Genomic DNA, 56,739 nt, shown 5'->3' on the forward strand with positions numbered 1-56,739 from the left:
ATATTTAATCCGCAAACCGTGGTCCTAGCCGGATTTCTCTCCAGCCTCTACCGCTTTGACCAAAAGTACTTTCACCAGGTGGTCAAAAGGCACGCCATCCCTGCTGCGCTCGAGGAGCTCGAGGTATTCGTCGGAGAACTCGGTGCCAACGCGCTGGCAATTGGCGCCTCCGAGCTGGTCTTTGAAGACCTCATCTCAAACCCAATTGCCTACATGAAGGAGTAGCAGTGCCGAGGACCAAACTGATTATTGACAATGACTTTGGTGGTGACCCAGACGGGCTTTTTCAACTGGCTCACCATCTACTCTCCCCAAGTGCTGAAATCTTGGGTGTCGTCCACTCCCACGTCATGCCCAATGATCCAAACTGGCCAACTCATGGCGATTCGGTTGCCAAATCGATCGCTGACACTGAGGCAATTTATGACCTCTCCGGGAGATCGGTTCGCAACTTCCCTGGACTTAGCGAACACCAGATTCAGCACGACAGCGTTATCTCCGATCAAACGCTTGACTTTTTAGTTTCGGCGGTGGAGTCAAGCACCGAGGAGCTGGTTTACGCCTGCGGTGGCCCGATGACGCAGCTGGCTAGGTTAGTGAGGGCAAACCCAAAGAACCTGGAGAGTCTGCGGGTGCTCTGGATTGGCGGCAGTGAATACAGCGGCAAGTATCCGCCCGGTGGCTCAAGTTTTGAATACAACTTGGCTGCCGACCCCGAGTCCGTCTCAATAGTTTTCGCCAACCCGAGCCTGCAGCTTTGGCACATTCCGAGGGACAGCTACAGAAACTGCGTGGTTTCATTTTCAGAGCTCAATGCTCGCCTCTCAGAATCAACTCCGCTGGCAAAGCATCTGCTGGAGACTATTTCTCAGGTGAAGATCCGCACGGCAGCCAACGGAATCGACATTGGTGAAACCTATTGCCTGGGTGATTCCCCACTGGTGCTGCTCTCTGTTCTGGAAAATCCATTTGAGCCAACTCCGGGCGGCTCAGAGTCGCAGGACTTACCCCGCCGCAGCGTGGGCCTGAGCGGTGAGTACGGCCCAGAGGTGTCTGGAAGGACCAAGGTCTTCTCTAGACTCGACACCAGATTGATGTTTGAAGACATGTTTGCCAAATTCGGAGGTTTCAATGGCTCGCTTTAGTGATGACTTTCTATTCGGTGTCGCCACCGCTGCCTATCAAATTGAGGGTGGACACGATCTAGACGGCAAGGGGGAGTCGGTTTGGGATCGCTTTTCTCACACCCCAGGCAAGGTTGACCGCGGGGAAACCGGTGATGTCGCGGTTGATCACTATCACCGCTGGCCCGAGGATTTAGATCTGATGAAGGGCCTTGGCATGCAGGCCTATCGGTTCTCAGTGGCCTGGACCAGGATGTTTCCGAACGGTGATTCAAAGCGCGAGCAGCGTGGGTTTGATTTCTACGACCGACTCATAGACGGCATGCTGGAGCGCAACCTGAAGCCTTTCCCCACTCTGTTTCACTGGGACCTACCCCAGGCACTTCAGGATTTAGGTGGCTGGGAAAACCGAGAAACCGCTCTTAGATTTGGGGAGTTTGCCGGGGCGTTTGCTGAGCACTTTGGCGACCGGGTAAGCGCTATCGCAACCATCAACGAACCCTGGGTGTTTGCCTGGTTGGGCCATGCCCTCGGTTACCACGCTCCGGGTTTGACCTCGCAGGATGCTGCTATCCGAGCCAGCCATCACACTGTTTTGGCACACAACCTTGCCTACCGAGCCATAAAGGCCGTCAAGCCCGACCTACCTGTTGGCATGGCGCTTAGCCAGTCGCTACCGGACGTTGATGACATCTTCGACCCGGCTCAATTGCAGGCGGCAAAGATGTTTGACGTCAACCAGAACACCTTCTGGATGGATGCCTTCATGAAAGGCAAATACCCGGAACTGGCAACCGAGGTTTACGGCTCAGCCCTGGCCGAGGTGATGCGAGAGGGTGACCTACAAACCGAGACACTGGACTGGATCGGAATCAACTACTACTTCAACACCCGCATCGGTCCCAAGGTCAGCATGGAGGATCCCGCCAGGGTCCGCGTTATCGACAAGCTCTTGGGCTTTGGAAATGACAGCAACCCAGTCGGAGAGCTAACCGACATGAACTGGCCGATCACTCCCCCGGGACTGTCGGGATTGCTAATGCGCTGGACCAGAGAGTATGGCGACGCCCTGCCCCCGCTCTACATAACTGAGAACGGACTGGCGAATGACACCGAGCTTTCCTCAGACGGCAAAGTTCACGACCAAAAGCGAATCGACTATCTAAACCTCCACCTGCTGGAGGTCGCTAAGGCAATTGAGGCTGGGGTCGACGTCAGGGGCTACTTCCTGTGGTCGTTCTTGGACAACTTTGAGTGGGCGGTTGGTTACGCCAAGCGCTTTGGGATTGTGCACGTGAACTACGAGACCCAGGTTCGAACCCCCAAAGACTCTGCTTACTTCTACAGTCAGGTGGCCGCCACAAAGGGCGCCAATCTGACTGCTAGATCAGCCGCGGTCGCCTAAACCTATTTTGCGGAGGGGTAGAAATTTACTGCCCCTCTAACCCAAACCGTGACGCGCATGCCAACTTCAGGGGCAAACGGGCCGTTACTTCTTGCCCGAATCGTCAGGTTAGGAGTTCTCACCTCGACGACAGCGTCATGGCCAAAGAAGACTCGACCAACCACTTCTGAGTCTCCGGCCGGGTTTGGCTGAAGGTAAAAGTTTTCGCTGCGAATTGCAACCACGCCCTGCTGGCCATTTTCGATGTGATTGAGTGCCGAGAGCCTACCCAGGCTGGTTTGGACCTTGCCATCGACGACCTCGCCGTCCACCAAGATCGAGTCGCCCAGAAATGTCGCAATCCCAAGGTCCGCGGGAGCGTTATAGATTTCAGCCGGAGAGCCAACCTGAACAATGTGCTGATCTCTCAGCACTGCAACCTTGTCTGCCAGAGAAAGAGCTTCCTCTTGGTCATGAGTGACCAGGATTGCCGTTGCGCCCTCGCGGCGAAGGATCTCAATTACCTCGGAGCGAAGCTGCTCCCTGAGCTCGGCATCCAAAGCACTGAAGGGTTCATCCAGCAGAATCAGGGCCGGTTTTGGAGCCAAGGCCCTCGCTAAGGCAACTCGCTGAGCCTGCCCGCCAGACAACTGATCCGGCATTCGATCGGCTAACCCTGAAAGCTTGGTGAGGGCCAAAAGCTCGGAGACTCTGGTCTTGCGCTCTGGTGCCGCTAGCTTTTTGATGCCAAATTCGACGTTCTGAAAAACGTTGAGGTGAGGGAAGAGTGCGGCCTCCTGGGGAACTATTCCAACCCCGCGCTGCTCGGGATTCACCAGGCTGTCGGTCGAAGAAATCACCTTGGAGGAGAGCACAACCTCACCCGAGCTGGGGCGCTCAAATCCGGCAAGGACTCGAAGCAGGGTTGATTTACCAGCGCCCGAAGAGCCCAAAACGGCAAGTATCTCGCCCTTCTCCAGACTTAGATTTACGCCCTCTAGAACGACCTCAGCACCAAATTTCAGACCTAGGTTGCGAAGCTCAAGGTATGTCATTTGCTCGCCACCTCCGAAATCAGCTTTCTGGCCTGCTGATTCAAAACCAGTGCCGGCACACCGGCAATGATAACCAGCGCAAGCGCATAGGGCGCGGCCTTGGCATAGGAGAGGTTCTCGGTCGCCTGCCAGAGTTCAGTGGCTAGGGTGTCCATCCCGGTCGGGTGCAGCAGCAGGGTCGCTGGCAGTTCCTTGAGGACCGCTAACGCGGCGAGCGCTGCACCTGCTATTAGCCCGCTTCGGGCCGCCGGCAGCAGCACCTTGACGATCGTGCTGTTGCGACTTTGCCCAAGAGATCTCGCCACCTGCTCCAAGCTTGGTGGAACCTGCGCAATCGGTGTGCTCATCGCTGAGAGCGCGTTGGGCAGAAACAAAATTAGATAGGCAAACATCAGAAGCCAAATGGTTTGATAAAGATTCGGAAGCCAGTTGGCACCGAGAAACACCAGTGCCAAACCAACCACCACCGCTGGCAATGCGTGGGCAACCCATACTGAGTCCTCAACCAGACCGGACCAACGGGACCGGAATCGAAGGTTCCAAACCGCTATCGCAACCGCAAACACCGCAATCAGAGCGCCCGCGGCTGATGCGACCAAAAGTGAAGAGCCCAGTGCGGCCAGAAGTTCGGACCAGTTTGTTTCCGAGCTTCCAACCACGCTCCAGTAGGTGATCGCGCCGGCAGGAACCAGCACTGCCACCACTGCGATTACCACTAGGAACCCAGCCGCAAAAAAACGTGCGCCACCAAGATCAATTCGGTTTCGGCGCATGGCCTGCGGGACTGTGGTGTAAGAGCCGCGATATCGGCGTTCAAAGTAGAGCACCAGCAGGGTGATCAGCACGAGCACCAGGGCGAGTGCGGCGGCGGCGGTGCGGTCAAAGGAACCTCGATACGCGTTGTAGATGGCTCTGGTAAAGGTGTCGTAGCGCAAAATCGCCACCGCCCCAAACTCGCTCAGCGTATACATAACAACCAGGAGCAGTGAGGCGAAAGCGGCTGGCCGAACCTGGGGCCAGGTGATGTCCCTGATCACTCGCCAGCGTCCCGCACCCAGGGACCTAGCCACCTCCTCATTGGTGACGTTTATCCTCACCAATGCCACCGAGACTGCCAGGAAGACGTATGGTGCGGTGGCAATGGTGAGGGTCAGCCACGAGGCGAAGAATCCCTGAAATCCAGGGAAAGCAGTGGTGAAGGCAAGTGCCAGCACATAGCTGGGAAAGGCAAGCGGCAAGGTTGCCAGCACCGCAAAAAATCCGGTGAAGGGAAGGTTGGTTCGGGTAGTGAGCCAGGCCTGAGAAAAACCCACCAGCAGTGCGCTTAGGCCAACCGCAATTGTGAGTAGGACGGTGTTGCCAAGCAGTTGAAAAGTGCTGGGTCTAGTCAGCTCTAATGCTGCCGACTCCCAACCCTCACTGAGTCGAACCAGTAAATATGCAATTGGTATCAGAGCCGCAAGGGACGCAAAGACCCCCAATGCCACGATAGCGATTGGGGGTCTTTGCATAACTTTCCTAGAGTAGTCCAGCAGCGCGGATTAGCTCTAGTGTCTGCTCAAGAGCATCGAGGTCACTCAAGTCAATTTGGGGCGAAGGAATTTCACTCAGCGGAGTCAGATCATCGGCCGGGGCCACGTCTCCCACCAGCGGGTACTCCCTGGTCTCCTCGGCAAAGTAGCGCTGCCCGGTTTCGCTCAGCAGGTACTTCACGAATTCCTGAGCGGCGGACGAGTCCTCAACTATGCCCACTCCAGCCGCATTGATCAGGTTTCCAACATCCTGCGAGCCAAACTGGCCGATCTTGGACTTCATGTTTTCAGCACCCATTTCCTTGGCGCGAGCGAACCAGTAGTAGTGGTTGATCAGACCTGCATCCACCTCACCGGTCTCAACGGCCTCAAGGATTGCGGTGTTCTTCTCAAATATCACGGCGTTGGCCTTGATGCCGGCTAGCCACTGGCTAGTTGCCTCATCACCGTGGAGGACGCGCATGGCCGTTACGAAGGCCTGGAAGGAGGCGTTGGTTGGTGCAATTCCGATTCGGCCAGCCCAGCTCGGGTCGGCGAGATCAAAGACTGACGCTGGCAGCTCGGTAACTTTTTCAGGGTTGTAGCTCAAGACTCGAACTCGACCTGAGACTCCAACCCATTTCTTGTCAGCTGCCGAGAAGGCGGCAGGAACCAGATCATAGATTTCGGCTGGGAGCTCAACGAGCAGCCCGGCCTTGGCCACCGCTCCGAGAGCACCCGCATCCTGGGCGAAGAACACATCGGCAGGAGAGTTCTCTCCCTCCTCCAAAATCTGGGCCGCTAGCTCAGCACTGCCCGCGTAGCGAACCTCCACCTCAATACCAGTCTCCTGGGTGAATTGATCAAGGAGCGGCTGAACCAGCTCCTCTGACCTGCCGGCGTAAACCACTATTGATTGCGCTTCGGTGGACTCAGTTTCGGCTGGAGCGCAGCCGGTGAGAGCAAGTAAAGAAAGCAGTGAGACTGCGATTGGGGTTTTGATATTCAAAATGTTTCCTAACTAAACGTCACCAATAATCTTGGTGCCTGAATAGGTTAGGTAAACCTAACTAGTTTGTCAACCAAATACTTTTGCCCCTAAGTTGGCTGGGCTAGACTGCAAGCTGCTGTGGTCTGAAGATTCATACCGCCCAGAAAGATTTAGATTGATAGCGGTTCAAGACCTAGAAATTCAAATTGGAGCCAGGACTTTGATGTCCGGCGTGAATTTTCGCGTTCAAAAGGGCGACAAGGTCGGCCTGGTGGGTCGAAACGGTGCTGGAAAAACCACCCTCACAAAGATTTTGGCTGGAGACGGACAGCCCACTCTCGGAACCGTATCGGTGCACGGGCAAATCGGCTACCTGCCCCAGGATCCCCGCTCAAGTGACCCCAAAGAGCTTGTTAGGACCAGGATTCTCAATGCCAGAGGCCTGGGAGACATAGCGGAGCGCATGGCAAAGGCAACCGTAGACATGGCGAGCGAGGACCCCAGGGTTCACGAGGCTGCCATGAAGAAGTATGCGCGAGCGGAAGAAGAATTTAACTCGGCAGGTGGCTACGCGGCCGAGGCGGAGGCGGCCTCGATCGCCTACAACCTCGGCATTGGTGAGCAAACCCTCAGCCAAGAAATCGGCACCCTTTCTGGCGGCCAGCGCCGAAGAATTGAATTGGCCAGAATCCTGTTCTCAAACGCCCAGACGATGCTGCTTGATGAGCCAACCAACCACCTCGATGCCGATCGCGTGGTTTGGCTGAGAAACTTCCTCAAGAACTACTCGGGCGGGCTAATTGTGATTAGCCACGATGTTGACCTGGTTGAAGAGACCGTGAACCGAGTCTTTTACCTGGATGCCAATCGCCAGGTGATTGACATCTACAACATGGGGTGGAAGAACTACCTCAAACAGCGCGAAGCCGATGAGGAAAGACGCAAACGCGAACGCGCTGGAGCGGAGAAAAAGGCCGCCGTGCTGCAGCTTCAGGCTGCAAAGTTTGGGGCCAAGGCAACCAAGGCAGCTGCCGCTCACCAAATGCAGCGCAGAGCTGAAAAACTGCTAAGCGGTCTTGATGCTGTGAGAGAGCAAGACCGCGTTGCCAAAATTAAGTTCCCAGACCCAGCCCCCTGCGGTAAGACGCCGCTGATGGCTTCAAATCTGAGCAAGAGCTACGGCTCACTAGAAATCTTCACGGCGGTTGACCTCGCGATTGACCGCGGCAGCAAGGTAGTGGTCATTGGCCTAAACGGCGCCGGTAAGACGACGCTGTTGCGGATGCTGGCGGGAGTGGACAAACCCGACACTGGAAACATTGAGCCCGGTCACGGCCTCAAAATTGGGTACTTTGCGCAGGAGCACGAGACTTTGGATGTCAACAAAACCGTATTGCAAAACATGCAGTATGCGGCACCTCAGCTCAACGACACCGACTGCCGAAAGGTTTTGGGTTCCTTCCTGTTCTCCGGGGATGATGTTTCAAAACCAGCCGGGGTGCTCTCGGGTGGCGAGAAGACCAGGCTTGCTCTTGCCGCTTTGGTGGTTTCCAGCGCAAACGTCTTGCTGCTCGATGAGCCCACAAACAACCTAGACCCAGCCTCTCGCGAAGAGATCCTCAGAGCACTCGCCACCTTCACCGGCGCCGTGGTTTTGGTGAGCCACGATGTTGGCGCCGTTGAGGCGCTAAACCCAGAGCGAGTTCTAATCCTCCCGGATGGGGTTGAAGATCACTGGAATCAGGGCTACGCGGACCTAATTTCGTTGAGCTAGTTACCGTTTAGCCGAGAAGCGCCAGGGGGATAACGGCAACTCCCGAGCTCATCCGCCAGGCCTCGGCACCCGTATTCACCACTGCCAAATCCAACACTCGATCACCCAGTAGATTCTTGAGCCACAGCAAGTGCTTGGTGTCTTTTTCGGTGACTCTTGAGCCTAATTTGGATTCGATTGCGAGAATTTTGCCATCGGGCCGCTGAAGTATGAAGTCAACTTCCGCCCGAGCGTCCCTAGTCCGCAGGTGAAAGAGTTTTGCCCCGGCAGTATCTGCCATAACCCGAAGACTCAGAGCAACCAGATGTTCGAAGAGTGCGCCGGTGAGATCGTGAGTTAGGGCGCCTTTTTCTGTGAAGTTGGTCAGTCGCGCAGCCAGTGCTGGATCTGCAAGGTAGCGCTTGGGTGAAACGGTTAGGCGCTGCAGGCTGGTGCCCTGGGGAAGCCAAGGTTCCAGCTCATCAATGATTCTCAACCTGGTCAGAGCGTCTAAATAATTACCCGTCGTTATCCGGCTAGGACTGGAATCACCAGCTGAAGCTGCATCGCGAATAGTATTCAGCGAAGCAGTACTGCCAGTCGAGGCAGCGTAAGCTGCAAGCCAGGAGCGCAAAGTTGCAGGCTTTCTAAGTGAAAGGCCGAAGTGGGGGATATCGACATCCACAAGTCGGTTTAGATAACCCTCGAGGGCCCTTTGTTGGTTTGACCTAGATAGCTGTCTGATGCCAGGAAACCCTGACTGCACAATTTCCGAGATGTAGTCCTCGAGCAGAAAGTCACTGTTTCCTCGCGCCTCAAACTTGCCCTCGTCCATTGCCTGATCGAGGAAAATACTCGGGGTCGTAACGCCACGTTCCGGAAGGATCATGGGTCGCATCCGAATATCCGTAATGCGACCCGCTCCCGAATGAGTGGAACCGGAGGGCAAGGAGCCGGTGAGCAGAAACTGACCGCCAGAGGAATCCTCGTCTACCGCGCGCTTGATGGCATCCCAAACCGGCTCAACCCGGTGCCATTCATCGATCAGTACAGGTTTTTCTTGACCAGTGATCCAGCTGGGCTCTTCGGTTAGCCTTGCAGCGATGGCTGGAGTCTCAACCGCTACGACGGTTTTCACGCGCTGACTGGCAGTGCTGGTCTTGCCGACCCCTTTGGGGCCATCCAGCAGAATTGCGGGCAAGTCCGGCATTGCTTGGTCAAGGATGCGGTCAACGTAGCGTGTGACGTAGGTGGGGGCCATGACTAATTATACCATTTGCACTCTTTTTACTATACTTTTTGCACAGCTTCAAGTATCCGTTTCGCACAACCTGCGCTGACTAGATGCACCAACTTATTTGGGTTTAGCCCGCCAAAACTTTCCGGATTCGCTGAACCGAAACCGGTTCGCTTGTCCCGAGCGTTTGAGCGAACAGGCTGACCCTGAGTTCCTCCAGTAGCCATCTGGCTCTAACAATCTCTGCGCTGGCATGGCTTGGGAGTGGAAGTCTTCCTCCGGCTGACTCATAAGCCTGAAGGGCTTGGTTGAGTTCTGCCTGGGCAAGTCGGTCCTTGTTCGGATTTTCTTGAAGTTTGTTGACCCTCACCTCAATCGCCCTGAGGTAAACCGGGAGTCTTGGAAGTCTTGACAGACCGGTTGCGCTGACAAAATTGCCGCCGAGCAGCTGTTCGATGTGCTGTTTCTCAGCAGAGAGCTCCGATAAAAAGTCAATGGCCTTGGCTGAAGAAATTGCCCGCAGCGCATCCCGATTAGCGTTTGAGATTTTGGCGCAGCTGGACACCGTATCGAAGCAAACCTCCAGCACCTTGGCCTGGACAGAATCGCGAATGGATTCAAAGTCTGCTCGATTGAAGATCAAGCCTTCGGAGTTCTTGAGCTCTATCTCGCTGAGTGCCAGAGCAACGATCACGTCCTCAACAAACTTGCCAAAGCTCTGGTAGGAGAGAGCAGAGATGGCCAACTTCTCCTCTGGCTTCAGGTGCGACTCAACATACTTAGCCGGGTTTGGGATTTCACGCTTGACCAGCTCAGCAACGGCAAAGCGATGCTGGCGAATTTGCTCATCCTTTGAGGACTGAACCACCAGGTCAACCTTGCTCCCGCGCAGCACAAGGGAAGGGTAGGCATTGACAGTGTTATTGCCAGATGTGGTGGTCAAGACCTCGGGGAGCTTTTCAAAATCCCAGCCCGGCAAATCTTGTCTTTCGAGTTCGACATGGAGCTTGGTGGCCACCTTCGCCACCTCGACTCGGCCCTGCTCCCGAAAGCGCTGCTGCAGTTCAGCCAATGAGAGCGAGCTAGCAAGCTGCTTTCCTTTTTGGTCGATAACCGAGTAGGTCATTCGCAGCGCAGGTGGAAGCTTCTCGAAATCAAAATCAGTCCCCTGAACCCTGGCTCCAATTTGAGCCTGTAGGTCAGCTGCCAGTCTTTCAACAAGAGACCCCGAGGGCTGCTCGGGAAGCTCCGCCAACAGCTTCTTGGCCCAGTCGGTGGCTGGAACGGCATTCCTACGAATCGCCTTTGGAAGTGAGCGAAGCAATTCGGTAACCAACTCTAGACGCATTCCAGGAACCAGCCAGTCAAATTCAGCTGCTTCAAGGCTCGGCAGCACTGCAACCGGGATTGAGATGTTGACTCCATCCTCAATCTCTCCGGGGGCGAAGCGATACTGCAGTTCAAACTGATGTCCCGAGGTTATCCAGCTGCCGGGAAACTCATTTTCATCGGGTGCCTCAATGGAAACCTCCTTGAGGTTGGCCCGGGTCATGTTCAAAAGCTGCGGTTTTTCCAACTTGGCCTTGCGCCACCAGCCCTCAAAGCTTCGGGTGGAAAACACATCGAGCGGCACTCGGTTATTGAAGAATCTGAACTGGTCTTCCTCATCGGGGATCAGGTCTGGCCTTCGAGCCCGTTCGGCCTCCGATTCAAGCTGCTCGAGCAGTTTTCGGTTCTCGCGTTCGAAGCCCTGCTTGGAATCCCATTCGCCCGCCACCAGGGCATGCCGGATAAAAAGTTCTCGGGCGTGAAGAGCATCGTGCCTGGAGTATTGAACCTTCCTTGCCGCAACCAGGGTCAAACCAAAAATAGTGACCCGCTCGGTTGCGATCGCAGCCCCCTGAGATTTCTCCCAGTGCGGGTCTGAGATTGATCGGTTGCATAGCTCAGCCGCAAGGCTTTCCACCCATGCCGGGTCAATGCTGGCGTTCATTCGTGCAAACAGCTGGGAGGTCTCAACCAGCTCAGCGCTCATGATGGCAGCCGGTGGTTTTTTAGCGAGCGCCGAACCTGGGAAGACAAAAAAACGTTTGCCGTTGGCCCCCAGGTATTCGCGCGAAGGCCTAGCTCGCTGCGGCTTACCGTTCACAAATGTGGGCTTCGGATCAACTCTCAAACCAATCTGGCTGATTAGCCCGGAAAGAATGGACTTGTGTATTCCCTCAGGATTCACCCGCTTGGGACCAATGCTCAAACCCAGCGGCTTGATAACCGACGAAAGCTGTCGCACCAAATCTTGCCACTCCCTAATTCTCAAAAAATTCAGGTGTTCGGAGCGGCAGAGTCTTCTAAAAGCGGAGCCAGATAGCTGTTGCTGCTGATCCTCGAGGTAGTTCCAAAGATTCACCAGGGTCAAAAAATCACTGCCGGAATCGGTGAATCGGGAATGCAGCAGATCTGCCCGTTCCCGGTTTTCAACCGGGCGCTCCCTGGGGTCTTGAATGGTTAGACCTGCGGTAACAATCAACACCTCTCGGGTGATGCCGTGCTGCCTGGACTCCAGGAGCATGCGAGCGAAGCGCGGTTCAATCGGTAGCCGGGCAATCTGCTGGCCAAGCGGGGTTAGCGAAATCTCACTCTCAGTTGCTTTGATGGCCCCAAGTTCCAGCAGGAGTCCCCTGCCGTCCTTGACCCCCTTGGCATCGGGGGGTTGCAGGAAAGGGAACTTAGCGAGGTCACCAAGTCCCAAGTTCGCCGCCTGGAGGATGACGGCCGCCAGGTTGGTTCTGAGGATTTCGGGGTCGGTGAACTCCGGCCTTGCCTTGAAATCCTCTTCGGAGTAGAGCCTGATCACCGTGCCGGGTGAGGTTCGGCCGGCTCGACCAGCACGCTGATTCGCGCTTGCCTGGCTGATTGCCTCAATCGGAAGTCGTTGAACCTTAAGCCTTGTGGAGTAGCGGGAGATTCTTGCCGTTCCAGCATCAATCACGTATTTGATGTTTGGGATGGTCAGCGATGTTTCGGCAACGTTGGTGGCCAGAATAATCCTTCGCTTTACGCCGGGCTTGCTCCGCTGATCGAACACTCTGTGCTGTTCGCTCGCGCTCAACCTTCCATAAAGCGGCAAAACTTCAAGCTGCTTCATCAGCGCACCAGAAACCGAGGCTCCGGTGATCACCTCTTGGGCATCCCTAATCTCAGACTCACCAGACAGGAAAACCAGTACGTCGCCGTCCGGTTCGGCTTGCAGTTCACGAAGTGCCGAAACCACCGCGTCTATGTAATCATCGGCCGTGGTTTCCTGATCCGGGTCGGAAGCCTCCTGCCGCTCTTGATTCACCGGACGGTAGCGAATCTCAATGGGAAAGGTTCGCCCCGAAACCTCGATGATTGGCGCGTTATCGAAGTGCCGGCTAAAGGATTCCGGGTCAATGGTTGCCGAGGTAATGATGAGTTTGAGGTCCGGGCGCCTGGGAAGCAGCTGCTTGAGATACCCGAGCAGGAAGTCGATGTTCAGGCTGCGCTCGTGAGCCTCGTCAATAATGATGGTGTCGTACTGCTTCAGGTCGCGATCAAATTGCATGGCGTTGAGCAAAATGCCGTCAGTCATCACCTTGACGCGAGTTCTTTTTGAAGAGGTATCGGTGAAGCGGACCTGGTAGCCGACTTCTTGGCCTAGCTCTACCTTCAGCTCCTCAGCGATGCGCTCTGCGACCGATCTGGCAGCGATTCGCCTTGGCTGAGTGTGAGCAATTGAAGTTCTTCCAAGCTCCAAGCACATCTTGGGAATCTGAGTTGTCTTGCCCGAGCCGGTGGCTCCAGCCACCACAACCACCTGATGTTTTTTGATTGCCTCGGTGATTTCTGCCCGAAGCATTGAGACCGGAAGTTCGTCCGGGTAGGTGATTGGCAATGCCAAACCTTCAGTCTTCACACCGGCTCCTGTCCCTAGCTAGCAGGTTAGCAAGTCGAACTGGCCAAAATGATGTGATGGAAACGTTATAAGTTTGGGAATTACCTACCCCTGCAGCTGTTAAAACCCTGTGAGTCGCGCAAAGTAGCCGATTCGCTGGGCCCACAAGCCCGACGAGTGGACTTCTGACTAACAAGATCAAAGTCATCGAAAGGACTTTCGAAAAAGATGAATTCAGTAATCAGTGAGGGTGGATACAGCCTCGTATTTAACATGCTGTCGATGGGAATCGCAGCCATGTTGTTCACCACCATTTTCCTATTCATGGCCAAGGACCGCGTCCTGCCTCGCTACCGCATGGCGGTAATGATCTCGGCAACCGTTACCGGTATCGCCGCGTATCACTACTTCCGTATGTTCGAGAGCTTCGAGCACGCTTACGGTCCAGACGCCATTGAAGGCTATGTCTACAACGTGGGTTACCGCTACGTGGACTGGTTCCTAACCGTGCCACTGCTGTTGGTTGAGACCGTTGCTGTTCTAGGTCTAGCCCGCGCAATGCAGACCTCCCTGCTAGTTCGCCTCGTGCCAGCAGCAGCGCTAATGATCGGCCTGGGCTACCCAGGTGACGCTCAGCTAGACATCATGGGCATTCCACCATCTGTCTGGGGTCTACTCTCCACCATTCCTTTCCTATACATCCTGTATGTACTGTTCGTAGAGCTAGGCAAGAGCCTGGAGCGTCAGTCCGCAGCTGTACAGCGCAAGGTGAAGGAACTACGCCTACTATTGCTCGCTACCTGGGGTGTCTACCCAATCGCCTTCATCGCAAACATGAACGCGGTAGGTTTCGAGGAGTCCAGCTTCGTTCTGCGTGAGACCGGTTACACCATTGCCGACATCTTGGCTAAGTGTCTATTCGGCCTCGTTATCTTCACCATCGCTCGCATCAAGAGCATGGAAGACGACGCAGAGTTCGCAAAGCACGAAGTTCGCGACTAGGACGGAGAGAGCCTGATGAAGAAGATTGATTGGGAGCTCGTGCAGTCCATTGTGCTTGTCGGCATGCTTCCAGCAATGCTGATCATCGGAGCACTTTTCCCTAGTTTGTTCGCAACTTACTAGCAAAGCTAAAAAGAAACCGGGTCGAGAAATCGACCCGGTTTTTCTTTAATCAAACCACTCGGTGGGTGGTCCAAGAAACAGCAGAAACGCAAAGATGCCGGGGATTAGAACCACCAGAATCACCAGTAGCACAAGCGGCCGGGCGATGAACCAGCGAAACACGGTGTCGATAAAGCTGGCATCCCTGAGGTCTGAACCTCGCTCGGTTCGCCAAGGTCCTTCGAGGGCGGCTTGACGCTCGAGACTGCGCTCAAATGGAATCGTTGCAAAGGGAATGATTGCGAGGAAAACCGCCAAGAGTAACTTTCCAAATCCAAAGCGCTGGTTCATTCCCACTAGCACAGCGGTGACCGCATAACCCAAAAACACCGCGCCGTGGATTGAGCCCGCCACCGTGACGATGTGGGGAATTGGATCCCCGAACGCCCTGATCACAAGGGCTGTGATCAGAAGCGTCCAGGTGATTGCCTCACTTTTTGCGAAAAGAGTGAATAATTTTTTGGGGGTCATCTGTTCTCCTATGTTCTAGGAGCGCAGCGCCACCGCCATCTCCCTGAAGTGCTCTACGAGCTTATCCATGTCCCTCTGGGTGTGCATGAGGGAGACTAACCACTGCTCATCAAGCCCCGGAGGGGTGATGATGCCGCGGTTAATGCCCCAGATCCAGCTCAACTCGGCCATCTCAAAGTCAACTGCCTTGAAGTCCCGGTAGTTTCGCACTGGAGCAGTTGACCAGGTAATTGCACCCTTGAGTCCCATACCCACGGTGTGGGCGGGGAGCTCATACTGAGCAATAATTGCGTCAATCTTTTTGAGGGTGTTGACGTTGATCTTCTCAGCTCGGTCCATGGCCTTGTCGGTAACCAGTTCCTCAACAGCCATAATTGCCGCCATCACAAGCGGGTTGCCGTTGTAGGTACCGTAGTGAGCCATGCGGCCATCCACCACGGCGTCCATGTACTTCTGTTTGCCGCCAAAGGCAGCAACCGGAAGTCCACCTCCGATGCTTTTAGCCAGTGTCACCAGATCAGGGATTACCCCTGTGCGGTGTGAGGCACCAGCGATTCCAGCGGTTAGACCTGTCTTGACCTCATCAAAAATCAGGGCGATGTTGTAGCGATCACAAAGCTCACGCACGGCGGGCAAATAACCCTCATCCGGCAACACAATTGAGATGTTCTCCATCACCGGTTCGAGTACAAATGCTGCAATGCGATCAGCGTGCTCGGCCATGATTTTCTCGAGGTATGGCAGGTCGTTGTAGGGAACTACGAAGACTTCGCCAGGTTCGTTCTCAAATGGGATCTCCGGGATGGGCGCCTCGGCCGGACCGATGTTTTCCAGCTTTGGCTTCACGGAAACCTGCAGCGGGTCATACCCACCGTGGTAACCACCCTCCAACTTGATGATCGCCTTCTTGCGCGTGACAGCGCGGGCGGTGCGGATTGCATACATCAGTGATTCGGTGCCGGAGTTGGTGAATCTCACCATGTCCAGCTTGAATCGCTTCTTGAATGCCTCCGCAGCCTCGGTCGCCGACGGCGACGGAGTCACGAACAGGGTTCCAGTTCTGCGTAGTGCGCGCTGAACACGGCGAACCACCTTGGGGTTTAGGTGACCCACCATCATGGCTCCGAAGCCCATGGATAGGTCTAGTAGTTTTCTGCCATCCACATCTTTGACGTAGGCGCCTCGGGCGCTAACTACCGAGATTGGGTATGGGTCCCAGTGCTGGAAGCTGGAGGTTACTCCGAGCGGCAGCGACTTAGACGATATTTTGTTTTCTGTTCCAGATGCCTGGGTGGTTTGTTCAAAACGCTTCCACTCTTGTTCGAGTAGCCGCTTGACGGTGTTCTTATCAATTGCTCGAGTGGTGTCAGGAACCACTCTGTAACCAGCAGGATCGTGTTTTGGGTTATGCACTTTGGACACGAGTTATCACTCCTTTGTGTCCACCCACTCTCGCACAAAGCCCGAAATAAAGCCAATCTGGGCACGGTGAGTTCGCTATTGGGGAACGGATTTACCCATTTTCATGCCCTGCACCCTGGAGCCAATAACCAAAGCCGAACCAATGATCACAAGGTTCTTCACGATGTACTGACCCTCCAAAGTAAGGCCGAACGGGAAGATTGTGAAGCACACCTCGGGCAACAGCACCAGCGGTAAAAAGGTACCGGGCATCTGAAGCGCGAGTAGCAAGATTGCAATTCTGGTCAGCGGCGGGAACAAAAAAGCCAAACCAATCGCAACCTCCCAGAGTCCTAGCAGCGGCACGATAATCTCTGGAGTAAGCCAATAAACCGTCGCCGCCACGAGGTCGTATGCGGGACTCAGTTCCCCAATGGTTTTCAGGGCTCCAAACCAAATAAATACGGCTCCGATTGCGAACCTTAGAAACGGCAAACCGATTCTTTCCATCAGGTGGATAACCACCGAGTCGTACCTTTGCACCAGTTCATTGAGTTTGCCCATGCCAAGTTCAACTCCCTAGAGCGCAAACTAATCCCGATGCGGAAGTTCCCTGCTGAATCCGGGGTTGGATAACCCATGCAGCTTTTACTCGCGGATCAACTGGGGCCCCACTTTGAACTGGAGGCCGACTTGCTGCTGCCAATAGTTGATAGCCAGTTTGCCAAGCGCACCTATCATCGGCAAAAGGCACACCTCATTCGCTACGCCCAGTTGGCCCGGGCAAAAGATGCCAATGTCACCGCTGTGAGGCTAGAGAGTTACCGCGAGCTCAAAGACCACCCCGGCTTGACTTCTGTGGCCTTCCCCTCGTCACGGGGATTCCTGGCACTTTGCGATTCGCTGGGGCTGGAAAAACTTCCGAACCCTGGATTCTGTTCAAGCTTTGCGGACTGGGAGAACTTCGTTGCAGGCGCTGGAAAGCGGCTTCGGCTTGAGGACTTCTACCGCAAGCAACGGTTGCGGCTAGGGGTGTTGATGGATGGCCCCGAACCCTCAGGTGGGCAGTGGAACTTTGATGCCGATAATCGCCTTCCTCCCCCAAAAGCTGGAATCGGCGTTCCACACCCATTTGTGCCGGTAGAAGATGAGCTTGACGCGCAGGTTCGGGCGGAACTTGACGAACTTGAAAGATCCGGCAGGGCCAAGTTCATGGGGGTTGATGGCCCGCGAAAGTTTCCAGCCACAAGATCACAGGCTCTCGAAGCACTGGAAATCTTCATCCGAGACAGACTCGACCTCTTCGGTCCCTACGAAGATGCCATGGATAAAAATGACTGGGCCATGTCGCACTCACTGCTCTCGGTTCCCATGAACCTGGGGCTGCTCTCGCCACTAGAGGTGGTGGCAAGAGCAGAACAGGCTTACCGAGCTGGCACCGCAAGACTAGAGAGCGTTGAGGGTTTCGTAAGGCAAATCATCGGCTGGCGCGATTACGTTTGGCAGCTCTACTGGCACTTTGGTGATGGCTACGAGAAAAAGAATGAGCTCGAGGCTAACGCCCTTCTACCGAAGGCCTGGGCCGATTTGGACTCAAAGGCGATCTCGGCAAAATGCCTCTCTCACGCGGTTGAAGATGTAAACCAAAATGCTTGGACCCACCACATTCCCCGCCTGATGGTCTTGGGCAACGCTGCTATGCAGCGCGGCTACAACCCGGGCCAGGTGAATAACTGGTTCATAGATGCCTTTGCCGATGGCACCCCGTGGGTGATGCCGGCGAACGTGATTGGAATGTCGCTATACGCCGATGGCGGCATGATGTCGACAAAACCCTATGCGGCCGGTGGTGCTTACATAAAAAAGATGTCCAATTTCTGTGGCGACTGCCCGTTTGATCCAGCCAAGCGCGTTGGTGAGGATGCCTGTCCGTTCACCGCTGGATATTGGAATTTCCTGCATCACAACCGGGAACGCTTCTCGAAGAACCACCGGATGAGTCAGCCACTGGCAGGATTGAAGCGGCTGTCCGACCTGGATCAGCTGGTTGAGCAAGAATCCAAGCGGGAATCGCTCTAGCGAAAAGGTGGTTTTGCATCCCATGTCATCGGAGATAACCAAGGGTCTAACCATCCTCAAGCGCGGCGATCAGCCCGCGCTCTGCTTGGTGACCGGCGCCACCGGATACATTGGTGGCCGGTTGATCGTAGAACTTCTAAATGCCGGCTACAAGGTTCGAGTGCTGGCCAGAAACGCCCAGCGACTGCGCGACCACAGCTGGATTAACCAGGTCGAATTGGTTGAGGGCGATGCCACTGACACTGAGGTTCTAAACAACGCGCTATCCGGTGTTAATGTCGCCTACTACCTGCTGCACGCCCTGCTGGTAAAGGGTGACTTCGAGCAGCTTGAGCGAAACATGGCAGAGGGCTTTGGCAAAGCTGCCAAAGCAAATGCTGTTGGCAAGATTATCTACCTCGGTGGCATCATCACCGCTGGCCAGGAGGCCTCTCCTCACCTTCAGGCCAGACTGGACACCGGTCGCATCTTGGCTGAATCGGGAGTGCCAACTTTTGAACTCAGAGCTGGGGTGGTTATCGGGAGTGGTTCAGCCTCTTTTGAAATGCTTCGCTACCTAACCGAGCGACTTCCGATCATGACCACCCCGAAGTGGGTAAAAAATCGCATTCAACCAATTGCGGTCAGAGACGTGCTGCGATACCTGGTTGGCACGGCTGGTCTAGACAACAAGCACGCAGATATTTACGAAATTGCCGGCCCAGAAATTTTCACCTATGCCGAGATGATGCAGCGCTATGCCAAGGCGGCCGGGCTAAAGAAACGTTGGATTATTCCGTTGCCGGTGCTAACCCCTCGACTCTCTAGCGCTTGGGTTGGTTTGGTAACTCCGGTTCCGGTCACCCTGGCAAGGCGTTTGGTAGACAGCCTGAAGAACGAGGTGGTTGCCACTGACAATCGCATCAGGGATCTGATTCCTGAACCATCGGTAGGACTAACGGTCTTTGATCGCGCCGTGAAGTTGGCCCTTGTGAGGATCAAGGAAGCTCGAGTGGAGACCCGCTGGTCAGACGCGTCTTCACCCGGCACCCCATCCGAGCCACTTCCAACTGATCCAGATTGGGCTGGAGGAACTCTCTACAAAGACATTCGAATCGCCCACACCACAGATTCGGTGGCAAAAGTTTTTGAGCGGGTTGAGGCTATAGGCGGTGACAACGGATACTCAACCGCTAGCTGGGCCTGGGAGCTACGTGGGCTGATGGACCGCATGGTTGGCGGAGTGGGTCTACGAAGAGGAAGACGTGACCCCAAACACCTGATTGTTGGGGATGCTCTCGACTTCTGGCGGGTGGAGGAAATCATCCCGCAGAAATTGCTCCGACTAAGGGCAGAGATGAAACTTCCCGGCCTTGCCTGGCTGGAATTTGGTGTTGAGCAGGACTACGAGACCGGTGGTGCAGTACTTACCCAGGTGGCAATCTTTGCCCCCAAGGGTTTATTCGGTCACTTCTACTGGTGGATGGTATGGCCGATGCACGGCCTGGTTTTCCCATCGATGGCTCGCTCGCTCGCCAACTCCAATAGAGTGAGCAAGCACCGCTAGAAAGAGGATTTGATGGTCACCTGGGCAATGGTTGGAACTGGCCTAATGGCCGATTTGATTCTCAAGGACTTCGCCCTGGTGGAGAACACCGAACTAAAGGCACTGGTCTCCAGAGACCCGGATCGAGCTGATGCGAAGCTGAAGGAACTGGGTGTCGAGGCTAGCTCCATGACCTTTGAGCAAGCTCTGGAAGATTCCGGCATTGACCTGATTTACATCGCCTCCCCGCACTCCGAGCACCACTGGATGGCCAAGGCAGCCCTCGAGGCCGGTAAGCACATCCTGGTCGAAAAGGCCTTCATGGAAAATGCTGGGCAGGCTGAGGAGATCTACGCACTGGCCAAATCCAAGGGGCTATTTTCAATGGAGGCGATGTGGACGAAATTCCTGCCGCTGCACCAGAGGCTCGAAGAAATGGTCAAGTCTGGACGAATCGGAAAGCTAAGGCTGATCGAGGCAAACTTTGGTTTCCGAAGAACCTTCGATCAGAGCCACAGGCTATTTGATGCTGCGCTGGGTGGCGGTTCTTCGCTGGACCAAGGTGTTTACACCACATCGCTAAACCGCTGGTTTGCAGACAGTGGGATTAGATCGATTGCTGCCCACGGCTACAACTACCCCAACGGCACGGATGCCCTTGCCATGACGCAGTTTGAATTTGCCAATGGTGTGGTCGGCCGCGGCAACTCCTCCCTGGCAACCTCCCTGGGACTGGCCGCAAGATTGGTTGGGGATGCCGGCATTATTGAAATCCACGAAGCTTTCTGGGCTGCCACCAAGGCGACCATCAAGACCTATGCGGAAAATCATGACGTTCCAGAGATAGAGGAGCTCGAGGTTCCCAAGCTGGGTGCTGGATACGCACACATGATCCAGGCGGTCAGTGAGAGCGTAATTTCAGGAGAAATTGAGAATCAGCAGCACACTCACCAGTTCAGCCTCGAGGTGATGCGAGCGCTGGACGAGATTCGCTCGCAACTAACCTAAGGACCAGGCGCGAAGCCCGATAGTTACATGGTCCTAGTGAATCCCGCGCTCGGTGCACTATCCGGAGAGGCTTGCCCCACACTGGTAAAACCGATAGACCAGATTGTCCATTGCCAAGCGCTGGTTATAGCCCACGCTCGGAGCGAGGTTATAGACAGTGAAGATCAACTTGGTACCGTCTCGAGCCGTCAGGTAGCCGGCCAACGAGTAGCCGGTTGTGATGTAGCCAGTCTTAGCCACCACCAACCCCTTGGTAGCTGTTTTTGATCCGGTTGCAAATCTTGACTTCAAGGAGCCGTCGCTGCCAGAGACAGGCAGCCCAGCCTCAAGCACCGCATAGTTTCCGACCTGCTGGTGAACCAACTCGAGAAGGTCCGTCACGACTGAGGCAGGGACGGCATTTTCACGAGATAGCCCAGAGCCATCAACGATCTTGACCTTGGAGACATCAATTCCTCGCGCTCCCAAGACCCTCTGGTAAAGAGGTGTTAGCGAAGCCATGCTGCCGTCAAATCCAGCTGCTATCGAGGACAACCGACCCAGCGCCTCGGCCAGTGAGTTATCTGAGACTCTGAGCATGTTCGCGATCCACTCACTCATAGGGCGAGAAGATACCGAGGCGATCACAACGGCCCCCTCCGGAAGCTTTCCCTGCTGGGCTTTGATTCCCTTGGCGAGGCTGCTCTTGTTTAGCGATGCCACAAATAACTCCCCGGCTTGCTTCACAGGAGTTGAAGTTCGCCTTGAGAGCCAGGAGTTTTTGTACTTGGTTGAGGTCAGGCGTCCTGCGTCAATCTGAAGCGCTGACACCGGGGCCATGTAGCCCTGGGAGAGGCCTTTCTTGCTCCAGGTTTTATGCCATTCGGCGTCCGATCCGTAGAGCGAATTATCAATGGTTACGCTGCTGATGGTTACGGCATTCTTCTTGGCCCAGCTCGCAATTTGCTTGGTCAGGGTGTCCAGCTTTGGTGCCTTGGCGTAGTAAGAGGTGATGTTGCCCGGCATCCTAGAAAGCGTCACGTCCCCCGCACCTACTAGATAAATACTCCCCGGATTAGCCGGATCGCTATAAACATTCGTGGTCACCACGTGGTCCGGACCAAGCACGTCTAGCGCTACTGCCGCGGTCAAAACCTTCATCACCGAGGCTGTTCGCTGAGCCTCCTGCTCTGCAACCGAGAACAAAGTTTGACCGGTTTGAGCATTCACCACTTCGGCATGCAACTGCTTGATGTTGCTCGAAGCTAACTGCTTTGCTGGTGTGCAGCTGGCAGCGTGCGCAGGGGTTGGAAAGGTGGCCGCAAGGGCTAGGGCTGCGGCCAAGATTAGGGTTCTGGAGCGTGAATTCATACTCCCCCGAACCTAACATTGCATACGCCAATCAAGGACTAAACCCGCCCATGACAAGCTTTTGTGGGGTAACCTATAGTCAAATTTCCGCCCATTGATGCGCGATTAGCTTTTATCTTTTCCACCATTTCCCTAAGGAAAAAACATGTCTGAAAAAGCAAACATTGGTGTTGTAGGTCTTGCCGTGATGGGCTCAAACCTGGCTCGAAACCTTGCCTCTCGCGAGGGCAACCGAGTTGCCGTTTACAACCGCTCCGTGGAGCGCACCAATCTTCTAGTTAGCGAGCACCCGGAAGCAAACTTCATCGCGGCTGCAGATATTGACGCATTTGTCTCATCCCTTGCAAAGCCCAGAACCGCGATCATCATGGTTCAGGCCGGTCCTGGAACCGATGCGGTCATCCACCAGCTGACCGAGCGCTTTGAACCGGGCGACATCATCGTGGATGGTGGCAACGCTCTGTTCACGGACACCCTGCGCAGGGAAAAGGAAGTTTCCGCCAAGGGGATCCACTTTGTTGGGGCTGGAATCTCGGGTGGTGAGGAAGGTGCGCTTAAGGGCCCATCGATCATGCCTGGAGGCTCTAAAGAGGCCTACCAAACCCTTGGACCGATTCTAGCTTCGATTGCTGCGGTTGCCGAAGGGGAACCATGTGTAACGCACGTTGGCACCGATGGTGCAGGCCACTTTGTCAAGATGATTCACAACGGCATTGAATACGCGGACATGCAGCTGATTGCAGAGGCTTACGACATTCTGCGCCAGGCAGGTGGGTTCACACCAAGCGAGATTGCGGAGATCTTCGTGCAGTGGAACAAGGGTGAGCTTGAGAGCTACCTGATTGAGATCACCGCCGAGGTGCTGAAGCAGGTGGACGCCAAGACCGGCAAGCCATTTGTTGACGTGGTGCTTGATGCAGCAGGGTCCAAGGGCACTGGCGTTTGGACCGTTCAAACCGCGCTGAACTTGGGCACTCCGGTGTCTGGAATCGCAGAGGCGGTTTTCGCCAGAAGCCTCTCCTCTCAGTCAGCGCAGCGTGCCGGAAATTCGGGGATGGCAAGCCACACCGAAGCCTGGAGCATTGCGGACCGCGATGCCTTCGTTGAAGATGTTCGCAGGGCACTTTACGCATCAAAGATCGTTGCCTACGCGCAGGGCTTCGATGCCATTCGCGCAGGCGCCAAGGAATACAACTGGGAGATCAACCTGGGTGCAGTTTCCAAGATCTGGCGCGGTGGCTGCATCATCCGCGCTCAGTTCCTAAACCGCATCGCGGATGCCTACGGCAAAAACGAGAACCTGCTGAGCCTGCTGTTTGACGAGTACTTCGCAAACGCTATTGACGCATCGCTCTCTTCCTGGCGCAAGGTGGTTGCCCACAGCTCGCTGGCTGGAATCCCTAACCCGGCATTCGCCTCGAGCCTGAGCTACTACGACGGACTGCGTGCCAAGCGCCTGCCTGCAGCACTGGTGCAGGGCCAGCGTGATTTCTTTGGTGCTCACACCTACAAGCGCGTCGACCTCGACGGTGTGTTCCACACGCTTTGGTCAGGCGACCGCTCCGAAATCGAGACCACCCCCTCCAGCCACTAGATTTATCGGGTGAAAACCCACTGGATTTGGAAGTTTCTTCCATTGGCCCTGATCTGGGGCTCCAGCTTTTTATTCACCGAGTTGGCTCTTAGGTTCCTGCCTTTTTACGGGGTGGCCTTCTGGCGCACGATGCTCGGTGGAGTGGCCATGTTCGCCATGGTGTTCGCACTGAAACTTGAGCTTCCAAGGGGTAGGCAGTGGTTTCACCTGTGGGTTGCCGGGCTATTCATGTCTGCAATTCCCTTTTCACTGTTTAGCTTCGCCCAGCAGTCCACCACTTCCTCGCTGGCTGCAATTATCGGTGCCACTATGCCGATGTTTACGCTGCTGGCAATACTCACCATCTACCGTTCGGAGAAGGTGGGGCTGCTGTCCGGGATTGGGCTGGTAATCGGGTTGGTTGGCGTCGCCATAACTCTCGGAGTTTGGGAGGGCTTTGGTGCCAATGACCCGGCAGCCGTGATGGCTCTGCTGTTGGCAGCGGTCTCCTACGGAATCGGAACTCCCTACATTCGAAAGTTTGTCAGCCCGATGGGCCTGAATCCAACCAGCACCGCAGCCGCTCAGGTAACAACCAGTGCGCTCACTCTGCTGCCGCTCTATCTGTTCAGTGGGCCACTGGTGATTGCCGCGCCAACCCCAGAATCTCTCGTTGCCATTTTGCTGCTCGGAGTGTTTGGCTCGGGTCTTGCCTACCGGCTGTTTCACTCGGTGGTGACCCAGGCAGGTTCAGCCGTCGCGGCCACCGTTACCTTCACCAACCCGGTGGTGGCAACTGTGTGGGGCATTTTGCTCTTGGGCGAGAGTCTGCACTGGTATGAACCAGTAGGCGGAGTTGTGGTAATCCTCGGTGCCTGGCTGGCACAACGCCCAGGATCTAAGCGGTAGCCTCCGCAACAGTTGGCAGCTCCCTTCTCAGGTTTGGGCAGCACCCAGGAGCGCAGAAGCTCGGCCAGGGGCCTAGCGAACTCTCCGCCTTCGGGGCTTCGGTTCCCAATCGCTCTGCTATCAAGTTGCCGATAGCATCAACAAAGGCGGGGTGGATACCTGCTGTGGCGACACGGTAGAAGTTCATCCCCAAACCTTCAGCAGTTTCCTGAGCCTCATTATCGAGATCCCAGACCACCTCAACGTGGTCTGATACGAAACCGATCGGCACAATCAAAACCCCGGTCCTTCCAGACTCATGCGCGCTCTGGATTGCATCGTTCACATCAGGTTCCAGCCATGGGACCTCCGGTGAGCCACTTCGCGACTGGTAAACCAGCTCCCATTCCGGCATGGACTCACCCATAGCGACCCCCGCCTTGCTTATAACGAGTTGAGCTGCTGCAAGATGCTGCGCTTCGTAAGCACCACCCGGCTTTGCAAATTCTTCACGCCTCGCAGGCGGTCCACTGGTCTCACCCATTGCGTTTGGAATTGAATGCGTTGCAAACATGATTTTGATTTGCTCGGTCGAAGACCCGGCGGACTTGACCTTACGAATACCCTCGACCAAGTCCTCCACTACCGGCTCTAGGAACCCTGGGTGATCAAAATAGTGGCGCACCTTGTCGATGGTCATCTTTCCTAGCAAATCGTTCTCAAAGAGGGCCTGGTGGAGGTTCTCTCGATACTGCCGACATCCGGAGTAAGAGGAGTATGCGCTTGTAACCCAAGCCAACACTTTTCTGTGTCCAGCCTCGTACATTTGCTTTACAACGTCTGAAAAATAGGGTTCTGAGTTGCGATTGCCCCAATAGATAGGTAGGTCAATCCCTAGCTCTGGCAATCTTTCGCGAAGTTTTGCCAGTAGGGCGCGATTCTGCTCGTTGATTGGACTCACACCCCCGAGTGCGAGGTAGTGATGTGAGACTTCCTCTAGTCGCTCCTTTGGGACCCCTCTTCCGGCAGTCACACGCTCAAGGTAAGGCATTACCTCATCTGGACCCTCTGGGCCGCCGAAGGAGGTTAGCAAAATGGCGTCATAAGTCATTTGAAGGTTGCTCCGATCTGACTTGGATTGATGGTTTTGCCTGTAAAAAATGGGACCTCTTCTCGCACGTGCAGGCGAGCTTGCGTGTATCGCAAGTCGCGCATCATGTCCACAAGGTCATGGAGTTCGTCCGACTCCAAAGCAAGAAGCCACTCATAGTCCCCCAGGGCAAATGCCGCCACTGTGTTAGAAATTACCGAGCTGAACTCGTGACCTTTTTGTCCATGCTCCATGAGCATTTCCCTGCGTTCAGCCTCCGGGAGCAGGTACCACTCGTAGGAGCGGACAAATGGATAAATCGTGAGCCACTGTCTTGCGGTCTGCCCAAGCATGAAACCTGGAACATGGGAACGATTGAATTCTGCTGGACGATGCAATCCCATGCCGGACCAAAAAGGATTGAAGTTAGTCCCGAGCAAACTAAACCTGAATTTTCCCAAGAACTCTTGAATTAGTTCTGCCGACGCAGCGTGGGTCCAAAAGAGCAAGTCTGAGTCTGCCCTGAAGCCTCTTATGTCATAGGCCCCACGAAGTTCACCGCCTTGCTCGCTAAACCAAGCGGTCAGCTCCATGAATGCCTCGCTGGCTCTCGCCCCATCCGCCACTTGAGATGTCTGCTTGAAGGCAGTCCAATTCGTGTATCGAATTTCGGCGTTTAGTTGTTCGAGTTTGCTGTTCAAGCTGCCCTCCTTTGAATGTGGTCTGTGATGATGCCCATAACTCCGTTGCCCCTAGCAAATCCAGATACCAGCTCGAAACTGGAAGCGTTCGAATCAATCGCCTGAAGAAGTGGAGCTATCTGTTCGGGCTTGGATCTTGCTAGGGCCTGGGTCCAGCTCACTACTTTGGCCTGCAGGAGATCCACTTCGGTTCCATACAAAAACTCAATCTCGCTCTTCAGGAGTGCATCGAGCCCATCCCCTGATTCTGGAAGTTGGTTTTCCCCAAAACTCAGGCGGATCAGGTGCTGGCCCAAGGGTAAGGAGTCTGCTATCCATTCCCATTTTGCGCTCAGGTGCGTTGTGGCTTGAGCGAGAGCAGTCCCGTCTCGAACTATGGCGCCGGATCCCAAAGGCGCGGCGTCCAAGCCAGGAGCATTTACGTGCGCAAATGCGATAGAGGTACTCTTCTGATCCACCATCAATGCGGCTCTTCCAATCTCTGAGTCAATGCCGGCTGCCTTAGCCAGGATGAGAGCTGGAGCCGCCCATGTCACCGAATCAAAAAACTTGGACGAATCCGCAAACCCGACATCCCACCCGTTTCCCGCGGCTTTGATGGAGCTGACTTGAGACCTTTTGAGCTTGACCTTGTCAGAAACTCGATGAACGAGAGCGTCAATCATTTGGTGAAGTCCTCCGCGAAGAGAAATCACATTTAGCCCTGGGGAATTGCTTGCTCTGCTCATTTTCTGAACTCCGGCAACCAAAGACCCCGCTCTAATTGCCTTTTCGGCCAGGTCCGGGAATGTGGCGGCAAAGTCAAGTTCATTAGAAGGTGAGCCATGAATGGAGCGAACAATTGGGTCAACTAATCGCTCCAGAAAAGCGGCTCCCAGGTGATCGGTGACAACTTTCGCCACGGACCCCGACGGATTGAAGTTTTTGGAATCTAATTGCTGCGCAAGGGCAAGCTCCTGCTGCGAAAAGGCGTCCAACAGGGTTGGAGTGCTGAGATCCGCGGGAATTCCAAAATAGCCGAAGGGGATATTCCACCTTTTCTCAGAGGAGATGATGCTGGAGCCTGACGGCTGCGGATAAGCAAACATTTCACCTAGTCCCAGCTCGTGGAGCAGTTGCTCACCGGCCGGGTTTGCAGTCGAGATTGCCTCGGCTCCAGCATCAACACTGAGCCCCGCTATCTTCACACTCGCGATCTGACCCCCAAATTCAGGGCTTACCAGCGAAACCTCTTCACCGGAATCTGCATGTCGAATTGCAGCGAGGAGCCCTGAAATACCTCCTCCGATGACGATCCTTGTGCGGCTCATCGCTTCCCCTGATGGATCAGCTGAACGATTTTGGTGAGGACTTCCGGATCGGTTTGCTTTGGGACTCCATGTCCGAGGTTGAACACATGTCCCGCGAGGTTTTTTGCAGAGTCCAAGACCGAGCCAACGGCATGCTCTATGTCGTCCCAACTTGAGGAAAGCACTTCGGGATCTAGATTTCCCTGTAGGGCGACCCCTGGCAGACGCCTACCGACCTCTGACAGAGATGAAGTGTGATCAACTCCAATGGCTGTTGCGCCAACCTCAAGCGTGTCTTCAAGAATTGCATCTGCACCTAATCCAAAATGCACCCTGGGCACTGAATTACTGCTCTCGTCGCGCAGGTCTTCCAGCTGGGCAAACAGCCTCCTTGAAGCCGATTTGGCATGATCCCGATATTCCTCGGGAGTAAGTTTCCCGGCCCATGAATCAAAGACTTGAAGTGCGCTAGCCCCCGCCACCACTTGCGCCCGAATAAATGAGGCCGTAACGTCCGCGCACCAAAACAAGACGGCCTGGAATAGCTCGGGATCTCTCATCATCTTGCGGGTCTCTGGAAGGTCTTTTGAGGGACCGCCCTCAATCAGGTATGAAGCCAAAGTGAAAGGAGCTCCACCGAATCCGATAAGAGGGGTTGGCCCCAGTTCTGAAACGAGTAACTCAACCGCCCGAGTGATTGGCTCGAGTTCTTCCGGCTGTAAAAGGCGCAGTGACTCAAGATCCTTTCGCGTTCTAACCGGGTTGGCGATGATGGGTCCAACTCCGGACCTGATCTCGACCGCCAGCCCCGCCAGTTTGAGTGGAATGACAATGTCCGAGAAGAAGATTGCGGCATCTACTTTGTGACGACGAACCGGCTGCATCGTTATTTCTGCAGCAACCTCTGGGGTCAAACAAGCCTCCAGCATCTCGTGCCGCGCTCTGAGGGCACGATACTCAGGGAGAGATCTTCCGGCCTGTCGCATGAACCAGACGGGAGTGCTCTCGACGGGCTGCGCGCGCAGCGCGCGAACCAGAGTGGAGGAAGCCGTGACTCCTTGGTTGAGAGGATGCGTCGGTTTGAGCACCGCTTTATTGTGCAGGAGCCAGAGACCTCTGCTGTGACACTGTGTCAGGTAGGGGGTTTGTATTGTTTCCCCGTGACCTTGATTTGTGTCGGAATGGACTTCACCAGCGCTCCGCTGTCTCTTCTGGGGCGGCTCGAAGGCCTAGCGGACGAGTTTCAGATGGCCCTGAAAGAGGAAGCCAAGCTCATTTCAGGCTCGGCAGTGCTGGCAACTTGCAACCGATTTGAGGTCTACGCCGCCGTCGAGGATTTTCACGCTGGAGTGGACAAAATCAGTTCCGAGCTTTCTAGACGAGCAGGGAAAGAGGTTGCCGAATCTCTGAAGGTGAGATTTGGGCCAGAGCTGGTTGAGCACTTATTTTTCGTTGCAGCCGGACTGAAGTCAATTGCGATCGGCGAAAGCGAGATTCGCGGTCAGGTCAGAAAATCCATCGCTCGCTCGAGGAATCTCGGAACCGCCTCGGCAGAATTGAATGACATCTTTGACGCCGCAATTAGCGCTGGTCGAAAAGCTGCGCTAACTTTCAGTCAAGATAAACCCGGCAGGGGTCTAATCGACCTTGCTATCGAGGCCATAAATCCGCATGAGGTTCTACTAGCCTCTGCCCTGATCGTGGGCACCGGTTCCTATGCCAAAGAAATTGTCACGGCACTTAGAAGATTTGGCATCGTCGAAATCAGCGTGCACGCGGATTCAGCCAGGGCAGCAAGGTTTGCGGAACTCAATGAGGTGGACCTTGCGAGCTCTTCGGATTTGGCTGCTGAGCTCGCTAAGCACGACCTAGCGATTCTCGCAAGAGGCGGTTCTGAGTTCACTGTGACCGTTTCGGATTGTCAACGGGCGCTCACTCTCAAAGGCACGGGCAATCCTCTGCGCCTGATAGATATGGCTGCATCAAACGATGTAGACCCGTTTGCCTCCGACTTGCCTGGGGTGGAGCTGGTTTCGCTCGAGGGATTGCGGGACCAGCCCCAGATTAGGAATGGCTCGGCACTCGAAGAGGTGGAAAAAATGCTGATGGAGGAGGCGAAGAGCTTCTCTCGAGCGCAATCAGCTCGTGGGTTTGACCCAATTGTGATTGCAATGCGCGGTCATGTTGAGCGATGGATCGAGCTCGAAGTTGAGTCTGTTCGCAAGCGGGCTGGAGGTGACACTGCCACCGAGGTTGAGCAGTCGCTTCGCAGGGTTTTGAACACCCTGCTGCACAAGCCAACCCTGAAAGTCAAGGATCTTACGCTCGGCGAAGATCACAGTGAGTATCTTCGAGCAATTCGCTTGCTCTTCGACTTGGAGGTGAGCGGGGCTTGACCAAGATACGGGTGGGAACCAGAGCAAGCCTGCTGGCAAGGACACAGACCGGTACTGTGTTGGCTGCGCTGGTCGCGGTCGCGCCCGAATTGCAATTCGAGGAGGTTTTGATTCAAACCGAGGGAGACAGGACGACCACGCCACTCTCTCAGGCAAAGACTCCTGGAGTGTTTGTTTCAGCGCTTCGTGAGAAGCTACTGGCGGGCGAAGTTGACATGCTCGTCCACTCCATGAAGGATTTACCGGCACTGCCGTTTCCAGGTCTTGTCTCGGCCGCAATTCCGAAGAGGGAGAACCCTCTCGATGTGCTTGTGTCAAGGGATAATCTGCCCCTACGTTTGCTCCCCTCCGGAGCCAAAATTGGAACCTCTTCTCCTCGCCGAACAGCGTCAATTCTCCGATCCAGGCCTGACCTGCAAGTCACTGACATTCGCGGAAATGTGGACACTCGAGTAGCTAAGGTGCGGTCGGGTGAATATGACGCGACCGTAATGGCATGGGCCGGACTCGCCCGAATCGGGCGACTTTCCGAGATCGCAGAAGAACTTTCACCCGTAATGTTCATTCCCGCCCCCGGTCAGGGCGCGCTAGCTGTTGAAATTAGGAGCGAAAGTGCAGAACTCCTGGGTCTTATCTCAACCATTGATGATGAGGTCACTCGTCTGACCACCACAGCGGAGCGGAGCGTTCTTGTTGGGCTGGGGGCCAGTTGTTCCACGGCCATTGGAGCCCTGGCAACCCTCGAGGGAGAGCAGCTGCTCCTTACTGCCGAGCTCGGTGACCCAGCCACAGGCGCCTATGAATCTGTAAGCGAGCGAGTGAAAATCAACCCAAAGCAAATCCAGCTTGCAGAGCAGCTGGGCCTGAGTGTCGCAGACAAATTACTCTCAGGAGATGTAGCTCGTAAGGTCGGCCTGATTTGAAAGCTCTTTTAATTCGTCCAAGCCGAAATGAGAATGAGGCAACCTGGCTATCCAGGCTTGGGTTTCAATGCGTTATTGACCCCTACCTAACGATTCAGCAGTTCCCAAATCCGATGGGCGCCCACCGGATGTTTGGGGCTCTAGAAGATCAAAGGCCTAAATGGTTTGTAAACACATCAACAAACGCCTTTGAAAATTTTGAGAACCAGCTGCCTCCTCAAGCATTTGATCGGCTTGACCTCAGGACAATTAGATTCGCAGCCATAGGCGAAGCAACCAAAAACCAACTCCTGGCCATGGGTGCTCCGGAGGTTTTGGTCTCCTCGGATTTCAGTGCTGCATCGCTGGCTGACCAAATGTTGAGAACTGCGCCTGTCAGGGCGGTAATTCCAGGGGGCAACCTGGCCATGCGGGCCATTCCAGACGCCTTCACAAAGGCTGGGCTCGAGGTTGTGAGTGAGGTGGTCTACCACACCTCGATTACAAAGCCTGAACCCGAAAGCGCCTTTCAGCTCAGGGCGGGCGAATTCGATCTGGTGGTGCTTCGATCACCTAGTGCGGTGAGGGCGCTTTTCAGCTACGTACCGAAACCCAAGACCAGATTTCTGTGCCTGGGAAAGGCGACCGCTGCCGCACTTCAAGCGCAGGGTTACAGGCCTGATTTCCTCACTGAGTCAGGCGATCAAGGCGAAGTAGAAACACAATTGAGGGCGTTTGCCATGGAGAGAAAATGAGACCGAGAAGACTCAGAAGTTCGTCAGCTGTCAGAGAGCTGGTTGCAGAGAATCATGTCCGGTCGAGTGATCTGATCTATCCAATATTTGTTAGAGAAGGCTTGTCATCGCCGCGAGAAATTGAATCAATGCCGGGGGTGTTTCAACACAGCGAAGCATCTCTATTGGTGGAGATTGATGAAGTCCTAGCCCTTGGAATTCGGTCGGTGATGCTTTTCGCCATACCAGAGCATCGAGACGAGGTTGGCTCTGAAGCACTGAACGAAAACGGAATTCTTGCCAGAAGCGTGAGAGCAGTGAAGGAGAGGGTCGGAGATCGACTGGTCGTAATCGCCGATCTCTGCCTGGATGAGTTCACCTCGCATGGACACTGCGGAGTTCTATGCTCAAGCGGAGATGTAGATAACGACCTAACCCTCATGAAGTACTCGGAGATGGCTCGAGTACTTGGCAAAGCTGGTGCGGACATGCTCGGGCTCAGCGGCATGATGGACAACCAAGTGGCAGCGGTCAGGGAGTCTTTAGACCAGGCAGGCCTGCAAGATGTCGCAATTTTGGCTTATGCGGCAAAATACGCCTCCGCGTTTTACGGCCCCTTTCGAGACGCGGTCGAATCACAGCTGACTGGTGACCGCAGAGGCTACCAGCAGGACCCGAGAAACCGAAAAGAAGCTGCGCGCGAGGTGTTGCTCGATATCGAGCAGGGTGCGGACATCGTGATGGTAAAGCCCGCACTCTCCTACCTGGATATCGTGAGCGACATAGCGTCGCTCAGTAACGTGCCGGTCGCTGCGTATGTGGTCTCAGGTGAGTACGCAATGGTTGAGCTTGCAGCTTCAGTGGGACTTATCGACCGAGACCGAAGCATTTTCGAAATCTTGCACAGCGTGAAGCGCAGCGGTGCATCACTGATTTGCACCTATTGGGCCAAGGACTACGCAAGGAGAGATCACATTGGAAACCTCTAAATCGAATTACTGGCATTCAAGAGCCCAACGCGTGATTCCGGGCGGTGTGAGCTCGCCGGTTCGCGCCTTCAAAGCAGTCGGAGGAACGCCTCGTTACTTTGTTTCTGGGGCTGGAAGTCGAGTGACGGATGTGGATGGCAACAATTACGTTGACTTAGTTGGTTCCTGGGGGCCAATGATTGTCGGCCACGCTCACCCCAAGGTTGTGGAAAAAGTCTCAGCGGCCATGAGCAAGTCTTTCTCATTTGGAGCGCCCCATCCCAATGAATCACTACTTGCTGAATCCATAAGCCAGCGAGTGTCTGCGGCGGAACGAGTCCGATTTGTTTCCTCGGGAACTGAGGCGGTGATGACCGCAGTTCGATTAGCGAGAGGGGCAACCGGAAGGGCTCTGATTGTGAAGTTTTCCGGCTGCTATCACGGACACTTGGATTCGATGCTGGTTTCGGCTGGTTCGGGAGTTGCAACCTTGGGGCTGCCCAACTCCCCCGGGGTAACAGCGGGTCAAGTGGCCGACACTGTTGTTCTTGAATACAACAACTTTGACGAGCTGAACGAACTTTTTTCGGAGCGCGGATCTGAAGTTGCAGCTGTGATAACAGAGGCCGCTGCTGCAAACATGGGCGTCGTTCCCCCTCTGGATGGCTTCAATGAGCAGATTGCGAAGTTGTGCGCAATGCACGGAGCGCTGATGATTCTTGATGAGGTGATGACGGGATTTCGAGTTTCACGAGCTGGGTGGTGGGGAAAGTACGGATCAGGATGGCAACCGGATTTGATCACAATGGGCAAGGTAATCGGTGGCGGCCTACCACTGGCTGCGGTTGCTGGTCGTGCTGAAATTATGGACCTGCTTGCCCCCTTGGGTTCTGTTTATCAGGCAGGCACACTCAGTGGAAACCCGGTGGCGACGAGTGCCGGGTTAGCAACATTGGAGCTGCTCGACCAAGATGCATACGACCTTCTTGATAAGCGTGCTGGAGAAATTGGCGATGCAATTTCTGGTGCCCTCAACGGACACGTCGTTCAGCACAGCTACCAGGTTGCAGGCAACCTGTTCTCTTTTTTCCTTGGCTGCTCTAGAGTGACAAACTACGCTCAAGCCAGCACTCAAGACCAGACGGCGTTCAAGATTTTCTTCAACAGCATGCTCGACAACGGAGTGTCCATACCGCCCTCAGCCTTCGAAGCCTGGTTCGTCTCAACGGCCATAACAGACAGTGATGTGGAGACTATTGCGCTGGCGGCGGACAGAGCGGCCCGGTCAGTTGCGCAAGCTTTGAATTAGCCACCCGGGCAAATTATGCTTAGAGTGCTATGGCAACCGACACCAAAAGAGACCTCATAATTCAGGCCGCCTCTGAAATAATTCAGGAGCAGGGCCTGGAGGCTCTTACCATGAGGGCCCTAGCCCTCAAGCTAAAGATATCTCGGCCGGCGCTCTACCAGTACGTTGCATCTCGAGAGCACGTCCTATCGGAAATATTGCTCGACGAAATGGCAGATCTTTCTAATGAGCTAGACCGACTGCTGCGTGATCTGAAAGATCCAATGGAGCAAATTAGAGTTTGGCTCCATTTCTCCTTGGCATTTATGGCGTCCGACCGGCACCGATTTGTCTCCGATATTCCACAGGGTGTCATTCCGGAGGATCAGCGCGGAATGTTTAGGGCCATGCACGGCTTCTACACATCAAGCCTGATCAGCCCTCTAGCCGAAGTGGGAGTTGAAGACCCCGCTACGACAGCCAACCTGATTCTTGGCCTCATAGGTGCAACAGCAAAGAAAATTGAATTAGGTGCTGATTTCAGCGCTCAGGCCAAGGCTCTTGAAGATTTCGTCATGGCCGGTATTGAGGCAGCGCTCTCTAATTTAGCTGACTAGCTGTATCCCCAAATTCCTAATGAGCCTCAGCCTGTAAGTCCCGCCGCAGGTCCGGAATAGTCCAAGGCCTCACAACAAAAATCATCACCGCCGTGGAGATACCGAATAGCAAAAGGGCCAGCCAGCCAACATCAGCCGTTGAGGTTGTGGAGAGCTGCGAGTAAACAAGCGCAAAAATTGAAGTTGCAATGAAGTTTGCCGAACCCATTAGGGAGGCGGCGGTACCGGCCTCAGTTCCGTGATTCAAAAGGGCAATGGTTGGGATCGCTGTCGCCGGGGCCCCAAAGGACACAATCAGCAGGATAAAACCAATCTCAGCCAACCAGATATCTCCCCCGCTGGTGACCACCAGGAAAATTCCTGCCAGCGTTCCAAGCACCATGTAGATAACCAGCATCCACTGCGCCTTGAAGTACTTGGCAATAAAACCACCAAACTGCACGGCCAAATACAGAGCCACCGAGTTGACCGCAAAAAGCGCCCCAAACTCTGGGGCAGAGAGCCCATAGTGATCCTGGTAGAGGTAACTCACCACGTTCAGGTAACCAAACAGCGCGCTGATCTGCAGTGCGCTGACAATCAACAGCCCCACGTAGATTCGATCCCGCAGCACTGAGCGAAAGCCGCGCAAAAGCCCCATCGCACTCTGCGAGCGCCGCTGCGCAACCGGCAGGGTCTCGCGCAGGAAAAACAGCACAATGACACTCAGCACCAAACCAAAAAAGCCAAAGGCTAAAAAGATGCTCTGCCAAGGCCCAACCCCAACCAGCTGGCTACCCACGATTGGGCCCAAAATTGGCGATAGCGACTGAATCAGGAAAATTCTCGAGAGCATCCGAAGCATTGGCTGCCCGCGGTAAAGATCTCGCACAATGGCCCTTGCCACCACATCGCCGCAGGCGGCAAACAGTGCCATGGAAAATCTCAGCAGAGTGAAAATTTCAATGCTCGGAGCAAAGAAGACCGCGAGCGCCGAGAGCGTGAAACCAACGCTGGCTAAGAGCAGCATCGGCCGGCGGCCGATGGCATCAGAAATTGGCCCAGAGACAATCTGGCCAATCGCCAACCCGATCGTGACTCCCGCAAGCGATGCCTGAATGGTGTTGGAGTCAACCCCGTAGAAGGTTCCGATAGCCGGAAATGCCGGAAGGTATGGGTCAATCGTGTAAGGGATCAGGCTCATGGAGAAAGCTAGCATCACGATGTAGATGAGGAAGGTTTTGCGATTTAGCTGATCGCCGGATTCGTAGACCAAACCTCTCGCTGACTTGGAGAAGGCAAAGGACACGACTAAGAGAATAGCGCCTGGGCGATAACTTCCCCCGGCGCTACACCCCTTGGGATTGCGAAAGTGGCAGAGCCGATTGGCAGGGTCCAGCGGTTCAGCAGGTCCAGCTCGTCGAGCCTCTGCTGCATCGGTAGGTACTGAGTGGCGATGTCGCGCTGGTAAGCGCACCAAAGCAAACCAACATCCATAGAGCCCTCAGCTGTGATCTGCTCCTCGTAGCTAAATGGTCTGCGGAATATTGGGGCTGCCGTTCCAGAATCCGAGGCCCTACGAATGTGTGCGAAGTCAGGAATGACCTTTAGGCCCGCAGCGGTCCTTGCCTCATAGTCTGGGAGATCCGATTCCTTTTCTCCGGTGAGCGGAGCACCACTTGCGAGCCTTCTGCCCACCGACTCTTCTTTACTGGCGGTGCCCAGCTGGTCCCAGCTATCAAGGTTCATGGCGATGCGCCTGAATACCAGGTAGGTGCCGCCAACCATCCACTCAGGTCCGCCGTCTGCCCATACCGTTAAGTCGAATTCGTTGGAGCCAAGCACCGGGTTGGCGGTGCCGTCAACCTGACCCATCAGATTTCGGTGGGTCACTCCCGAGGGAACCATGCCTGGGGTGTGAGAAAAACCAGCCTGATTCCACCGCACCTTGGCAAAGGGCAGCGAGTCTCGAACCAGCGAGCGAACCCCGTGACTGAGAACAACTGGATCATCAGCGGCAGCGTGAATCAACACATCTCCCCCAGAGAATTCCGAGCGCAGCGCATCGATAGAAAAAGCCGGGAGTTCAATTAGCCCCGGCGGCATTGGCAGGTTGAGCTTTTGAAACAGGCTTGGCCCAAACCCGACATAGGCACTGAAGCTTGCAGCGCCCATAGAGAGCTCTGGGGATGGGTCTGCCAATACCGGTTCACCCTTGGCAAGGCGCTCAATGTCATCGGTAATCAACCCCATCCAGCGCAGCATGTCTGCGAGGTTGGTTCCCTCGAGCAAATCAAACGCCACCATGTTGGTGACTGCCTGGATAGGAACCTCAATGCCCATCTGGTGCTCACCGAAAAACTCCAGTGAGCGCTTGGCCGTTGCGCTCTCGGCCGATTCGGCCGCCACCTGAGCCGCAGCCACCGAGCCGGCCGTAGCTGAAACGGCAGCGGTAGCGGCTACGGCAGACCCGGTTAGGAAGCCTCTGCGGGAAACCAATTAGTGATCCATGCCCTCTTCTGAGTGGTAGTCCTCATCGCCACCGACGGTTGGTTTTGCAACGACCGACTCAATTGTCAGGTCAACTGTCCCAAAATCAAAAGTGACAGCAATTTCGTCACCGGCAACAACATCTGTCTTTAGGTCCATCAGCATCATGTGGTTGCCACCCGGCTCCAGGGTCGCGCTCTCGCCAGCTGGAATCACCAAGCCACCTTCAATTGCCTGCATCACCATTTCTCCGCCGGACATCGCCATCTCGTGAATCTCAACCACGCCGGCAACCTCGGTGGCACCGCCCACCAGGACAATCTCCTGGTCGGTGTTGTTGGTTATGGTGCCAAAGACTGCGGTCATTCCGCCGGTAACCGAGGTCTCTGAAGACTTGATCCAGACATCTGTCACTTCAATCTCCGGCTTTGCCATTTCTTGGCTATTCGCGGTGCAACCGGTAAGAGCCAGTGCAGCGGCCAAAAGTAACGCAATTTTCTTCATGAATTCAGATCCTTGTCAGGGGGTCAGGAGAGACTTTTCCGGCTCTCGATGGGCTAATTCTACAACGAGTAGAAATTACTTTTTGGCAAATTAGGTGAACATCCCGCGACACGCGGGAGTTGCTACGGCCTTAAAGTTCAAGTTGTGGGTTAATGTTCGAGAAATAACTAAATAAGAGAAAAAAATCACGTGTCACTACTAGATGTAGTGGTTAAGTGCTAATGTAGTAAATCCGCGATTTGCGAAAAATTTGTCTCAAATTTGATAAAAACCGGGGTTTTCGGACCCCTCGAACCAGGAGGAACACCAATGGCGGTGACCGTTTACACGCTCCCAGCCTGCGTACAGTGCGACAGCACCAAGCGCATGCTGCAGCGTAACCAGATTGAGTATGCCGAAGTCGACATGTCTCAAGACCCAGTGGCCTTGGAAATGGTCAAGACCATGGGTTACACCGCTGCCCCAGTTGTAGTCGCAGGCGACGAGCACTGGAGTGGTTTCCGCATGGACAAGATCCAAGCAATCTCCGCCTAGCTAAGGACTCCTGAGATGTTCGATTTGGTTTATTTCTCGAGCGTCTCAGAAAACACCAAGCGGTTCGTCGACAAGCTAGGGGCAAATGCGGTTCGGATCCCACTGAGGTCCGAAGAGGCAGCAAAGTTTGAACACGATCGGGACAGTGTCTTGGTAGTGCCCACCTACGGTGGCGGGAACGATGAATCAACTGTTCCAAAACAGGTAATCAAATTCTTGAACAATCCGGAAAACCGGAAACACATCAAGGCGGTTATTGCCGGGGGAAACACCAATTTTGGTTCTCACTTCTGCAAGGCCGGCGACATAGTCGCCAGCAAACTCGGGGTTCCGGTGCTCTACCGGTTCGAGGTCACTGGCACCCCAGAAGACGTAATTGAAGTAAAAGAAAGGCTGGTCACGCTATGGCAAACCAACTCGTAGAGGTAGCAGACGACAAGGGCAACCTAGTTGGCAAGCAGTCCATTGAAAGCTCAATGAGCTATCAGGACCTCAACGCCATGATCAACCTCTGGGGCGAGGGCGAGAAGCTGCAGCTCGAGAAGGACAAGCTGGCAGTCCGCAAGTACTTCCTGGACCACGTAAACCAAAACACCGTCTTCTTCCACAGCCTGAAGGAGCGTCTGGACTACCTGGTGGAAAACGAGTACTACGAGGAGGAAATCCTCAACCAGTACTCATTTGAATTTATCGAGCAGCTCGAGAAGTTGGCCTACTCCAAGAAGTTCCGCTTCGAGGCATTCATGGGTGCCTACAAGTTCTACACCGGCTACGCCCTGAAGACCTTCGATGGCACCCGCTACCTGGAGCGCTTCGAGGACCGAGTGGTCATGGTTGCTCTAACTTTGGCAGCTGGCGATGAGGCGATGGCCATCAACCTGGTTGAGGAGATCATCTCCGGTCGTTTTCAGCCAGCTACCCCAACCTTCCTGAACTGCGGCAAGAAGCAGCGCGGTGAATTCGTCTCCTGCTTCCTACTTCGCATCGAAGACAACATGGAGTCGATCGCGCGCGGCATCAACTCTGCCCTGCAGCTTTCAAAGCGTGGCGGTGGTGTTGCACTCAGCCTTTCCAACGTCCGTGAGTACGGCGCTCCAATCAAGAAGATTGAGGGTCAGTCCTCCGGCATCATTCCGGTTATGAAGCTTCTGGAAGACAGCTTCTCCTACGCCAACCAGCTAGGTGCTCGCCAGGGTGCCGGTGCGGTTTACCTAAACGCCCACCACCCAGACATCATGCGCTTTTTGGACACCAAGCGTGAGAACGCCGACGAGAAAATCCGTATCAAGACCCTATCCATCGGTGTTGTGGTTCCGGACATCACCCTTGAGCTTGCCAAGAACGGCGAGGACATGTACCTGTTCTCCCCTTACGACGTGGAGAAGGTCTACGGAGTGCCATTCGGCGACATTTCTGTAACCGAGAAGTACGCCGAGATGGTGGATGACCCAAGAATCCGCAAGTCCAAGATCAAGGCTCGTGAGCTCTTTGAGCGAATCGCTGAGTTGCAGTTTGAGTCCGGCTACCCATACGTCATGTACGAGGACACCGTAAACAAGGCCAACCCAATTCAGGGTCGCATCAACATGTCAAACCTCTGCTCCGAGATCCTGCAGGTCAACACCCCGACTACCTACAACCAGGACCTTAGCTACGACGAGATCGGCAAGGACATCTCCTGCAACCTCGGCTCCATGAACATTGCCCTGGCAATGGATGGTGGCAACATTGGCCTAACCATTGAGACTGCAATTCGCGCCCTGACCGCGGTTTCTGACATGTCAAACATCGAGAGCGTAAGAAGCATCTCGGATGGAAACCACAAGAGCCACGCAATTGGTCTGGGTCAGATGAACCTGCACGGCTACCTAGCTCGCGAGAAGGTCCACTACGGCTCTGAAGAGTCGATTGACTTCACCAACATGTACTTCTATACCGTGGTCTACCACGCCCTCAAGGCTTCGAACAAGATTGCAATTGAGCGCGGCAGTTACTTCCACAACTTCGAGAACTCGCAGTATGCCTCGGGTGAGTACTTCAACAAGTACATCGACCAGGCATGGGCACCAACCACCGAGAAGACCAAGGAACTGTTTGCCAAGGCAAACGTTGCGATTCCAACCCAAGCCGACTGGACCGAGCTGAAAGCTTCGGTCATGAAGCACGGAATCTACAACCAGAACCTGCAGGCGGTCCCACCAACCGGTTCCATCTCCTACATCAACAACTCCACCAGCTCAATCCACCCCATTGCATCTCGCATTGAGGTTCGCAAGGAGGGCAAGCTAGGCCGCGTTTACTACCCAGCTCCATTCCTTTCGGAGGAGACCTGGGAGTACTACGAGGACGCCTACGAGGTTGGACCGGAGAAGATCATCGACGTCTACGCCGCTGCAACCCAGCACGTAGACCAGGGTCTGTCACTAACCCTGTTCTTCAAGGACACCGCAACCACACGCGATGTCAACAAAGCACAGATCTACGCCTGGAAAAAGGGCATCAAGACCATCTACTACATTCGCATTCGCCAGGCTGCCCTAGAGGGCACCGAGGTCGAAAACTGCGTCAGCTGCATGCTTTAGGAAGAAGGAAATCAAAATGGCAACCAAACTGATTACCCGTCCAATCAACTGGAACAAGATCGAAGACTCCGTCGACATCGACGTTTGGAACCGACTAACCCAGAACTTCTGGCTGCCTGAGAAGGTGCCACTGTCCAACGACGTTCAGTCTTGGGGCACTCTGCGTCCACACGAGCAGAAGCTGACCATGCACGTCTTCACCGGACTGACCATGCTGGACACCATCCAGGGCACCGTGGGTTCAATGAGCCTGATGCCGGATGCCAGAACCCCGCACGAGGAGGCTGTCATCACCAACATCGCCTTCATGGAGTCGGTCCACGCCAAGAGCTACTCCAGCGTGTTCTCAACGCTGTGCTCGACCAATGAAATTGATGAGGCATTCCGCTGGTCCGAGGACAACCCTTACCTGCAGAAGAAGGCCGAAATCATCCTGGGCTACTACCGCGGTGATGACCCGCTGAAGCGCAAGGTTGCCTCCACCCTGCTGGAGTCCTTCCTGTTCTACTCCGGCTTCTACCTGCCGATGTACTGGTCCTCTCGCGCCAAGCTCACCAACACCGCCGACCTGATTCGCCTGATCATTCGTGATGAGGCCATCCACGGTTACTACATCGGTTACAAGTTCCAGCTGGGCTACAACGAGTCAACCACTGCCCGACAGGAGGAGCTCAAGGCATACGCCTATGACCTGCTGCTTGAGCTGTATGAGAACGAAATCAAGTACACCGCAGACCTCTACGACGAAATTGGGCTAACCCACGACGTCAAGCAGTTCCTGCACTACAACGGCAACAAGGCCCTGATGAATCTTGGTTTTGACCCGCTGTTCCCGAAGGATGACTGCCAGGTCTCGCCAGCTATTCTCAGCGCCCTGAGCCCAGCGAGCGACGAGAACCACGACTTCTTCTCCGGCTCTGGCTCCTCTTACGTAATCGGTAAGCACGAAGCCACCACTGACGACGACTGGGACTTCTAGAAAGGAAGCAACATGGACTGCAATTGCGGTAAAGACACTTGCGGCTGCGGCGGCAAGCACTAACTAGACAAAACAACTAACTAGGCCGGCTAAGCGATTAGCCGGCTTTTTTAGCCCCGAGAGGAGTGAAGTGGATAGCGCACTGATACTGGCGTTTGCCGTCACCCTCGGGGCTGGCCTTGCAACCGGAATCGGTTCGGCCCTGGCATTTTTCACCAAGACCACAAACAAGTCTTTTTTTGCCGTTGCGATGGGCTTTTCCGCCGGCGTAATGCTGTATCTGTCGTTTGTTGAGATCCTCCCGAAATCAACCAAATACATTCAAGAAACGACCGGGGAAACCGCGGCCATGGGGATTGCCGCGGCCGCTTTGGTAGCAGGCATGATTGTGATGGCCGTGATCGATGCACTGGTTCCCTCTGGAGCCAACCCCCATGAGAACACTGAGGTCGAACTGCTGGGTGAGTCTCAGGCCAAGAGCGAAAACCGAGCTAACAAAGCGCTTCTGCGCACCGGACTGTTTGTCGCCCTAGCCATCGCCATCCACAACTTCCCTGAGGGCCTTGCAACCTTCCTTTTGGTGCTGGATGACCCAGAGATAGGTATCGCACTCGCGATTGCAGTTGCCATGCACAACATTCCCGAGGGCATCGCGGTCTCGGTTCCCGTCTACTACGCCACCAAATCCCGCGCCAAAGCCTTTCGGCTCAGCTTTCTCTCCGGCCTTGCCGAACCCGTGGGTGCTGTGATTGGCTATCTGCTTTTGGCCCAGTTTCTGAATTCATTCTCGCTGGGAGTCATCTTTGCCATGGTGGGCGGGGTGATGGTGTTTCTCGCCATCGACACCCTGCTCCCAACCGCAAGAAACTCGGCCCGCGGACACCTAACCGTCTACGGTTTCATCGCCGGTGTTGCAGTGATGGCTGCAAGCTTGGTGTTGCTTAGGCTCTAGAGCATTCCGTTGAATGCGAAGATCCGATGAGCCAGAGCTGGGCCAGGTGAGGTGATTAGGCACGAAAAGCCACCAACTACCGGACCTGGATTTGTTGAACCCTCACGAGTTCTCTGTCGATGTAGACGGTGACGGTAACGGTGGTTCCGGAGCCGACCCTAGTGAGGTTGGCAGTGAAGTTGTCAGGCAGTTTTTCAACTACTCGCCAAGTTGAGCCGATCTTGAATGAAAGCCGTCTGGACTGGTAGTTCTTTGTGTAGAGGGCGGCGTAGCCGGAGAAACTCCCCACTGTGATCTTGGCATCCGGTGGGAGATCAAAAGCGGTGATCTCAAATAGGTTGCCGAGACTGGTCTTGCCGAAACCCCCCTCCAGGGTGATGCTGGCATCACCTGGTTCAACCCCCATGGGGACTCTGATGGTTATGAGGTTCTGGGAGTTTGCAATGAAACTTGCCGGAACACCGTCTATCAAAACTTTTCTGACCTGAGAAAGTTCTGGGCCTGCAAGTTTGACCAGGCCGTTAATTGGAATCTGGTTAGAACCGGAGACCGAAATGGATTCAGGTGTGGGTTGGGCGGCTGCGGGCTGGGCCGGCATAACCAGTGCGATGCAGATCAGTAGCGGGCTAAGACGTTTGAGCATCACAGCATCAGATTAGGCGGTTGGTCCATTTGGGGTGTGGTGCAACGAGGGAAAAGGAAAAACCCCGCAGATTGCTCTGCGGGGTTCAATCTTTTGGGGAAGTTACTTCAGGGTAACCTTGCCACCGGCAGCCTCAAGCTTTGCCTTGGCGTCCTCAGCGGCTTCCTTCTTTACACCCTCGAGGATGGTTGCAGGTGCACCATCAACTAGAGCCTTAGCCTCACCTAGGCCGAGGTTGGTGATTGCACGAACCTCCTTGATGACCTGGATCTTCTGGTCGCCAGCAGCCTCTAGGACTACGTCGAACTCAGTCTTCTCCTCAGCTGCCTCAGCAGGAGCTGCAGCTGCGGCTGCTACTGCTACTGGAGCGGCGGCGGAAACCTCGAAGACCTCTTCGAACTTCTTGACGAACTCGGAAAGCTCGATCAGGGTTAGCTCCTTGAATGCCTCAATGAGCTGGTCGGCAGTTAGCTTTGCCATTTGTTTCTCCTAATGGGTTTGTACGTTTTAGTTGGACTCTTGCTTTTGACGCAGCGCGTCTACAACGCGAACCGTTCCCGAAGGAAGGGCGTTGAAGGTGTAGGCAGCCTTGAACAGCGAGGCCTTTAGAGCACCAGCGGCCTTGGCCAGTAGTACTTCGCGGGACTCGAGGTCTGCAAGCTTCTTAACATCTGCCTCGGAAAGAGCAATGCCATCCATGACACCGGTCTTTACCACTAGCAGCGGGTTAGCCTTTGCGAAATCCTTCAGTGCTTTTGCAACGGAGACTGGGTCACCGTGAACAAAAGCCATTGCGGATGGACCAGCAAGCTGGCCATCAAATGCGGAAACTCCCGCATCCTTTGCTGCAATGGTTAGAAGGGTGTTCTTTGCAACTACGTAGGTTGCGTCATTGGCCAATGAGCGACGCAGCTCTTTGAGCTGAGTCACCGAGAGTCCGCGGTATTCAGTAAGGATGATTGCGTTTGAGCTTGCGAACGAGGTCGTAAGCTCGGCAACCTTAGCCTTCTTGTCTGCCATGGCACTCCTTGTTGTTTGGTGCCGGTTGAAACCGAAAATAAAAAACTCCGAACGCAAGTAAACGTTCGGAGCTAAGAAAGCTTCATACATTCACCTGCGCGGGCCTTCACTTTCGTGAACCTTAGTCAGCGCAGGTGAACCTAGAAGTTATCTGGGATTACCTTTGCCGAAACCGGCGGTCTTTGGCTGCGTATAGCTTATTTCCGCTGTGGCGCTCGCGCAAGTTCTTTTTCACCGCGGACTTGTTGGTGCTCTCAAAGCGAGAGTCTCCAAAGTCCAGAGAGTCCACTACCGGTGGCGGGGCAATTGGGCCAGCTAGATCGGCAACAAACTTGTCACCTGCGGTGACGTGAACATACTTGGCTTCGCGGTCGGCACGCTCCAGAAGACCCTCAACCTTGCGGGTGCGGCCCAGTGGAACCAGAGAGACCACGGTTCCGGAGCGACCGGCACGGCCGGTGCGGCCGGCACGGTGCAGGTAGGTCTTGTACTCCTCTGGGAGGTCAAGCTGAATTACTAGCTTGACATCGTCAACGTGAATACCGCGAGCTGCTAAGTCAGTGGCGATCATGACCCTGGCTGCGCCGTGGGTGAAGCGCTCTAGGTTTCTGGTGCGCTGTGCTTGGTTTAGATCTCCGTGCAAACGAGCGGTAGAGACTCCGGCATCGTTTAGCGACTGAGAAAGTGCCTCGGCGGTGGCCTTGGTGCGAACGAACACGATGCTCTTTCCCTCACCCTGAACTAGGCGGTGGAAAACCTGTGAGCGGTCCTTTGGCTCCATGGTTAGCACAATGTGATCGATGTCAGAAGACTCGTTTACCTCACCCGGTACCTCGTAGACGTATGGGTTTGGCATGAAGCGCTTGACCAGGCTGGCAACCTGCTTGTCCAAAGTGGCGGAGAACAGCAGCTTCTGAGAGTCTCCGGTGGCCTCCAGGATGCGGGTTACCGGCTCAACAAAGCCCAGCTCACACATGTGGTCAGCCTCATCCAAAACAATGCGCTCACACTCAGACAGATCAACTAAGCCCTGAGCCATTAGGTCTTCAAGTCTGCCCGGGGTGGCGATCGCGATGTCAACACCGCGCTTAAGCGCCTGCTCCTGACGGAACTGAGGCACACCACCGTAGATGGTAGTGGTGTAGAAGCCAACGCTCTTTGCAAGCTGGGAGAGCGTGCGATCAATCTGGTCTGCTAGCTCACGGGTTGGTGCTAGGACCAGGGCCTTTGGCTTTAGTGGCTTGCGAGGCTGGTTGCCCTGGGCAGCCAGCATGGCAATCAGCGGAACGCCGAAGGCAATGGTCTTGCCCGAACCGGTCTTACCTCGGCCCAGCACATCTCTTCCAGCCATGGCAACCGGGATGGTTGCGGCCTGGATTGGGAAAGGTGCTGCAGCACCCATCTTGGCAAGCTCCTGGGTCAGTCGCTCTGGAAGATCCATCTCCTGGAAGGTTGCGAAGCTAGCTGCCTCAGTGGCGCTCTCGAGCTTCTCAAGCTTGACGTCCTGAGAGAAGGTCTTGCCGGTAGAGCTCTTGGCGCGAGCGCCTTCGAAGCTGCGGTTGCGGTCATTGTCCCTGGCAACTCGGTCTGGGCGCTCACTCGAGTAGCTCTTGCGGCTTGGGTCAAAATCGCGCGTGGTGCGTGGCTTGCGATCTGCCTCAAACTCGCGGCTTGCCCTTGGCTTGCGCTCTGGGTCGAAGTCTTTGGCAGCTCTTGGCTTGCGCTCTGGGTCAAAGCTGCGCTCTGCCTTAGGGACATAGTCACCCTTGTTGGAGGCGTAGCCCTTGCGGCCATCGCGCTTGGCTGGAGCTTCCGAGCGGGAAGACTCCCACTTGGGAGCAACAGCTCGTTTTTTACCAGCAGCTGCTGGCCTGGACGCGCGCGAAGGCGCGGAAAAATCTTTTGGCATTTTTGAGGATTCCTTAGGGGCGTGCCCAAGGACGGTTTCCTCTAGCACTACGAGGTTCTTAGCCTAGGGGCTCAGGGAATAAAAAGATAGGACCAAATTTAGGCAATGATGCCGCGGAGCTTGAGCTCTGCGTGCAGCACTGCGTCAGATGGCTCCACAAGGTGAGTGCCATCGGCAAATTTAATTACAGGAATGTTGGTTCGGCCGGAGATGGCCTTGGCCTTCTCGGCTTCCTCGGCACTTTGCTCAACGTCGTGCATTTCAAACTCAACCCCGAGGGTGTTCAGCAAGGCTTTTGACCTTCTGCAGTCGCCGCACCAGTCTGCTCCGTAGAACTCGATTTCTGCCATTTGATTACCTCAATCTGATGTTGTCTGGAATTACTAATTCGCCGTCCTGAAAGGTTATTCCTGCAAGGCTGCGAACCACAATGTCCGCCTTGGTGTCTAAGGCGTGCTCGGTGACTCCAACCAGAAGCCCGGCACCGGCATCCAGACCGGCTTGGATGCCGGAGGCCGCGTCCTCGAAAACAACGCAATCGGCGATATCAAAACCAAGGTTGCTAGCGCCCTTGAGATAGGGCTCCGGATCCGGCTTGCCCTTTTCAACATCCCAAGCCGTGACAATCTCAGCTGGAATTGGAATTCCAGCTGCGGTGAGCCTGGCCCTGGCAAGGTTTGGGTTGGCACTTGTGACCACGGTCCAAGTTCCTGGTTTCATGGAGGTGGTTAGTTCAACCGAACCGGCCAAGGGAATCGTTAGGTGAGCGAGTTCCTGCTCGAGTGAATTGATGTAGTCATCGGCCTCTTTGAATAGCTCTGCGCCCATCATGGATAGCACGAGATCCTGGGCTCGCTTTCCGTGGTGGTCGGAAGTGAGCTCAAAACCCGGGTGGTACTTTTCACCCCAGGTGCGCCAAGCACTAATGGCACCGGGCATGGAATCAACTAGGACTCCGTCGTTATCAAACAGCAGTCCCTTGAAGTAACTACGCATTTGTCTCCCGGTGGCGGGTAATGACCATGCGGTAAATACCGATGGTGGCAAGTAGCAGCAGCACAACCGCGGGTAGGAAGTCCTGCACCAGCCACTCAACTGAGACAGCTTCGATGTAAGGCTGCTGCTGCTCGGGGGTCATGTCCTCTCGCCACTCGGGCCAGATTCTGAGGTTCTCAATGGCGCTAAAACCGAATGTGAATGCCATCACGGACACCACGCTGCCGAACAGAATTGAGAGCACCAGGTTTAGATTCACGGCAGCGGTTCCAGTTTTGCGCTCCTTGGGTGGCAGGGGTCTGGATGACTTTGCCCTGGAGGCAAAGGTGGTGCCGATGGTGATTGAGACGGCGATGATGGCCTGAATGATTACCCAAATCCAAACGTCCAGCGTGGTTCTGGTGGTGTCGTAAACCACCAGCCCAAAGATGATTGCGATGGCAGTTCCAATGATTGGCACCGCATAGGCGAGGCCAACGTAGCGCTGCAGCTTAGCCCGCTCCTCATCGCGCTCCTCGCCCTGCAAATCGGGTGCATCCTTGCGGAACACAAAGGCGCTCAGTAGCACGTAGACCACCAGTGCGGTGGCAAGGATGATTGGGACGTAGACCCCCACAATCCTGATCCACGGGCTGGCATCGCGAGAGTCGTAGTCGTTGAATGCCCCGAGGAAGTTGCCGATGGCAAAAATTGCACCTGCCACCAGCGAGAGAATCACAAACAGGTTGGTAAAGCGGTGCGCGCTCAGGGCTAGGGCCGAATCGTTTTCGGCACGCTCCGATAGCGCGACCTTCTGACCCAGCAGGGACAGCAGGGCTGCTCCAGTGATTCCGATCAAAGTGGTATAGACGCTCCACTGCAGCTGGACTTCCGGGAAGATGGCCTTGCCGTCTTCGGTATACAAGGTCTGCTGAATGTAGAGGTCCAGGTACTGGGAGAGCATCAGCATGGCCCAGGCAAAACCTAGCCCGATCAGTGGCAGTTGGATTGCAGTCTTTGGTGCTTGAGAGTTGCTCATGCTCTAAGCCTAGACTTAGCGCATGATTCTGGTAATTGGTGAGGCCCTGATTGACCTGATTGGCACCGAGGGTGAAGCAGGTCAGTATGTCGCGGTGGTTGGCGGAGCCAATGCCAATGTCGCGCTGGCTTTGGCCCGCAGGGGCGAACCGCAGCAGTTTCTGGGACGAATATCAAGCGATGGTTTTGGAAAGCAAATCAGAAACCACCTGGCTTCCAACTCTGTTGGCCTCGGCCTCAGCGTTGCAGCCAGCGAGCAAACCAGCCTTGCGGTTGCGACAATTGACCGCCAAGGGGTTGCCTCCTACAGCTTCTATGTTGACGGAACCGCCGATTGGGGCTGGACCGAGCAGGAGCTGCCAACCCAGGCAAAAGTCTCAGAGCTTGGGGCAAAAGCGGTTCAGTACGGCTGCCTGGGTATGGCCATTGGTCCCGGGAACCTAGTAATCGAAAACTGGCTCAAGGGTCTCGCTGATGCTGGGTCCGTCACTCTTAGTCATGATCTGAACATTCGCTCGGCACTGGGTTTTGATCGAGAAGTTGAGCTTGAGCGAGTGCTTCGAATCAACAGCTTCAGCCACATCATCAAGGCCTCGGATGCCGACATCGAGTGGCTATACGATCTCCCGGAGGGCAGCAATTTGGATGAGATTGCATTCTCCTGGGCGGAAAATAGCAAGTTGGTTTTGATCACCAGAGGCTCGGAGGGTGCGGATATTTTTCACCACGGCAACAAGGTGAGGGTTCCAGCGCCAAAGATTTCTCTGGTCGACACCGTGGGTGCAGGTGACACCTTCATGGCTAATTTCCTTGCCGAGCTTTCACAAAGAGACGGACTGGGTTCTAACCCCAGCATGCGCATTGAGCGGCTGAGCGCAGAGGACCTCAGGGCCTCGGCAGCCGTGGCAGTTGTGGCTGCCGGCATAGTCTGTGAGCGCAAAGGCTGCGAGCCCCCCTCGCTGCGGGAGACTACTGCTCGACTGCAAGGCTCCTTGGAATGAAGCCGACTTGCAACCCAATTAGATCGCACAGGATTTTTATTTTTGAAAACTGAAAACCAAAGCCTGAAAAAACTGGCATCGCTCATTTTGCATGCCTCACCCGAGGCTGTTTAGCAAAAAATCTAGCTCGACTTGAGCAATCACAGATCCTTGGGGTTCAGGTGCGTTCCTTTTCCACGATCTCTGGTGTTGCAGGGTTCCAGCTGTCAGGGCTAAGCGCCAGACTAGGAAGCGTGAAAAAGCGCGGCAGGGAAATCTGGTTTGATTCAAGAGATTTGATGCGCGCCCAGTGCTCGCACTGCACCGCACTTTCGGTTGCTCGCGAGCTTGAGGTGCCGGAGCTTGGGGCACTTCTCGCACAGTTTTATCAAAAGCCCCAGAACCTAGCCATCACCTACGGCATGAGATTTGAGGCCGACCTGGAGCGAGAACTGGTTGCAAACCTTGGAGATTTGGTGGCAGCACCCAAGGAGCAAACCATGGAGGCGACCCTGGATCTGATAGGTGCAGGCGTTCCAGTGATTTACCAGGGTGTGCTCAAGGGAGGTTCTGGCTCCATGCCCTTTTCTGGAAGACCGGACTTTTTAGTTCGTGGCGACTACCAGCTGGTCTTCACCGACTCTGGGCTTACCGCAGTTCAACTGGGCACAGACTCAGACCGCTACAGCGCCTGGGATGCCAAGCTGTCCCAGAGCCCAAAACCCGAGTACCAGGTGCAGGTCGGACTCTATGCGGATGTGCTCAGGAGCTTGAATCTGGCTTCATCAAGTGAGCACGGCTTGATTCTCGGTTCGCGCGAGCTAGCTGGATTTTCCTCAGAGGTCCTAATCGCTCAAATGGTGGCGCAACGCGAGAAATTCATAGCCGCCTGCGAAGAGGTAATAGATTCGCCTCCCCAGCGGATCGAAGACATCGGCTCCCTGATTTGCGATGCCTCGAGCTACTGCGACATCTGCGAATACCCGGCACTGTGTGACTTCCAGCGCAGGCAAACCAACCACCTGCAGTTGGTGGCTGGCATCACCAGAGCTGCGGTCGAGTCCCTGCACCGCAGCGGGGTGAAGAGCGTTGCTGCGCTAGCGGGCTTTTCAGAGCCAACAGACAAGTTGAGCCAAGAGCAGGTTGAGAAATTAGCCAGGCAGGCAAGGCTGCAGCAAAAGACCTATGACACCGGTGAGGTTTACTGCGAGGTGCTGGATCGAAGCGGCTTGGAGCTGCTGCGGGAACTAAACCCGGGAGATTTGTTTTTTGACCTGGAGGGATTCACCTTCTTTGGTGAGCCGGGTGGGCTTGAGTATCTGTGGGGCTGGACTTCAGCCGATGAGAGCTTCAACTATCGCTGGGCGGACACCCGCGTAGAGGAGAGGCTGGCTTTTGAGGCCTTTATGAATCATGCACTTTCGCTACAGCAGCAATTCCCCGGTTGCCGGATCTACCACTACGCGAACTACGAGCAGGTCGCGCTTAGGAAATTGGCAGCCAGATTTAGAAGCTTCGAGGCCGAGGTTGAGGAACTCCTTGGAAAAGGGGTGCTGGTTGATCTCTACAAGGTGGTGAAGCAGTCTTTAGTCATCTCTCAGGAGAGCTACAGCATCAAAAAGCTCGAGGCTTTTTACAGCTTTGGTAGAAGTAGCGATGTCAAAGAGGCCATGGGCTCCATGGAGTATTACGACCAGTACCTGAACTCCAGCGAGGTTGAGCGGGAAAAGCTAAAGCGCCAGGTGATTGCATACAACCAAGATGATTGCGCAAGCACACTGGCGCTTTATAAGTGGCTAAAAACTCTTTAGCTGAAAGTTGCCATGTCCAATGGGATTCCAGGACCGAAGGTGGTCGCTACCGAACCCTTGAGCAGGTACTTACCCTTCGAGGTGGAAGGCTTTAGTCGCACAACCTCGTCCATGGCAGCGTTCAGGTTCTCAGCTAGCTGAGTCTGGGTGAAGCTGGCCTTGCCGATGATGAAGTGCAGGTTGGACTGCTTGTCAATGCGGAAGTCAATCTTTCCACCCTTGATGTCAGTCACGGCCTTGCCGGTGTCCATGGTTACGGTTCCGGTCTTTGGGTTTGGCATCAGGTTACGAGGACCCAGCACCTTACCTAGGCGACCGACCTTACCCATCAGGTCAGGGGTTGCAACCGCGTAATCGAAGTCGACCCATCCAGCCTCAACCTTGGCGATTAGGTCGTCACTGCCGACCTCTTCGGCTCCAGCCTCACGAGCTGCGTCTGCTGCGGCACCGTTTGCAAACACAATAACTCGGGCTACCTTTCCAGTTCCGTGTGGAAGGGATACCGTTCCACGGATCATCTGGTCTGCCTTACGAGGGTCCACTCCAAGCTTGAGGGCAACCTCGATGGTTGAGTTGGTCTTCTTTCCTGCGGTTTCGATCGCTAGGGCTGCGGCCTCTTCGGCGTTGTGCAGCTTTCCTGCTTCGATCTTTGCTGCGGCCTCCTGATAGGCCTTTGAGCGCTTTGGCATTCTGCTTTTCCTTTTTCTTGGTCACAGTTCGTGGTTCTAAGGGGCGCTAACCCCTCCCACGACTTCTATTTGTTTAGTTGGGTTTAGAGCTCGGTGGTGATGCCCATGGAGCGGGCGGTTCCAGCGATGATCTTGGCTGCTGCGTCGACGTCGTTGGCGTTTAGGTCGCTCATCTTGGTCTCGGCAATCTTGTACAGCTGCTCCTTCGATAGCTTGGCAACCTTCACGGTGTGAGGGGTTGAGCTGCCCTTTGGAACTCCAGCTGCCTTCTTGATTAGCTCAGCGGCAGGAGGGGTCTTCAGGACGAAGGTGAATGAACGGTCTTCATACACGGTGATCTCAACCGGTACAACGTTGCCGCGCTGGTCAGCGGTGGCTGCGTTGTACTGGGTGCAGAACTCCATGATGTTTACACCGTGCTGACCTAGGGCAGGTCCGATAGGTGGTGCTGGGTTAGCAGCGCCAGCCTGGATCTGAAGCTTGATCAGACCGGTGACTTTCTTCTTGGGTGCCATGTTGTTTTCTTTTCTCTCTTATTAGTTCAGCGGGCCGACCTGGTCAAAGGACAGCTCCACTGGAGTCTCACGCTCGAATAGCGAAACTAGAACGGTGACCTTGCCAGACTCTGGCTTGATCTCCGAGATGGTGCCTGGAAGGCCGGCGAATGAGCCGTCCTTGATCATGATGCTCTCGCCAACCGAGAAGTCGATCTTGACCGGAATGCTCTTGCCCTTGGCCTTGCCGCCGGAGATTGAAGCCTTGGCGCTCTTGACCTCTTCGGTCTCCTCCGGGGTGAATAGTGGCTTGAGCATCTCAAATGCCTCGTTTGGGCGAAGCGGAGTTGGGTGCTGGCTGTTGCCAACGAAACCGGTCACCGCAGGGGTGTGGCGAACCAGCGACCAGCTGTCCTCGGTCATTTCCATGCGGATTAGAACGTAACCGGGGATGCGAACCTTGGAGACAAGCTTGCGCTGACCGTTTTTGATCTCAATGGATTCCTCCATTGGAACTTCGATCTGGTAGACCTGGTCCCCACCGGCAAGGGCTGCGCGACGAACCTCAATGTTCTGCTTCACGCGGCGCTCATAGCCGGCGTAGGAGTGAATCACGTACCACTTGCCTGGCATCTCGCGAAGCTCCTGGCGGAACTTGCGATATGGGTCCTCGGACTCAGCCTCTTCAGCCTTGGCGGCTGGGGCCTCCTCAATCTGGAAACCGTCGAGCTCGTGCTCGGCTTCAACCTCTGCCTCGTCAAGGTCAACGGCATCTAGATCAATGTTCTCGTTCAAAGCGTCCTCGGCCAGTGCGATTGGCTCGCCCTGGGAGTCGCTGAAGTTTAGGTCTGACACAAAATTCCTTTTTTATCCGGCAAATACGAAGGTGACTAGGTTGTAGAAGATCCAGTCCAGCGCCGAGATGATTGCCATCACCACGGCCACGAAACCGAGAACGACTCCGGTGTAGTTGATCAGTTCCTTGCGGGTCGGCTTAGTGACCTTGCTAAGTTCCTGAACTACCTGGCGGAAAAACAGCGAAGCGCGCTGAATCGGGTTCTTAGCCTTGGCCTGCTCTGCCTTCGCAGTTTCGACCAAGTCTTCAGAGGCGTTCTGTGTCTCTTCTGACATTCTCTTCCTTCACTAATTACGCAGGGCGGACAGGACTCGAACCTGCAACTTGCGGTTTTGGAGACCGCTGCTCTACCAATTGAACTACCGCCCTAAAGTTGCCATCGCCATCAACCGTGAACAGGCACGAGGCTTGGTTTCAAGTGCCACCTGGGAAAGACAGACTTCTAGATTGGAATCTAAGAATTCGATTTTTCGCCAGATTAGTTTTCGGCAGATGTCAACTCCCAAAAGTTTAGGGGGTTTGGTCTTATTGTGCAACGACAGATTTGGTTGCCCGTGGGCTGCCAAGAAGTATCCTTGTAGCCATGTCCGCTAACCGAATTTCCCAGCGCATCGCTGCAATTGCCGAGTCTGCCACACTGAAGGTAGACGCTAAAGCCAAGGCCTTGAAGGCCGAGGGCAAAGATGTCATCAGTTTTGCCGCTGGAGAACCTGATTTCGCAACTCCCGCACACATCGTTGAGGCCGCGGTCAAGGCGGTTATGGACCCCAAGAACCACAGATACACACCGGCAGCTGGACTTCCAGAGCTCAAAGAGGCGATTGCGGAAAAGACCCTCCGCGACTCGGGAACCAAGGTTTCTGCGTCCCAGGTGATCGTGACTAACGGCGGTAAGCAAGCGGTTTATCAGGCCTTTGCAGTAATTCTTGACCCGCAAGACGAGGTTTTGGTTCCAACCCCCTACTGGACCACCTATCCCGAGGTAATCAAGCTGGCAGGCGGCAAGCAGGTTGATGTGTTTGCCGGAAGTGACCAGGACTACAAAGTGACTGTTGAGCAGCTCGAGGCTCACTACACCCCTAAAACCAAGGCGCTGCTGATGTGCTCGCCATCCAACCCAACCGGTTCGGTCTACACCAGGGAAGAGGTCCTCGCCATTGGTGAGTGGGTGGCTTCAAAGCCAAACCTCTGGGTGGTTTCGGACGAGATTTATCAGAACCTCACCTACGACGGTCTTTACGCTCACTCCATCACCGAACTGGTTCCAGAGCTTGCGGATCGAACCATCATGGTGAACGGTGTTGCAAAGACCTACGCCATGACGGGTTGGCGATTGGGCTGGATGATTGCACCGGCCGATGCCGCTAAGGCAGCCTCAAACCTGCAGTCTCACCTCTCTTCAAACGTCTCCAACATTTCGCAGCGCGCAGGACTTGCTGCGCTAACGGGAGACCAGCAGCCGGTGGCTGAAATGCTTGCTGCATTTGACCGCAGGAGAAAGTTGGCGGTAGCCGAGATGAACAAGGTTCCCTCGGTAATCACCCCAACCCCAAAGGGCGCCTTCTACATCTACAGCGATGTTTCGGGCCTCTTGGGAAAAACCTGGGGTGGAAAAGAAATTAACAGCTCGCTCGAACTTTGTGACTACGCGCTGGATGCTGCCGAAGTTGCCATGGTGCCGGGAGAAGCCTTTGGTCCCAGCGGATACGTCCGTCTCAGCTATGCGCTAGGAGATGACCAGCTAGTGGCCGGCATTAGGCGACTACAAACCCTGTTTAGCTAAATAGCTCAATAGTTCGCCAAAATCAGTGGGCGGCTTTCCTGCCTGCAACATTAGGCAAAAGACTGAGTATGGGTCGTTCTTGCTTCCTGCCTTTCGTAAATTGTCCTGTGAATTGAACCAGCTGTAGACAACAACCTTGAAGTTTGAGTTGTAGCGAAAAAACAATCGGTAACGCTGATGGAACTTGGCCCGGCACCAAGATCTAAACCGTGGCCCCAAAGCATCGCCAAGTCTGAATTTTGCATCGGTCGGATCTGAGGGGATGTGTTCGTGAACCAGTCGCAGGACAGCTGCCAAAAGCTTTGAGTTTTTGCCAACGATTTCTCTTTCATACTCAGCCGTGGCTCTAGCTTCGAGTTCAAGATAGGCGGCAACAAAGTGACGGTCAGCCACCAAAGTCCAGCCGTTAGCTGCGCCAACCTGCAATTAGTCCTCCTCCAGGGGCGAGTCCAAATCGACAGCCAAGTGCCCAACCATCTCTTTGGCCTTTGCGAAGAAATCATCATCGAGGCGAACCAGCTCATTGGGATGCTTGGAGTGATCTGTGGAGAGAAAATCCAGCCAGGCGAGAAGTTCCGTCGGAAATTCCTCGGAATCGAGTGTTTCCGCTTGTCTTTTGCGAAGGATTAGGTGGCCGTCTTCGGATTTTAGAAATTCGATCATGTCACGCTTTTCGAGCCCCAACTCGGCTCTGACGTGTGAGGGAATGGTGGTTTGGTAGCGATCGGTCAGCGTTGACTCAGCCAGCTTTTTCCAAAGTTTTTTCATGCCACCAATGTAATGCAAATGCATTACATAATCAGCTAAAACCCAATCAGATTTGGCTCTGGAATCAAGTTGATTCCCCATCTCGCTGCCACCCGCTCCTGGATGTAGCGGGCAAGCTCGATAATCTCCTGGGCTGAGGCTCCCCCTGCGTTTGTAATTGCCAGTGCGTGTTTGGGGCTCACTCTCGCTTTAGAGCCGGGAAGTGCGTAACCCTTGGGAATGCCGGCATTCTCGATTAGCCAGCCGGCCGAGAGTTTGACCCGCTCACCCTCGTCCATTTCCCACTTCTGCATCTGCTCCGGAAAGTCCATTGCCTTTAGCCTGCTGACCACCGGGTTTGTAAAGAAGCTGCCGCAGCTTACGCTTGCCGGATCATCGGGTCTAACCACCATGCCCTTGCCGGACCGAAGCTCAATGACCGTGTCCCTGACAGTCTGAAGCGGAAGCTGAGAGCCGTAGGGGGCGCCAAGGTGGTTGGTGATTTGGCCGGAGGCCATGTGGACACTCAGGCCACCTAGTTTTTGAAGCCTAAATTCAACCCAGCCAATAACTCCCTCAAGGCCGTGCTTGAGAGCGCTGTCCCGATACTCAAACCTAAAAAACTCCGCTGGCTTTATTTCTACCTCTTGACTCTCGCGCTCAAGAAATTCGATTTGCGTGATGACCTGGGATACCTCTTGGCCATAGCCACCAACGTTTTGAACCGGGGTCGCCCCAACCGTTCCAGGGATGCCGCTCATCGCCTCAACTCCCGCGTAGCCGTGCTCAACCGCCCAGGCGACAAATTCGTCCCAGCCCTCACCGGCTTGAACTCTTACCAAGACCGAGTCCTGCTCTTCGGCGACGATCTCGATACCTCTGTTTGCAACCAAAATCACGTTCAGGTCTGAAACCTCATCGGCAAAGACGGTGTTGGATCCCCCGCCGAGAATTTGAAATGGCTCGTCCTGTTCCCAAGCTGCCAGAGCAGCTTGGTAGAGCTCGGAGGTTGATTCACACTTCAGAATGGCCTTTGGGACTCCCCCAACCTGCATGGTGGTGAAAGAAGCCAGTGGTGCCGGTTTAATCAGGCTCAAAGCTGCACCCAGACCTGGGCTTTTCCGAGCACGGTGGTCTCTTCAAATGTCGTGGTCAAATCCACGCGAACTCGCTTGGTTTCCGAATCCAGTTGAGCGACTGCAGCGGTGACCAACAGCTCAGCAAATCCACTTGCGGGCACTACCACGGGCTTGGTGAATCTAACCCCGAAGTCAACGATGCGGGCTGAGTCTTGAGCCCATTCGACCACCGGTTGAACCGAAATGCCCATGGTGAGCATGCCGTGGGCCAGCACTCCCGGCA

General features: G+C 54.9%; 55 protein-coding genes and 1 tRNA gene (2 of these 56 cut by a window edge). 24 read left to right on the forward strand and 32 right to left on the reverse strand.

The window, feature by feature from the left end; genetic code table 11:
* The 3 genes in view from HRU87_RS05890 to HRU87_RS05900 are tightly spaced (at most 2 nt apart) and all read left to right on the forward strand, a layout consistent with a single transcriptional unit that may run on beyond the window.
* Positions 1–225 carry the end of an ROK family transcriptional regulator gene (locus tag HRU87_RS05890; RefSeq protein ID WP_173493991.1) on the forward strand. 966 nt of this gene lie to the left of the window's left edge, so only the last 225 of its 1,191 coding nucleotides appear in the window; its start codon lies beyond the left edge, outside the window; it ends in the stop codon at positions 223–225.
* A gap of 2 nt (positions 226–227) precedes the next feature.
* Positions 228–1,145 (forward strand): nucleoside hydrolase, encoded by a 918-nt coding sequence (locus HRU87_RS05895; protein ID WP_173493992.1) that lies wholly within the window; start codon positions 228–230, stop codon positions 1,143–1,145.
* Positions 1,132–2,529: a GH1 family beta-glucosidase gene (locus tag HRU87_RS05900; RefSeq protein WP_173493993.1), complete on the forward strand. Its 1,398-nt coding sequence runs from the start codon at positions 1,132–1,134 to the stop codon at positions 2,527–2,529. Before HRU87_RS05895 ends, HRU87_RS05900 begins: the two co-directional genes overlap by 14 nt.
* Positions 2,530–2,531: 2 nt before the next feature.
* Here the strand turns inward: HRU87_RS05900 and HRU87_RS05905 are convergent, their stop codons facing one another.
* The 3 genes from HRU87_RS05905 to HRU87_RS05915 are packed head-to-tail and all read right to left on the reverse strand — an operon-like array spanning position 2,532 to position 6,083.
* Positions 2,532–3,563, reverse strand: coding sequence for an ABC transporter ATP-binding protein (locus HRU87_RS05905; RefSeq protein ID WP_173493994.1), 1,032 nt, complete (start codon positions 3,561–3,563; stop codon positions 2,532–2,534).
* On the reverse strand, positions 3,560–5,074 hold the full coding sequence (locus tag HRU87_RS05910) for an ABC transporter permease (protein ID WP_173493995.1): 1,515 nt from the start codon (positions 5,072–5,074) through the stop codon (positions 3,560–3,562). Before HRU87_RS05910 ends, HRU87_RS05905 begins: the two co-directional genes overlap by 4 nt.
* Positions 5,075–5,081: 7 nt before the next feature.
* Entirely contained in the window at positions 5,082–6,083 is a 1,002-nt protein-coding gene (locus HRU87_RS05915) for an iron ABC transporter substrate-binding protein (protein ID WP_213086385.1), read from the reverse strand.
* Between the two features lie 157 nt (positions 6,084–6,240).
* Here HRU87_RS05915 and HRU87_RS05920 point away from each other — a divergent pair, with 157 nt between their 5' ends.
* Positions 6,241–7,839: an ABC-F family ATP-binding cassette domain-containing protein gene (locus HRU87_RS05920; protein WP_173494277.1), complete on the forward strand. Its 1,599-nt coding sequence runs from the start codon at positions 6,241–6,243 to the stop codon at positions 7,837–7,839.
* Positions 7,840–7,846: 7 nt separating this feature from the next.
* On the opposite strand, the gene HRU87_RS05925 is transcribed toward HRU87_RS05920, so the two are convergent.
* Both HRU87_RS05925 and hrpA read right to left on the reverse strand, forming a co-directional pair.
* On the reverse strand, positions 7,847–9,079 hold the full coding sequence (locus tag HRU87_RS05925; RefSeq protein WP_213086386.1) for an ATP-binding protein: 1,233 nt from the start codon (positions 9,077–9,079) through the stop codon (positions 7,847–7,849).
* A 103-nt stretch (positions 9,080–9,182) separates the two neighbouring features.
* A complete protein-coding gene (gene hrpA, locus HRU87_RS05930) occupies positions 9,183–12,989 on the reverse strand; it encodes an ATP-dependent RNA helicase HrpA (protein ID WP_281359127.1) in 3,807 nt (1,268 codons plus the stop codon).
* Positions 12,990–13,196: 207 nt separating this feature from the next.
* Between hrpA and HRU87_RS05935 the strand changes: the two genes are divergently transcribed.
* Positions 13,197–13,970: a bacteriorhodopsin-like gene (locus HRU87_RS05935; RefSeq protein WP_173493996.1), complete on the forward strand. Its 774-nt coding sequence runs from the start codon at positions 13,197–13,199 to the stop codon at positions 13,968–13,970.
* Positions 13,971–14,138: 168 nt separating this feature from the next.
* Here HRU87_RS05935 and HRU87_RS05940 read toward each other — a convergent pair whose 3' ends face one another.
* From HRU87_RS05940 to HRU87_RS05950, 3 genes are all read right to left on the reverse strand, one after another.
* On the reverse strand, positions 14,139–14,603 hold the full coding sequence (locus HRU87_RS05940) for a DUF3817 domain-containing protein (RefSeq protein WP_173493997.1): 465 nt from the start codon (positions 14,601–14,603) through the stop codon (positions 14,139–14,141).
* Positions 14,604–14,618: 15 nt separating this feature from the next.
* Positions 14,619–16,025, reverse strand: a complete 1,407-nt coding sequence (locus HRU87_RS05945) for an aspartate aminotransferase family protein (RefSeq protein WP_213086387.1) — start codon at positions 16,023–16,025, stop codon at positions 14,619–14,621.
* Positions 16,026–16,100: 75 nt separating this feature from the next.
* Positions 16,101–16,568, reverse strand: coding sequence for a hypothetical protein (locus HRU87_RS05950; protein WP_173493998.1), 468 nt, complete (start codon positions 16,566–16,568; stop codon positions 16,101–16,103).
* 75 nt (positions 16,569–16,643) lie between these two features.
* On the opposite strand from HRU87_RS05950, the gene HRU87_RS05955 reads away from it, so the two are divergent.
* Genes HRU87_RS05955 through HRU87_RS05965 form a run of 3 tightly spaced genes read left to right on the forward strand, consistent with a single transcriptional unit; the run spans position 16,644 to position 20,616 of the window.
* Complete coding sequence (locus tag HRU87_RS05955) at positions 16,644–18,083, forward strand: cryptochrome/photolyase family protein (protein WP_173493999.1); 1,440 nt, start codon at positions 16,644–16,646, stop codon at positions 18,081–18,083.
* Between the two features lie 22 nt (positions 18,084–18,105).
* Positions 18,106–19,629, forward strand: coding sequence for an SDR family oxidoreductase (locus tag HRU87_RS05960; protein ID WP_173494000.1), 1,524 nt, complete (start codon positions 18,106–18,108; stop codon positions 19,627–19,629).
* Positions 19,630–19,641: 12 nt separating this feature from the next.
* Positions 19,642–20,616 (forward strand): Gfo/Idh/MocA family protein, encoded by a 975-nt coding sequence (locus tag HRU87_RS05965; RefSeq protein WP_173494001.1) that lies wholly within the window; start codon positions 19,642–19,644, stop codon positions 20,614–20,616.
* A 57-nt stretch (positions 20,617–20,673) separates the two neighbouring features.
* On the opposite strand, the gene dacB is transcribed toward HRU87_RS05965, so the two are convergent.
* Positions 20,674–21,966 (reverse strand): D-alanyl-D-alanine carboxypeptidase/D-alanyl-D-alanine endopeptidase, encoded by a 1,293-nt coding sequence (gene dacB, locus HRU87_RS05970; RefSeq protein ID WP_173494002.1) that lies wholly within the window; start codon positions 21,964–21,966, stop codon positions 20,674–20,676.
* Between the two features lie 145 nt (positions 21,967–22,111).
* Here dacB and gndA point away from each other — a divergent pair, with 145 nt between their 5' ends.
* Both gndA and HRU87_RS05980 read left to right on the forward strand, forming a co-directional pair.
* Positions 22,112–23,560: an NADP-dependent phosphogluconate dehydrogenase gene (gene gndA / locus HRU87_RS05975; RefSeq protein ID WP_173494003.1), complete on the forward strand. Its 1,449-nt coding sequence runs from the start codon at positions 22,112–22,114 to the stop codon at positions 23,558–23,560.
* Between the two features lie 9 nt (positions 23,561–23,569).
* Positions 23,570–24,448, forward strand: a complete 879-nt coding sequence (locus HRU87_RS05980; protein ID WP_173494004.1) for a DMT family transporter — start codon at positions 23,570–23,572, stop codon at positions 24,446–24,448.
* On the opposite strand, the gene HRU87_RS05985 is transcribed toward HRU87_RS05980, so the two are convergent.
* Genes HRU87_RS05985 through hemE form a run of 4 tightly spaced genes read right to left on the reverse strand, consistent with a single transcriptional unit; the run spans position 24,438 to position 28,595 of the window.
* A complete protein-coding gene (locus HRU87_RS05985; RefSeq protein WP_173494005.1) occupies positions 24,438–25,538 on the reverse strand; it encodes a ferrochelatase in 1,101 nt (366 codons plus the stop codon). The two genes, HRU87_RS05980 and HRU87_RS05985, sit on opposite strands and share 11 nt — an antisense overlap.
* Positions 25,535–26,218: a hydrogen peroxide-dependent heme synthase gene (gene hemQ, locus HRU87_RS05990; protein ID WP_173494006.1), complete on the reverse strand. Its 684-nt coding sequence runs from the start codon at positions 26,216–26,218 to the stop codon at positions 25,535–25,537. Before hemQ ends, HRU87_RS05985 begins: the two co-directional genes overlap by 4 nt.
* Positions 26,215–27,528, reverse strand: a complete 1,314-nt coding sequence (locus tag HRU87_RS05995) for a protoporphyrinogen/coproporphyrinogen oxidase (RefSeq protein ID WP_173494007.1) — start codon at positions 27,526–27,528, stop codon at positions 26,215–26,217. The genes hemQ and HRU87_RS05995 overlap by 4 nt, the downstream gene beginning before the upstream one ends.
* Positions 27,525–28,595: a uroporphyrinogen decarboxylase gene (gene hemE / locus HRU87_RS06000; RefSeq protein ID WP_173494008.1), complete on the reverse strand. Its 1,071-nt coding sequence runs from the start codon at positions 28,593–28,595 to the stop codon at positions 27,525–27,527. Before hemE ends, HRU87_RS05995 begins: the two co-directional genes overlap by 4 nt.
* Positions 28,596–28,667: 72 nt before the next feature.
* On the opposite strand from hemE, the gene HRU87_RS06005 reads away from it, so the two are divergent.
* From HRU87_RS06005 to HRU87_RS06030, 6 genes are read left to right on the forward strand one after another with little or no spacing between them, the layout of a single operon-like run.
* Positions 28,668–29,903, forward strand: a complete 1,236-nt coding sequence (locus HRU87_RS06005; RefSeq protein WP_173494009.1) for a glutamyl-tRNA reductase — start codon at positions 28,668–28,670, stop codon at positions 29,901–29,903.
* Positions 29,900–30,826 carry a hydroxymethylbilane synthase gene (gene hemC, locus HRU87_RS06010; RefSeq protein WP_173494010.1) on the forward strand — a complete coding sequence of 309 codons (927 nt, stop codon included), beginning with the start codon at positions 29,900–29,902 and terminating at the stop codon, positions 30,824–30,826. The genes HRU87_RS06005 and hemC overlap by 4 nt, the downstream gene beginning before the upstream one ends.
* Complete coding sequence (locus HRU87_RS06015) at positions 30,823–31,560, forward strand: uroporphyrinogen-III synthase (RefSeq protein ID WP_173494011.1); 738 nt, start codon at positions 30,823–30,825, stop codon at positions 31,558–31,560. The genes hemC and HRU87_RS06015 overlap by 4 nt, the downstream gene beginning before the upstream one ends.
* Complete coding sequence (gene hemB / locus HRU87_RS06020) at positions 31,557–32,528, forward strand: porphobilinogen synthase (RefSeq protein WP_173494012.1); 972 nt, start codon at positions 31,557–31,559, stop codon at positions 32,526–32,528. Before HRU87_RS06015 ends, hemB begins: the two co-directional genes overlap by 4 nt.
* Positions 32,509–33,816 (forward strand): glutamate-1-semialdehyde 2,1-aminomutase, encoded by a 1,308-nt coding sequence (gene hemL / locus HRU87_RS06025; RefSeq protein WP_425483689.1) that lies wholly within the window; start codon positions 32,509–32,511, stop codon positions 33,814–33,816. The genes hemB and hemL overlap by 20 nt, the downstream gene beginning before the upstream one ends.
* Before the next feature lie 29 nt (positions 33,817–33,845).
* Entirely contained in the window at positions 33,846–34,412 is a 567-nt protein-coding gene (locus tag HRU87_RS06030) for a TetR/AcrR family transcriptional regulator (protein WP_173494014.1), read from the forward strand.
* A gap of 16 nt (positions 34,413–34,428) precedes the next feature.
* Here HRU87_RS06030 and HRU87_RS06035 read toward each other — a convergent pair whose 3' ends face one another.
* Genes HRU87_RS06035 through HRU87_RS06045 form a run of 3 tightly spaced genes read right to left on the reverse strand, consistent with a single transcriptional unit; the run spans position 34,429 to position 37,385 of the window.
* Positions 34,429–35,700: a multidrug effflux MFS transporter gene (locus tag HRU87_RS06035; RefSeq protein WP_173494015.1), complete on the reverse strand. Its 1,272-nt coding sequence runs from the start codon at positions 35,698–35,700 to the stop codon at positions 34,429–34,431.
* A 2-nt stretch (positions 35,701–35,702) separates the two neighbouring features.
* Positions 35,703–36,890, reverse strand: a complete 1,188-nt coding sequence (locus HRU87_RS06040; RefSeq protein WP_173494016.1) for a Dyp-type peroxidase — start codon at positions 36,888–36,890, stop codon at positions 35,703–35,705.
* Complete coding sequence (locus HRU87_RS06045; protein WP_173494017.1) at positions 36,891–37,385, reverse strand: copper chaperone PCu(A)C; 495 nt, start codon at positions 37,383–37,385, stop codon at positions 36,891–36,893. It abuts the gene before it with no gap.
* Positions 37,386–37,694: 309 nt separating this feature from the next.
* On the opposite strand from HRU87_RS06045, the gene nrdH reads away from it, so the two are divergent.
* From nrdH to zupT, 5 genes are all read left to right on the forward strand, one after another.
* Positions 37,695–37,919: a glutaredoxin-like protein NrdH gene (gene nrdH, locus HRU87_RS06050; protein WP_173494018.1), complete on the forward strand. Its 225-nt coding sequence runs from the start codon at positions 37,695–37,697 to the stop codon at positions 37,917–37,919.
* Positions 37,920–37,934: 15 nt separating this feature from the next.
* Complete coding sequence (nrdI, locus tag HRU87_RS06055) at positions 37,935–38,342, forward strand: class Ib ribonucleoside-diphosphate reductase assembly flavoprotein NrdI (protein ID WP_173494019.1); 408 nt, start codon at positions 37,935–37,937, stop codon at positions 38,340–38,342.
* Positions 38,343–38,395: 53 nt separating this feature from the next.
* Positions 38,396–40,501, forward strand: a complete 2,106-nt coding sequence (nrdE, locus tag HRU87_RS06060) for a class 1b ribonucleoside-diphosphate reductase subunit alpha (RefSeq protein WP_246247385.1) — start codon at positions 38,396–38,398, stop codon at positions 40,499–40,501.
* Between the two features lie 16 nt (positions 40,502–40,517).
* Complete coding sequence (gene nrdF, locus HRU87_RS06065; RefSeq protein ID WP_173494021.1) at positions 40,518–41,480, forward strand: class 1b ribonucleoside-diphosphate reductase subunit beta; 963 nt, start codon at positions 40,518–40,520, stop codon at positions 41,478–41,480.
* Positions 41,481–41,610: 130 nt separating this feature from the next.
* A complete protein-coding gene (gene zupT / locus HRU87_RS06070; protein ID WP_173494022.1) occupies positions 41,611–42,432 on the forward strand; it encodes a zinc transporter ZupT in 822 nt (273 codons plus the stop codon).
* Positions 42,433–42,508: 76 nt separating this feature from the next.
* Here the strand turns inward: zupT and HRU87_RS06075 are convergent, their stop codons facing one another.
* From HRU87_RS06075 to HRU87_RS06105, 7 genes are all read right to left on the reverse strand, one after another.
* Complete coding sequence (locus HRU87_RS06075; protein ID WP_173494023.1) at positions 42,509–43,078, reverse strand: hypothetical protein; 570 nt, start codon at positions 43,076–43,078, stop codon at positions 42,509–42,511.
* Between the two features lie 99 nt (positions 43,079–43,177).
* Positions 43,178–43,555, reverse strand: coding sequence for a 50S ribosomal protein L7/L12 (rplL, locus tag HRU87_RS06080; protein WP_173494024.1), 378 nt, complete (start codon positions 43,553–43,555; stop codon positions 43,178–43,180).
* A 27-nt stretch (positions 43,556–43,582) separates the two neighbouring features.
* Positions 43,583–44,095 (reverse strand): 50S ribosomal protein L10, encoded by a 513-nt coding sequence (gene rplJ, locus HRU87_RS06085; RefSeq protein WP_173494025.1) that lies wholly within the window; start codon positions 44,093–44,095, stop codon positions 43,583–43,585.
* A 157-nt stretch (positions 44,096–44,252) separates the two neighbouring features.
* A complete protein-coding gene (locus HRU87_RS06090) occupies positions 44,253–46,004 on the reverse strand; it encodes a DEAD/DEAH box helicase (RefSeq protein ID WP_173494026.1) in 1,752 nt (583 codons plus the stop codon).
* A 98-nt stretch (positions 46,005–46,102) separates the two neighbouring features.
* Complete coding sequence (locus HRU87_RS06095; RefSeq protein ID WP_173494027.1) at positions 46,103–46,354, reverse strand: glutaredoxin family protein; 252 nt, start codon at positions 46,352–46,354, stop codon at positions 46,103–46,105.
* Between the two features lie 4 nt (positions 46,355–46,358).
* The gene (locus HRU87_RS06100) at positions 46,359–47,000 is read right to left on the reverse strand and encodes an HAD-IA family hydrolase (RefSeq protein WP_173494028.1); all 642 of its coding nucleotides are present in this window, start codon (positions 46,998–47,000) and stop codon (positions 46,359–46,361) included.
* Complete coding sequence (locus tag HRU87_RS06105) at positions 46,993–48,018, reverse strand: hypothetical protein (protein ID WP_173494029.1); 1,026 nt, start codon at positions 48,016–48,018, stop codon at positions 46,993–46,995. The genes HRU87_RS06100 and HRU87_RS06105 overlap by 8 nt, the downstream gene beginning before the upstream one ends.
* 22 nt (positions 48,019–48,040) lie before the next feature.
* On the opposite strand from HRU87_RS06105, the gene HRU87_RS06110 reads away from it, so the two are divergent.
* Complete coding sequence (locus tag HRU87_RS06110; protein WP_173494030.1) at positions 48,041–49,018, forward strand: PfkB family carbohydrate kinase; 978 nt, start codon at positions 48,041–48,043, stop codon at positions 49,016–49,018.
* Positions 49,019–49,179: 161 nt separating this feature from the next.
* Positions 49,180–50,808: a TM0106 family RecB-like putative nuclease gene (locus HRU87_RS06115; RefSeq protein ID WP_173494031.1), complete on the forward strand. Its 1,629-nt coding sequence runs from the start codon at positions 49,180–49,182 to the stop codon at positions 50,806–50,808.
* Here the strand turns inward: HRU87_RS06115 and rplA are convergent.
* The 5 genes from rplA to HRU87_RS06140 form a co-directional block, all read right to left on the reverse strand.
* Positions 50,805–51,497 carry a 50S ribosomal protein L1 gene (gene rplA, locus HRU87_RS06120; protein WP_173494032.1) on the reverse strand — a complete coding sequence of 231 codons (693 nt, stop codon included), beginning with the start codon at positions 51,495–51,497 and terminating at the stop codon, positions 50,805–50,807. The two genes, HRU87_RS06115 and rplA, sit on opposite strands and share 4 nt — an antisense overlap.
* Before the next feature lie 83 nt (positions 51,498–51,580).
* The gene (gene rplK / locus HRU87_RS06125) at positions 51,581–52,012 is read right to left on the reverse strand and encodes a 50S ribosomal protein L11 (RefSeq protein ID WP_173494033.1); all 432 of its coding nucleotides are present in this window, start codon (positions 52,010–52,012) and stop codon (positions 51,581–51,583) included.
* Between the two features lie 21 nt (positions 52,013–52,033).
* A complete protein-coding gene (gene nusG, locus HRU87_RS06130) occupies positions 52,034–52,846 on the reverse strand; it encodes a transcription termination/antitermination protein NusG (protein ID WP_173494034.1) in 813 nt (270 codons plus the stop codon).
* Between the two features lie 12 nt (positions 52,847–52,858).
* Complete coding sequence (gene secE, locus HRU87_RS06135; RefSeq protein WP_173494035.1) at positions 52,859–53,122, reverse strand: preprotein translocase subunit SecE; 264 nt, start codon at positions 53,120–53,122, stop codon at positions 52,859–52,861.
* Positions 53,123–53,143: 21 nt separating this feature from the next.
* Positions 53,144–53,216: transfer RNA gene (locus tag HRU87_RS06140), tRNA-Trp, on the reverse strand.
* A 214-nt stretch (positions 53,217–53,430) separates the two neighbouring features.
* Here HRU87_RS06140 and HRU87_RS06145 point away from each other — a divergent pair.
* Positions 53,431–54,630 (forward strand): pyridoxal phosphate-dependent aminotransferase, encoded by a 1,200-nt coding sequence (locus HRU87_RS06145; protein ID WP_173494036.1) that lies wholly within the window; start codon positions 53,431–53,433, stop codon positions 54,628–54,630.
* On the opposite strand, the gene HRU87_RS06150 is transcribed toward HRU87_RS06145, so the two are convergent.
* The 4 genes in view from HRU87_RS06150 to HRU87_RS06165 are tightly spaced (at most 35 nt apart) and all read right to left on the reverse strand, a layout consistent with a single transcriptional unit that may run on beyond the window.
* Positions 54,610–55,056 carry a type II toxin-antitoxin system YhaV family toxin gene (locus HRU87_RS06150; protein ID WP_173494037.1) on the reverse strand — a complete coding sequence of 149 codons (447 nt, stop codon included), beginning with the start codon at positions 55,054–55,056 and terminating at the stop codon, positions 54,610–54,612. The genes HRU87_RS06145 and HRU87_RS06150 overlap by 21 nt on opposite strands.
* Complete coding sequence (locus HRU87_RS06155; protein WP_173494038.1) at positions 55,057–55,398, reverse strand: type II toxin-antitoxin system PrlF family antitoxin; 342 nt, start codon at positions 55,396–55,398, stop codon at positions 55,057–55,059.
* 35 nt (positions 55,399–55,433) lie between these two features.
* A complete protein-coding gene (locus HRU87_RS06160; RefSeq protein ID WP_173494039.1) occupies positions 55,434–56,474 on the reverse strand; it encodes a UDP-N-acetylmuramate dehydrogenase in 1,041 nt (346 codons plus the stop codon).
* Positions 56,471–56,739, reverse strand: the 3' portion of a protein-coding gene (locus HRU87_RS06165) for a MaoC family dehydratase (protein ID WP_173494040.1). Its footprint extends 148 nt past the window's final position; the window shows 269 of its 417 coding nt (coding positions 149–417); its start codon lies off the right edge, out of view; it ends in the stop codon at positions 56,471–56,473. Before HRU87_RS06165 ends, HRU87_RS06160 begins: the two co-directional genes overlap by 4 nt.

The organism is Aquiluna borgnonia (assembly GCF_013283855.1).
Lineage (GTDB): Bacteria > Actinomycetota > Actinomycetes > Actinomycetales > Microbacteriaceae > Aquiluna > Aquiluna borgnonia.

Coding starts and splice junctions, on each gene's coding strand:
- secE (WP_173494035.1), bottom strand. CDS start 53,122: ATGTCAGAAGAGACACAGAACGCCTCTGAAGACTTGGTCGAAACTGCG.
- gndA (WP_173494003.1), top strand. CDS start 22,112: ATGTCTGAAAAAGCAAACATTGGTGTTGTAGGTCTTGCCGTGATGGGC.
- HRU87_RS06030 (WP_173494014.1), top strand. CDS start 33,846: ATGGCAACCGACACCAAAAGAGACCTCATAATTCAGGCCGCCTCTGAA.
- rplL (WP_173494024.1), bottom strand. CDS start 43,555: ATGGCAAAGCTAACTGCCGACCAGCTCATTGAGGCATTCAAGGAGCTA.
- HRU87_RS05905 (WP_173493994.1), bottom strand. CDS start 3,563: ATGACATACCTTGAGCTTCGCAACCTAGGTCTGAAATTTGGTGCTGAG.
- HRU87_RS06045 (WP_173494017.1), bottom strand. CDS start 37,385: ATGAAGAAAATTGCGTTACTTTTGGCCGCTGCACTGGCTCTTACCGGT.
- nrdF (WP_173494021.1), top strand. CDS start 40,518: ATGGCAACCAAACTGATTACCCGTCCAATCAACTGGAACAAGATCGAA.
- hemB (WP_173494012.1), top strand. CDS start 31,557: ATGAGACCGAGAAGACTCAGAAGTTCGTCAGCTGTCAGAGAGCTGGTT.
- HRU87_RS06145 (WP_173494036.1), top strand. CDS start 53,431: ATGTCCGCTAACCGAATTTCCCAGCGCATCGCTGCAATTGCCGAGTCT.
- HRU87_RS05950 (WP_173493998.1), bottom strand. CDS start 16,568: ATGGGCAAACTCAATGAACTGGTGCAAAGGTACGACTCGGTGGTTATC.
- HRU87_RS05940 (WP_173493997.1), bottom strand. CDS start 14,603: ATGACCCCCAAAAAATTATTCACTCTTTTCGCAAAAAGTGAGGCAATC.
- HRU87_RS05960 (WP_173494000.1), top strand. CDS start 18,106: ATGTCATCGGAGATAACCAAGGGTCTAACCATCCTCAAGCGCGGCGAT.
- rplA (WP_173494032.1), bottom strand. CDS start 51,497: ATGCCAAAGCGCTCAAAGGCCTATCAGGAGGCCGCAGCAAAGATCGAA.
- rplJ (WP_173494025.1), bottom strand. CDS start 44,095: ATGGCAGACAAGAAGGCTAAGGTTGCCGAGCTTACGACCTCGTTCGCA.
- HRU87_RS06105 (WP_173494029.1), bottom strand. CDS start 48,018: ATGAGCAACTCTCAAGCACCAAAGACTGCAATCCAACTGCCACTGATC.
- HRU87_RS05995 (WP_173494007.1), bottom strand. CDS start 27,528: ATGAGCCGCACAAGGATCGTCATCGGAGGAGGTATTTCAGGGCTCCTC.
- nrdE (WP_246247385.1), top strand. CDS start 38,396: ATGAGCTATCAGGACCTCAACGCCATGATCAACCTCTGGGGCGAGGGC.
- HRU87_RS06090 (WP_173494026.1), bottom strand. CDS start 46,004: ATGCCAAAAGATTTTTCCGCGCCTTCGCGCGCGTCCAGGCCAGCAGCT.
- HRU87_RS06155 (WP_173494038.1), bottom strand. CDS start 55,398: ATGAAAAAACTTTGGAAAAAGCTGGCTGAGTCAACGCTGACCGATCGC.
- HRU87_RS05955 (WP_173493999.1), top strand. CDS start 16,644: ATGCAGCTTTTACTCGCGGATCAACTGGGGCCCCACTTTGAACTGGAG.
- HRU87_RS06110 (WP_173494030.1), top strand. CDS start 48,041: ATGATTCTGGTAATTGGTGAGGCCCTGATTGACCTGATTGGCACCGAG.
- nrdH (WP_173494018.1), top strand. CDS start 37,695: ATGGCGGTGACCGTTTACACGCTCCCAGCCTGCGTACAGTGCGACAGC.
- HRU87_RS05910 (WP_173493995.1), bottom strand. CDS start 5,074: ATGCAAAGACCCCCAATCGCTATCGTGGCATTGGGGGTCTTTGCGTCC.
- nrdI (WP_173494019.1), top strand. CDS start 37,935: ATGTTCGATTTGGTTTATTTCTCGAGCGTCTCAGAAAACACCAAGCGG.
- HRU87_RS05900 (WP_173493993.1), top strand. CDS start 1,132: ATGGCTCGCTTTAGTGATGACTTTCTATTCGGTGTCGCCACCGCTGCC.
- HRU87_RS05985 (WP_173494005.1), bottom strand. CDS start 25,538: ATGACTTATGACGCCATTTTGCTAACCTCCTTCGGCGGCCCAGAGGGT.
- HRU87_RS05935 (WP_173493996.1), top strand. CDS start 13,197: ATGAATTCAGTAATCAGTGAGGGTGGATACAGCCTCGTATTTAACATG.
- HRU87_RS05965 (WP_173494001.1), top strand. CDS start 19,642: ATGGTCACCTGGGCAATGGTTGGAACTGGCCTAATGGCCGATTTGATT.
- HRU87_RS06095 (WP_173494027.1), bottom strand. CDS start 46,354: ATGGCAGAAATCGAGTTCTACGGAGCAGACTGGTGCGGCGACTGCAGA.
- dacB (WP_173494002.1), bottom strand. CDS start 21,966: ATGAATTCACGCTCCAGAACCCTAATCTTGGCCGCAGCCCTAGCCCTT.
- rplK (WP_173494033.1), bottom strand. CDS start 52,012: ATGGCACCCAAGAAGAAAGTCACCGGTCTGATCAAGCTTCAGATCCAG.
- HRU87_RS05925 (WP_213086386.1), bottom strand. CDS start 9,079: ATGGCCCCCACCTACGTCACACGCTACGTTGACCGCATCCTTGACCAA.
- HRU87_RS06100 (WP_173494028.1), bottom strand. CDS start 47,000: ATGCGTAGTTACTTCAAGGGACTGCTGTTTGATAACGACGGAGTCCTA.